The sequence below is a fragment of the Coraliomargarita parva genome, assembly GCF_027257905.1.
GTDB lineage: Bacteria > Verrucomicrobiota > Verrucomicrobiia > Opitutales > Coraliomargaritaceae > Coraliomargarita_A > Coraliomargarita_A parva.
In genome coordinates this window covers 229,745-287,415 of sequence record NZ_JAPZEI010000004.1, presented here as the reverse complement: position 1 = coordinate 287,415, position 57,671 = coordinate 229,745, and the positions used below count along the sequence as shown (strand labels likewise).

Sequence of the window (57,671 nt, the reverse complement as noted above, 5' to 3'; positions counted from 1 at the left end):
CCGACCATGCCCTGGAGGCCAAGGTACGGATGTTTGACCGCCTGTTTTCGGTGGAAAAGCCCGAGGCCGACAAGGACCGGGACTTCCTCGAATTCGTGAATCCGGAATCTTTGACAGAGACGACTGCCCTCTGTGAACCAAGCCTTGCCGAGCTACCAGTCGGCGAAACCTGCCAGTTCGAGCGCATCGGATATTTTTGCCCGGACAATAAGTTGTCGGCTCCCGGTGCGCCGGTCTTTAACCGGACCGTAGCCTTGCGTGATTCATGGGGCAAGGCAGGCAATTAATAAACTTCAGCAACGTAAAATCACATGTCCACAGAAGCAGTTCTTAAGTATTACAAGCAAACCTTTGGCGGGGATCCGGAGCAATTGGCCTTCGCTCCGGGGCGCATTGAATTCATCGGCAACCACACCGACTACAACGCCGGCCTGGTGATGGGGGTTGCCGTCGCGGAAGGCATCACAGTCGCGGTGGGGCGTCGCAAGGACCGCTTCATGCACTTTGTCAGTGACGGGGGCGAGGCGGTCGCACTCCCGCTCGACAGCTTGAGCCCTGTCTCGGGGCTGGCGTCCTGGACGAATTATCCTGCGGGGGTGACGAAGGTCCTGCTGGAGGCAGGGATGGAAATGCCGGTTGGCTATAACATGTCGATCACCAGTACCTTGCCGGCTGGGGCGGGAATGAGCAGCAGCGCCGCCTTTGAACTGGCGACCGCATATGCACTGTCTGCGATTTACGGCTATGAGACGGACAAGGCCGGCTTTGCCCGGATTGGCAAGAAGGCGGAAAACGAATTCGTGGGCATGCCTTGTGGAATCCTGGATCAGGGGGTTTCCGCATTTGGGCAGGCCGACCATATCGTGCGTATCGACTGCTCCAGCGATTTGTTCTCACTGTCGGCCATGCCGGCCGGCGCGCATTTCTGGATCTTTAATTCCAACAAGAAGCACTCCCTGGTGGATTCGGCCTATGCGGACCGCCACCGTGAGTGCCATGAGGCGCTGGCGATTCTCCAAAAAGCCTATCCGGAAGTGAAGAACCTGTCCGAGGTGTCCGAAGCCCAGCTGCGTTCCCAGGAAAGTGAACTCGGCGACCTGCTCTTCCGTCGCGCCCTTCATATTGTCGGTGAGAACGACCGGGTACGGGCCGTGGAATCGGCACTTCTGGCCAATAATTTGGACGCGGTTGGAAAGGCGCTTTCCGCCTCCCATGAAAGCTCCCGCGTGAATTTCGAGAACAGCACCAAGGAACTGGATTTCCTGGCCGTGCAGCTGCAGCAACAGGCCCACGTCTACGGTGCCCGCCTCACTGGAGGTGGTTTTGGTGGGGCTGTCATGGCCTTGACCGACGACAAGTTTGGGGCGGAGCACGCCGCTGTCATCGAGGCAGCCTATCAGGCAGAGTTTGGGATCGAAGCCAGTATCTTCCACACCCGTGCCGGCGACGGTGCCCAGACCTTGTAGACGACAGGGATTGCTGACTTCTGCTTCGAATCGACCGGCGGGCTAGCTCTGGAAGTGCTCGCGCACAAGTTTCCGGAAGACCGGTCGCATGGCTGCCGCCAGTTCGGGATTGGCGAAAGCCACCCAGGCGACCGGGGTCGTTGTATCCAATGGGCTATCCAGCACCCCTCCCAGGGGATGCTCCACCACGCAGCCGGCTTCCTCCAGGATCAGGGCGGTTGCGATATCGTAGGGGTGGCAGCACAAATTCGATTCGATGCCCAGTTTGCGGAAGGCGAGGGGGCGCAAGTCGGCCACGAAGCGGTCATGCCCGGCCAGTATTTCATAGAACTGGCCGCCGGAGGAAATATACTGGTCGTTGAAAATTAGCGGCGAGGGACTACTGCTGGTGCCATACAGCGCCTTCCAGAGCGATTCCTCAAAGGCGCTGAGGGCCTCGCTCCCGGCCGGAAAGAAGCGGCTGACTGTACCAAAGGCGTGGCGTACTTCCGTGGCCTTGCTCGGATGCAGCTTCACGGGGCTGGCTCGCATTTCGCTGCGTAGGTCATAGGCTTGGGCGCTTAGGCCCTGTCCGCGCCGGGCACTTACCTGATCCGCACGCCAGGCACGGGTGGTGGGCAGCTCGGTCATCGCCGCGACCTCGATGTCCGCCAGCCGGGTGTCGGGGCCCTTCTGTGGCGCAACCGCCGTCAGGATCCAGGCGGAGCGCTTGTCAAACATGATGCCGCGGGTGCCGTCGACCGGATCGATGATGCACTTCAGTACGGTCTCCGTGACCGGGCAGCTTTTAGGGAAAGTGACGCAACCGTGGCTTTCAAGACCTTCCATGACCAGCTCGACCGGGTATTCCTCGGGCCAGTTGGCCTCAAACCATTCGAGAATGGCGGTTTCACAAATGCGGTCGATTGCGTAGATCGTGTCGGCTGCGGTCTCGTCGCTGACGGAACTCAGCATTTCCGGATGCATGCGACTGCGGGCTTCGAGAAAGCGCTGGAGCAGGTCCAACTGCAGCTCACAAATGAGTGTCTGGATACGTTCAGGAGCTTCGATCGCCATTGTGACCCCATTGAGCGGCCGATTTTACCGGATTGCAATCCTTCCTGCGCATTCTGTCTTGCCATGGCTAGGGCTCTGTCAAGCGTAGGGCCATGGCGAAAAGATATGTTGTGATCATGGCCGGCGGGCGCGGCGAGCGCTTCTGGCCGGAGAGCCGTTTGGCGCGACCCAAGCAACTCCTTCCCATTGTCGGGGAGAAAGCCATGTTGGCGCAGACCGTGGACCGCTTGAAGGGCCTGGTGGAGCCGGACGCGGTCTTTGTCATTACCAATGCCGAGCAGCGTGACGCCGTACTGGAAGTCTGTCCCGAACTGGATCCCGCGAAGGTCATTGGTGAACCGATGGGGCGGGATACCGCCGCCGCGGTCGGGCTGGCCACGGTCCTGGTGCGGCGCGAGTCGCCCGACGCGGTCTTTGCCATGCTGCCGGCTGATGCCGTGATTCACGATGCCGCGGGGCTGCGGTCCACTTTGGAGAGTGCCTTTCAGGTGGCGGAAGCCCAACCGGTACTCGCTACGATCGGCATCACGGCCAGCTTTCCGGCGACCGGCTACGGCTATATCCAGCAGGGAGACCCCCTGGGGGATTTTGCCGGACGCACGGTCTTTCAGGTCAAGCGTTTCGTCGAGAAGCCGGACCAATCCACCGCCGAGGGCTATCTGGCTGCCGGTGGCTACTTTTGGAATGCCGGAATGTTTGTCTGGTCCGTTCCGAGCATTGTCGCGGAATTGGAGAAAAGTACGCCTTCGCTATGGACGGCCTTGCAGGCGATTGACCAGGGGCTGAAAGCCGGCGAAGGCCTGGATCCGCTCCTGGCGACCCATTACCCGGCGCTCGAGAAAATCTCCGTGGACTACGCCATCATTGAGAAAGCGGCCAATGTGGTGATGGTCGAATCCGGCTTTGACTGGGATGACGTGGGCGAGTGGCCTGCGGTCGCCCGCCATTATCCAGAGGATGCATCCGGCAACGTTGTGCGCGGTCTCGCCGAGCTCGAGGATGCCAGCGGCAATATCGTCTATTCCCGCGACTCCGGCCATTTGGTCGCCTTGCTCGGGGTGCAGGACCTCATCGTGGTGAAAACCGGCGATGCCACCCTGGTCTGCCACAAGGACAAGGCCCAGGAAATCAAGGCATTGGTCAAAAAGGTCGGGGCTCAGGCCGCATTGAAACACTTGATTTGAATTATCTCGGCATAGATTGGGGCGAAAAGCGCATCGGTTTGGCCTATGCGGACGAGCTCGGTATCGCCATGCCCTTACCGGCGGCGGTGCAGGCTTCCAAAAAGGAGCGCTACCGGCATATCGAGCAGATGATCCAGCAGCGTCGCATCCAGGCCTTGGTGGTCGGCTATCCGCTGAATATGGACGGCAGCGTCGGCTTCAAGGCCCGGGAAGTGGACGCCTTTATCGAGGAAATCAGCAAGCGCTTTAAATTGCCGGTCCACCGTGTCGACGAGCGTTTGTCCAGTCATAGTGTGGAGCAAGGCTACAAGGGCAGCCGGAAAAAGCCCGACCGCAAGTCCGGGGAGATCGATTCCAAGGCCGCCGCGCTCATTCTCCAGGACTTTGTCGAAGAACAAAGCATGAATTCCTGACTTGACCCGGGGGCGGGAGCATCGCCATCTTACCGCCTTTACTGACGCGGGTATAGTTTAGAGGTAAAACATCTGCCTTCCACGCAGAGGTCGTCGGTTCGATTCCGTCTACCCGCACCATGCTTCGCTCTGCGAGCTACGCATGGCTCCGCCATGTGGAGATTGCAGGAAGCGAGCATGTCCTGCATAGCCTGAAAGGCGACGCACGGGCGATTGAGAACGTGTTGAAGAGTGCTTCGCTCTGCGAGCTACGCATGGCTCCGCCATGTGGAGATTGCAGGAAGCGAGCGCACCTAGTAATACCACCCAGAAGCTAAATCATTAAGATCATAGAGGGCACTATGGCTTATATTTCAGCTTGGCGGTTACATTCTGGTTCAAGCCCTCGCAGTTGCTTGATTGTAGGATAGTGTAGTGATTTAATGTTCACTATATGGCATATAAATACAATGATACCAACTCACGACGGCTTGGCTTTCGCTCAGACGAAGACCAGCGAACTCGCCTAGATGACATACGACACGCAGTCTCTACCCTGAGCGATGCCAGTGAGCGCTGCCAAGATGAGGACAGGGGAGCGAGGACATTGCCTTGTATCCGGAAGTCCTGTGCAGCGAGCTGGTTGGATGCCCATCGACAAGGGGCAAGTCTAGAGAAAGGAATATTCGTTTAGATTCGCTCTCCTGCCAAACGAGCTTGTAGGGCGCTGGGAGCGATTCCGGTTTCACGTTGAATAAATCGTGTGAATACTGAAGGGGAGCGGAAGCCGCAGCGTTCGGCAATATTGGCTATGCTTTGGCGGGAGTCACTCATGAGTGCCATCGCACGGTGAAGCTGATAGTTTGCACGGTAGCGCCGCATGGTGACTCCGGTGTTTTGTTCGAAGAGCGTGCGTAGGCGCCTGGCTGAGATTCCTAGCTGGTTCGCTATATCATCCAAAGTTCGATCTTCGTAAATAGACTCAATGAGCAAGGCTTCAATCTGTGCAATCCACGACGGCTTTTCGTGCTTCGTTTGAGAGCTGCTATGTTTGAGCTGTTTCCCTGCTAATTGGAGGAGTAGTAGGTCCAGCATCGGGATGACCATGGGCCGCTTGCTTCTGTCTTGGAGGCTCCATGTATGGGCAATTTCGCTCCAAAGGGCTAGGCTGGGGCGATCCGGTTGAAGCACGCATCCGTCGAATTCCGGTAAGCAACCGCTTCCGCCGTCCAAGTCGAATGTGATGAAGAGCCAGCGCAAGTCGTCTTGTTCCAGGTTAATGTAATGATGAAACTGGAATGGGCGAATCAGCACCCCTTCGCCTTCGTGCAAATGTAATTCGTTGCCATCGATGATGACGTCCCCGGAAGTCTTTAAGACTAGGATCAATACATAGCGATGGTGAGAGCGATTCGCGAAATCCCGTTGTTGTAGGCTTTCGCGATCGGTCCGCATGAACAGGATGACATTGCGAGTGCGCGGTCTTGTGGGATCATCGACTCCGGAGTAGTAGCTCTTCGGGTCCGGTAGGCTTCTCGGAAATTCAATGTTCAGGTTATAACTCCCCATGGAATTTCCGAAAAGATCAAGTAATTGCCGAATATTGCAATTACTTGTGACCTTTTTTTTGCTATTATGGGCGAACTATGAGCAATTTGCGAACTAGCATTAACGCAGCTGATATGCATTTGAGGATGCACAGCCGTCGTCAATGCCATGAAAAGCAGCACCGCTGCGTCTGCATGAAGCTTTGAGGTATGACTGTAGTTGGCCTGAAAGTTTGTGGTTCAATTGCAGTGTTAGAGACCATTCGTCGACCCCTTGTTGCCCTAATTCATTCCGACAGAAACAAACAAAAGCCGTTTTAAATTAGGAGATATGAAGTTAGGATTTTTGATAGACATGGATGGGGTCATTTACAAGGGCTCCCAACTCATCGCCGGTGCTGCTGAAGTGATCAATCGGCTTGTGAAGCAGGACATCCCGTTTTGCTTCATTACAAATAACAGTCAAAAGACTCGACGTGATGTTGCCTTGAAGTTGAGGAAGATGGGGATCTACGTCGAAGATCGCCATATTTTTACATGTGCAATGGCGACGGCGCGCTTCCTTGCCTCTCAAAAACCTGAAGGCACAGCCTTTGTGATTGGAGAAGGCGGATTGAATCTAGCGCTGCATACGAACGGCTACTCGATCACGGAGGATCATCCTGACTACGTGGTGGTTGGAGAGGGGCGTGTGATTAATTTTGAAAATTTGGAGAAGGCGACGCAGCTCGTTCATGCAGGTGCCAAGCTGATCGCAACTAACCTCGACAGTAATTGTCCGATTGAAAATAGCATCCGCCCAGGCTGCGGTGCAATTGTTCGCCTGATCGAAGAAGCGACCGGCGCGAAGGCATTCTCGGTGGGGAAGCCCAGTAGTGTCATGATGCGCCTAGCTCGTAAGCAAATGGGAATCGACACCGAGCATACTGTGATGGTGGGCGACACCATGTATACGGATATTCTTGGTGGGGTTGAGATGGGTTATCAGACGGTATTGGTGCTCTCCGGGGGCACGACAGAGGAAGAAATCAATCACTACTCTTACCGTCCGAATCATGTTATTCCTAGTATTGCCGAGCTGCCTTCGCTCTATCCGGAAATCTTTGAGGATACGTATCAGAAGCCAGCGAAATCAACGCCGAGAAAGAAATTGGAAGAACCGCTGGTCACTGTGAGCTAGTGTCTTGCTCATCCCAATCATATGAGCTATCAAGGCATTGAAGTGCGGCCTTAATTGAATATTTGTAAATTCAACACCACACCTAGAAGCTTGACTGAGTCGAAGTCGACTTCCCTGCCTCGTGGCTACGGCCGACTTTTTGGCTGTAGGCTTTGGGGGGGATGCCGTAAGCCTTTTTGAAGGCCCGGGAGAATGCGAAGAGCGAGTCAAAGCCGGTTTTTTCGGAAATTTCGGTCACGCTCAGATTGGATTCTTGCAGTAGTTTGGCTGCCTCGGACAGGCGTGATTCCCTGATGTAAAGGCCGAGGCTGACGCCCAGATGGTCACGGAAAACCGCGCGCAGGTGGCTGACGGAATAGCCCAATGCATCGGCCAGGTCGGCTAGAGTCGGCGCATCGGTCAGATGCTCCCGGACATAGCTGTTGATGCGTTCCAGGATGCTGTTACGCAAGTTGTCGGAGCTGTTGAGCTTGAAGCGCTCTGTCGGTAGTCTCGGCAGGCTCGGCATGTATCGGAGGAAGCGGGACAGGTGATAGGCGATTTCCAGCGCATCCGGCCGGTTCTTCTTTTGTTCGAAGTAGGGGATGAGCGTGTTTTGAAGCAGGATCACGCCCTCGGCATCCAGTTGCCGGGGATTGTCCAGCAGGGCTTGGAGCGCCTTGGCTTGGGGGATTTCAAATGTGATGAAAAGCCAATGCAGGGACTGGGCCTCAACATCCATGAAATGGTGGAACTGGTTCGGGAAAATCAGCGCGCAATCGCCGGGTTCGAATTGATGGGTGTAGTTGCCGATGCGTCCCGGGCCGCCGCCCTCCAGCACGCAGACCAAAACGAAGCGGTGGTGGAAGTTGTTGCTCACGCCTGTCGGCCGGAAGGATGCCGTGTCCGTGCGCTCGAATATGATGATGTTGTCAGGGGCGGGGGATTCCGCGATCATCAAACCATTGAAGAGATTGGGCGGCTGCTCCAACTGTCCCATCATATGGCGGAGGGGGCGCAAATACTCCGCCGGTTGTCCCTTTGGTGCCAGTGGGGGCGAATGCGTCGCCCGGCTTGGACGGGGAGGGGCTGTTTTGTCTGTGTCTGGCGCGTTTTGCATTGATATGAGGGAGGTGGTGTCAGGGGCGTGAGACGCTGCGATAATTTTGCATCCACCAGGCAGAAGTTTGCAAGTTGTTTGCCAGATGGGTTCGAGTGGCATCATCGGAATGGATATATTTTGATCATAAATTGGTTGTTCTGGTCAAAAATAGCCAATAAATGCTCTTAAAGGAATCGAAAATGTTAAAAAATAAGAAATATAAACTATAAGGTTGTCCTGGCATCTGGGGTGCTCATGTTGTTGGCGTCTGCTTTGTTGCTCCAGACTCGATCTGATACGAACAACAAACGCTAAACTTAATGAATTCCGACCTACGGCTCCTCTACCGTCACGCCAGCGCCTCTGCTGATTTCACATTTCACACACGCAAGTTTTACCGGTCCCGCAACCTGTTTGTCGGTGCGGGGGGCGCCGGTGAGGTCTGGCCCGAGGATGACTCGCCGTCGCTGGGCACTCAACTGGCTGCGGGGCTTCGCCGCGGTTTGCAGGCATCCAATGATGCCAAGTGGCCCGGCTTAGTGGTGGTTTGCATCATCGCTTTGGTAGTGGCCAGCTATTATGCGGTTCCGGCGACTGGTGCCGTCTTTGACCGGATTATGGCATGGAAAGCGGCTTATGGTGCCGGATTTTCGTTTTTCAGCATGGGCATCGCCGGGGGGATCTTGCCGGTCTTGCTGGGACTGTGCACGGGGCTCTACCGTTGGGGGCCGAAAGTGCTGCAGCATGCCGCCTACGGATTGCTGGTTTTCGGCATACTCGGGGTGTTGAGTGATGGGCTCTATGTCTTTCAAACCCATCTTTTCGGCGAAGGAGCCGGCGCCGGAACCGTGCTGTCCAAGATCGCGTTCGACCAGTTTGTCTGGACGGTCCTTTTTGCCAACCCATATCAATTAATCGTGCTGTTATTTCGCGACAGTGGTTTTCGTTGGCAGCGCATGTCCCGGAGCCTGAATGATCCGTTGGATTATTATTTAAGCACAGGGGTTCCGGCCTTGTTCAACAACTGGTGTTTCTGGATCCCGCTGACGGGCTTGATTTACGCTTTGCCCAGTGCCCTTCAGATTCCCGTGGCTTCGTTGGCGGTCGCCTTCTGGGTGCTTCTGCTGACCTTGACGATGAAGCAAGGCGAATCCTGAGCGCAGCAATACGTAGTTGGTGGTCGGATACAGTGATTTAATGCCTTTGAGGGTTGAAATTTACCATGAAAAAAAACGATTTAGAACGATCCGGTATCCTGTCGGTAGGTGCCTTTGCGATTGATTACATTAAACGGGTCGACCGTATACCGGCGCCGGGCAGCGTGGCTCGCATTCAACAAGAGAAGATCTGCAACGGAGGTCACGCCTACAATCTGCTGGTCGACCTCGTTCGCTTGGGCGCGGATTTTCCGCTTAATGCCGTCGGCTGGGTCGGTCACGATGTGGATGGGCGCGCCGTGCAGGAAGATTGTGCCGCCCATCACATTAACACGCACAGCCTCCGTGTGTCCAAAGTGGAGCATAGCAGCTACAATGACGTCATGGTGGATTCGGAGACGGGCGAGCTCAGTTCCCTGAATCGTATGGGTGCCCATTCCCGGCTGAAGCTGAAGGATGTGCCGGTTGAAGAAACGAAGTCCCGTTTTCTATACCTCGGGCCGATTCTTGGGCTGGGTGAACTGGACGGGGAGCATAAGCAATCCGGCAGCCAGGCTGCGGAATTGCTCCGCCTGTCCCAGAAGGCCGGCATGGAAACGGCGGTATCGATCGTCCCGATGGCGGCTGAAGCGGAGCGGGCGCTGGCAGCGCTTCGCTATGTGGACTACTTGTTTCTCAATGAGAGCGGACTTGAGATCCTCTCCGGTGTCCGTATGCGGTATCGGAGTGGTCTGGACCAGCATGCGCTGCACGATGCAGCCAGGATGCTGCAGGATCGGGGAGTCCGTGGTGCCGTAGTGCTCCGGGTCGAAGAAGGCGGCGTATACCTGCCTCGAGCGGGAGAGCCCGTATTCATGCCGCGCGTGCATTTGCCGCGCAAACGTATCGTCGGCCTGAACGGGGGCGATTCCGCCTTCACAGCAGGCGTGCTCTATGGACTACATGAACGGTTGTCGATGGAGGAAGCCCTGCAGCTGGGCCTCGGGGCGGCGGCAGCGTGTTCGATGGATCTTAAAACATCGGGTGGGGTTCGATCCGTGTCAAAATGCCTGGAGATATACAAGCAGTATCAAGGTTCTATGGTTGCGGATCTTGTGGGATCCGGCCTGTTGTGACGTTTTTTCGGGGGGATTAAACCTTATGGTAATATGATTATAGTATCCAAAAAATAGATACGATATAATGAAGAAGAGGGTTCAAATGATACGGGAAACGAGGCCGAAGCAGGGGTTCGCCCTGCTCTTGGTCTTGGGGTTCATGGGGGTCATGCTTATTCTTCTGCTGGGCTTGTCGACGATTGTTCAGGTTGAGTTTCTGAATGCAAAAAATAGTGCAGAAATACGCGAGGCCCGTTCGAATGCCCTGTTGGGCTTGACGGTCGCGATGGGCGAATTGCAGAAATATATGGGGCCGGATGCGCGGGTGTCGACGCGGATGGATTTTTACCAGGATGACGCCCCGGATGCTTCTGAAGTCGTTGCGCCGACGAACCGCTGGTTGACTGCTGTCTGGGATTGTTCGAAGCTTACCGCGACAGGCAGGCCCGCGGGCCTGCCGAGGGTCTTGATCAGCGGCAATGATCAGGCGGCTTTCGATCCGATGAGCTGGAGTTACCCTAATGGTTATTTAAATCCGGTTTCTGCGGAATTGCCGGATCCGGAGGTGGATGATGGCTATGTCTGGCTCCATCGGGACCGTCGTCCGGAAACGCAGCGACAGTTCGATGGCTCAATCAAGGCGCCTGTCGAACGGGGGCGGATTACTGGAACTGATGGACAGGGGGAGGGCGGTTTTGCCTGGGTCGTCCTCGACGAAGGCGTTAAGGCGAAGGTAAATGGGCGTTACAGCTACAGCGAGGTGGAACGGCAACGATCGGGCCAGACAAATGGGGCGGTTCTACAGGCCGAACGCCTCGCACCCGAAATGATCGACGGTATGGAGCACCTTACTTTTGCGAGTCCGGAATGGACTGAGCTGCAGCGGGCCGTGGATCTTTCCGATCTTGATTTTCTCACATCGGGGTCTGGCAGCCCAGATCTAAGCCAGGTCAACTTTCATACGACCACCTTCGATAGTGCAGGCGTCTTGGCTAAAACCACCTACGATCGTGATACCTTGCGATGGGGTGGTTTGAAACGTGACCTCACGAATGGTCTGCGAGCGGAAGGAATCGACGAACAGTTGGAAGGGAGGGCGATCTTTCCGGCGGCAACGGATATTGCGGGTGATGCCGGCGGCCCGCTTTGGGATCAATTGTACAGTTGGGTGAATTCAAGACCTAAGTTCTATGGCAAGGATTTGACGGCGGTCTATGACGCGACGGTTGCGGATGGGGCACAAGCTGGTATCTCTCCTTTGCTGACGCTGGCGCAAATTTCTCTGAGCATCGTGGTTCTCCCCGAGCCAACTTCTGCGGGGGAGTATGCGGTATGGTATTACTTTCAACCGTCATTTGTTTTGTGGAACCCGTATGATGCGGCTATCGCGGGGGATCAGTGGTATGTGGATATGAAGCTCTCAGATGATCCCGCAGAGACGCTTCCATGGAAATATCAAATCATCTATAATCAAAATGGGGCTAGAAAACGTCATCCGCAGCCATCCTCCGGCACGGATTATGACGGAATGGGGGACAGTGGCTTGACGACCCCGGCTTATGCACGGATCCCGTTTCTTTTGGATTTGGGGAGAGATTTGCAGGCTGGGGAAGCTGTGGTATTTTCCCCGTCCGCTCCTGTGGAAACCGTGACTGATGGAACCTCTGGCTGGCGTTTGGCGCCCGGATACCGCGGAGGATACGCTTTTGCGTATCGTGTGCCTAATAGTGAGTTCACATTGGAGGATGGGGACGAAATTGTATCAAAAGTCGCGGGCTTTGGTGTGGTGCTTGATGAGGATGAGAAAAATATTCCCGGGGATATCAGGCTGGCTGATTCGATCACAAATCTGGAGAATCAACCCTTGCTCTATATCTCCGGATTGAATTACGGAGGTGGAGACGATTTTGCTCCGGTCAATAATGGAGAGATTCATGTGAGCGGGATGCCAATTCCGGACACAAAGCCGAATTTCGCGATCATGTCAGGGCTTAAATTCGCTCAAAGCCGCTTGGAGCAAAGTGTCAGTTCTCGAGTGCAATGGCTGGGGTATTTGGATCCCACAGCTAGCTTCAGTGGGCGAACTCCAAGTGAGAGTCGAGCGAACGACGCGCGTTCTGGATTCAATAATAATCCGTCTTGGGAGTCGGGGTATTATGAAGAGCCGACAGTGGGGCATGTCTCTGTTCCATGCGATGGTAATACTGCATATGTCGGCTTTACCGATGCGGCGACAAGTAACAACACCTCCGCGATCCTCTTTCACTTGCCTCGCGATCCGCTCGAAATGCGTTCGATCGGCGATTTGATGCATGCCCGTTTAACGGTCGCGCACAATTTGGACGATGCGGTCAATTATTGGAAGTGGTCCAATACTTCACCGGCCTATGCTGTCGGCAATGGTATCGCGACGCCCTACGTTAATTATGACGAAACTTACAATATCCATTCTGTGAATGCCGAGGCTCCCTCATCGGCCGATGTGCCTGAAATGGTGAGTTATGACATGTCATGGAATTTGAATTCGGCCTTGTGGGATGATTATTTCTTTTCCGCGATACCGACCATATATGAACGTTCCGATTTTCCTGCACTCACCCCAATGGTGAGCAAGAATAGTCGCATTTTTTCGATCTCGGGGGAGGAGAGTGACGCTCTGGATAGTATGACACTTGCTGCGAGCGATTTGCTGGTTGATGGTGCGTTCAATGTGAATTCGACATCGGTCGATGCATGGGAAGCATTGCTGGGTGCCTTCCTGGGGGCGAATGTAGATATCAGCGCCGGGAGTGAATATGACAATCAAGGCAAGGCACCGTGGTTGCGCTTACCCTATCCACAAAATACGGATGTGGATGCATCCGATAGCTTGCTGCCCGAGCGTTCGGCTACTTATTCCGGGTTCCGGGCACTGGCGAAAGACGAAATACACGCTTTGGCTGAGGCGGTCGTCGAGCAGGTTAAACTGCGAGGGCCCTTTGTTTCAATGGCCGATTTTGTGAATCGTTCGGTCCAGTATCCAGCCGTGGAGCATGCAGTCCACCATAAGGCTGCCCTGCAGACCGCAATTGAAGCGGCTGGCTTGAATGACAGTTTTTACAGTGCAACGAGCAATCTATACAGCGCAGACGAGGATCTTTATCAAGGCGAGCAGTTTAGCTACGGCTATTACCGAAAAGCCATGGAAGGATCCTTTTCGGCCAATGCGCCGGGCTTTCTCTCTCAGGCGGATATTCTTTCAAAGATTGGAAGTGTTCTGACTGTGCGATCCGATACGTTTAAGATTCGCGTGTATGGTGAAACGGAAAGTTCGATTACCGGTGCGCGTGTCAAAGCATGGTGTGAAGCCATTGTGCAGCGCATGCCCGAAAAAGTGGACTCAACCGAGGTGGTGACGGCAGGCGATCCTGTGGGAGGCTTTGGTCGCAGGTTTGTCATCAAGCATTTTCGCTGGCTGCAGCCTGAAGAAATTTAGCCCTCAATCTTTATATGATTAAAACAATATACTGTTCCGCGGGAAGCTGCGTAAAGTGGCTTATGTTGATTGCTTGTTTGTGCTCGGAGGCGATGCTTCCGGCGCAATCCGTCGAGCCGGACGGCATCGATACGGCATTTCGTTTTTATATGGTGGGTGTGGCTGATGGAGCTCGTAGTCAGGGTTATCTGGAAGACAATGGTCCCAACTCGGCTTTAGAGTTTTACATACAAAGCGAGAATGAATCGCCCGAGCCGATCCAAGTGAAGCCTGGCGAGACTTCCGATTTGTTGCGTTACCAGGGCAGTCGTGAGTTTGCCATTTACCGCTCGATTGGTCTCGATCACTTGGGGCAGCCGATTTTGAAAGTGTTGAGCACGGTCAGCCTGCCACAAGGCTGGCAAGGGGGGATGCTTGCAATTTTAAGCGGTCGTCAAGGTGTCCGGCTCTTTCCGGTGGAACGGCAGTTGAATCCGGCAACGAAAAACACCGCTTTAATTGTAAATGTGAGCCCACTTCCGGTCATGTGTCAGGCGATGGATGAAATGCTTGGGATTGGAGCGTATCAATCCAAGTCGGTTTCGCTGGGGGCGGTCGAGTCGGACCTTCAATTAAAACTGAAATGTGCGATTCGGCCTGAGAGTGAATGGCGTGTGGTCTACTCCGGTTCGCAAACCGTGTTGAAGGACCAATATTATGTCTTCCTGCTCGTTCCCAATGGGCGGAATTATAGCTATAGTCTGGTTCGTTTCCGCGGGGAGTGATCGCGATACCTTCCCGCTCGTTTGTCTCGTTCTCTGGGCTTGCTCGCCCCCTCGATCAAGAGGTGCAAGTTGCCATGCATGCGATTATCTTCAACTCTGAGGCTAGCGCAGTACAATGAAACGGATCGGTTCCATTTCAGCATTTCAAAATGACTTGGACTTTGCTGCCGGGAGCCTTGTGGGCCTTGGATTTGATGTGGTTGATTTGATCCTGGTCGAAAATCCATCGAAAGCTCTTTCCTGAGAGCCAACCCCGGATAGACTTGGAGCCGAGACGTTCCCGGTGTGCGCGAGTTGCTCACCCGGGCGGAGTGTGTATTGCATAGTTGTAAAATCAGTTGACAGAACCGAATGATCTTATCATCCTTATATTAATATAATCTATAGTATGGATATCAGTAAACACAACATCGTCCGCGAGGCGTGGCAGAGCGAAATCGGATTGTTGCTGGGGAACGGCGAAATGGGCGGATTGCTGCGCAATGACGGGCTTGGTTTCGACGCAGTGTGGCTGACGGACTTTTGGAGCTGTGATACTGTAAGAGCACCTGTCGGGCCATTCAGGCTTTCCTGTTCCGCCCTATCGGACGAGCCGTCGGCATATCGCCAGGAATTGTCACTGCACGAAGCGGTGGCCCGGACCGAGTTGAGCGATCCGTCCGGAGCATCCTATAAGAGCCAGTGCTTTTTCTCCGAAACGGATCGCCATCTGATGGTGTTCCAGTTGGAAAACACCTCGTCGGAGGCGAAGCGTTGGACGTTGTCGCTGCCGGGGCAACCGGTCTTTCTCGATGAGGGAATTCTACGGGTGGTCTGTTCCGCCAAAGCGCCTCACATGGGCCTGCCGTTTACCAGCCTCGCATGGACGGTCAAGTCGAGCTTGCCGCTTGAGGCCGCCGATGGGGAGGCGACTACTTTCCTGCTCGAGCCCGGGCAGTCCATCCGTCTGGTCAGTGCCCTCGTAACGAGTTTTGACTGTGAGGATTTTTCAGCGCGTTCGAAAGAGCTCGCCGCGGCGGCGAATTCGAAGGTGCTTCTGGAGCAGCATCTGGACGCATGGGCGGCGCTTTGGGGGCGTATGGAGGTCAGCCTGCCGGACGGCCTGTATGCGACGACTTTCTACCGTTCGCTCTACTACACGCTTAGCATCACAGGCGCATCCCGATTCATACCCGGGGTTTGCCAGTTTGCCGATCCGGGCTGGGGGATGATTCCATTCAGCAATGATGCGGGATACGTCTTGTTGTTGCTGTCCCGGATGAATCAGCACGAGCGTGCGACTGCCATGCTTAAGGAGTTCTACAAGCCCGAGGTGCTGCGTCAGAATGCCAGAAACTATCTGATTATTCTCGAGGGCATGGGGACGCTGGATGATGTCCACGACGCTTTTTGCTTTTCCCAGATGCTGACCACTGCCGGGACGGAGTCGAATTTTACCTACGGACGGCAGCGCCATTTGGACGGTTTCATGCCGGCGATCTTTCACCGCAATGCAAGCCTGCACCCGGAGGATGCGGAGTGTGAGGAAATGGCCTATCAGGTTCTGAGAGGTTGTTCGGTCTTCTGGCAGAAATTGCTCTTTTGGGATGAGGCGAGCCAGAGCTACATGATTCGCAAGACGCTGGATCTGGATGAAAACACATTCGGCGTCTCAATGATGTCGTCGGTGATTGCCTGCCGGTGGACGCTTATGATGTTTGCCCGTTATGCGCGTCGCCGCAACACGGACCTGGAAATGGCCGAGCAATGTGAGGAGAGTGTCCGCAAGCTGTATTGGCCGGAGAATTCAGAGCGTTATCTCGCACGCCCCGGCGATGCGGAAGGGGAGGTCGGCAGCAAGTATTTCTGTATCCGCTCTTTCTCGACGCTGGGCTATCCTTACTGCGAGCAGGTGCCCTTCCTCGATCTGCCCAAGGCGCACCGCACCTTGGACAAGACGCATGCGCGGAACAAGTTGGACGCCGTCGATGCCGGTGTGAACGCGATGACGACAGGGATGTATGCATTGACCGAAGCGAGCCTGGGGCGTTCCGAAGAGGCGCTTAAATATGCTTCGCTTGGTTTACGCCGTTTAGACCCGTCGGGTGCAGCCATGGGTGAAGCGCATGCGGATTCTCTGTTCTATTGCTCCTCGTCCTATAGCACCTTCGCCCTGACGACGATCGAGATGTTGTTGCAGTCCTACGACAATGTCATCCACCCGTTCCCTGCAGTGCCGGAGGAATGGAAAGACCTGTCCTTTAAGAAGCTGCCCGCCGATGGGGGGATCCTCGTGAGCGGGGAGATGCGTGACGGCCGCGTGACTAAGGTTCGCTACGAGAAGAACGGACAGTTGCTACTGGAAACCAGCGACGCACAGCCAGTGGAAATCCGGATCGTGGACGGCGCGACGACAGTCGTCGCAAAGCAATCGTAATTTTCAGAAGTCATTTATACATATGTCAGAAATCGAATTCCCTGTTAACACCGCATGGGTCTGGCCTCAGGCACTTGAGCCCGGTGTGAATCTCAATCTTGAAATCCGCCATGAGTTCACGGTGGCATCCGCTCCGAAGGAAAGCCTCCTTCGAATCGCGGCGGATTGCCGCTACGCAGTCTGGCTGAACGGCGAGTTGATCGGAACCGGGCCCTTTCCCGATTGGCCGGAGACGCGCTCGGTGGACGAGTGGGACGTTGCGTCCCATTTGCGCGAAGGTCAAAACGTGCTGGCCGTCCTGATCCACCAGATGGGGCAGGATACGTCAACCTACGCGGTTGGCGATCCGGGCGTCCTCTATGCCCTCACCGGTGACTCGAAGCCTTTGGCCCTGAGTGGCGCGTCGAACTCGCAATGGCGACTGTCGACAAGCTATCGTTCCGGTCCTATCCCCATTACGACGCCGCAGTTGTCATTCACATATGAATACGACGCCACCGGTGATGATGGCTGGAGGGAATCCGAATGCGTCTTCGGGGAGGGATGGTCTGCATTTGATGAATCCGATGGGCGGGATTGGCAGGAGACTGGTTGGCGCTTCCGTGCGCGACCGCTTCCGGTCTGCGAATTACTGGATCGCTTGCCCGCGACTATCACTGCTCAGGGTGTGTTCAAGCGTGCTTCCTCTGATGGTAGTGTGGCGGCCCGGATGCAGCACGATTGGCTGTCTTCCCTGTCGGCCCCCGAGTTTTTCAACGAGATTGAGGTGGGGCCGGTCACATTGACCGGAGCTGGCTTCTCCCTGAAGCCCGGACTGATGGATGCGGCCGACGGGGTCTACATCGTGGTCGACCTCGGACGCGAATCCGTTGGCTATCTGGAGCTGGAAGTCATCGCCGACGCGGGCGTGCAGATCGACATCGCGCATGGCGAGCATCTGGACGACCTGCGTGTTCGGGCCTCTGTGGGAGGACGCAATTTTGCATCGGCCTATCGATGCCGCGAGGGGCGACAGACCTTCCTCTATCCGGTTACCCGGATTGGCGGGCGCTACCTGCAGCTGCACGTATCGGGCGGCACCGGCGACTTCACCCTGATCTACGCAGGCGCTCGCAAACTAAGGTATCCGGTGCCGCAACGCGGGGCCTTTGATTCGCCCGACCGGATGCAAAAACGCATCCATTCAGTATCCGTGGATACACTACGCTTGTGCATGCACGACCACTACGACGACTGTCCGTGGCGCGAGCAGGCACTGTATGCGAACGACATGCTGATCCAGACGCTGGCGGGCTACTATGCCTTTGGCGAATACCGTTTCCCGCAGGTCTCGCTCGAATTGCTGGCTGGTGGTTTGAACCCTGACGGCATCCTGGAGCTCTGCGCCCCGGCCCGGGTGCCCATCGCGATTCCGGCGTTCACCATGGCCTGGATTGTGGCGGTCGAGCGCAACTTGCATTTCAGTGGCGACAGTGAATTTGCCCGTGCCATGTTCCCTACGGTCAAGACGATCCTGACGACCTGGACGGAGCAGATGACCGACGGTTTGATGCCGTCGTTTCAAGGGGCACGCTACTGGCACTTCTATGATTGGACACCCGGCGACCTCGATGGTGTGGTGCGCGACTGCACCGGCTTCACCGAACTGAAGACCCTGCGCTTTGATGCGCCGTTGAATGCATTCCTCGTTCTCGGTCTGGACGCTGGTGCGGCACTGGCTGAGGCGGCCGGTGATACGGCGCTTGCCGCGCAATGGCGCGAGGCTGTCGCCCAACTTCGCGCTGCATTCCACAAGTCGTTCTGGAAGCCGGAGGAAGGCCTCTACGTGACAATCCTCGGCGAGTGTCGGGAGCCGGATACCCGCGCGGAGTTGACGCAGTCACTCGCTTTGTGTGCGGGTTGCTGTCCGGACGCGGAGGCTGAAGCGCTGCGCCAGCGTCTGCTGTCGCCGGACAGCGGTCTGGTGCCCACCGCACTCGGACAATCGTTCTGGAAATACGAAGCGCTGTTTCAATCGCCTGAACTGGGCATGCAGGCGTTGAATGACGTCGACTCGTTCTGGAGCAGCATGCTTGAGCGCAATGCGACCTCGTTCTGGGAAACGCAGAAGGGCGGTTGGGACTTCCACGCGGCAGGCAGCCTGTGTCACGGTTGGTCGGCGTCACCTGCGTATTACTACGGTGCCTATGTGCTCGGCATCCGTCCGATCGATGTCGGCTTCAAGTCGTTCTCCGTCACACCTCCGGTGGTCCGTTTCTATGATGGAATTTCCGGAACGATCCCCACACCCGCCGGTGCAATCACGGTGGTCTGGGAGCGCGTGGACGGAAAGGCGGCGGTGCGACTGTCGCATCCGGACACAATCCGCGCGGTCCCGTCTTCCGAAGTGCGGATACTCAATTAACCACAATCAATCGGCCACCTCGATTCACCTCGCCTCGTTCATGGCAGGTGAATCGAGGTGGCCATTTCATCAACAAAGGATACCCCATGAAAAAGCGACGTTACTCCGTCATTCTAGGCAACCTCGGCAATACCTGCGACCGTTTTTGCAGCCAGTATAAAAACAACCCGCCCGCGCTGGAGATGCTCCAAGCCGCGGCGGAAATTCCACACGTCAGCGGGATCGAGCTGGTCGGCACCTGGGATATCCGCCCGGACAACGCCGCCGAAATGAAGCGGATGTTGTCCGATCTCGGACTTGCCTGTGTGTCGATCATACCCGACCTGTTTTCGAAGCCGGAATTTGCCAAGGGCGCCTATTCCAACCCTGACGGCAAAAGCCGGCAGCTGGCCATCGACGAAACCCGGCGCATGTGCGACATCGCGCTCGATCTCGGCTGTGAAATGCTGAACCTGTGGCCCGGGCAGGACGGCTACGATTACCTGCTGTCCACCGACTACGAGAAGGAACGCGAGTTGGCCTGCCAAGCGATCGCAGAGCTCGCCACGGCCTATCCCACGCTTCGCTTTGCGCTTGAATACAAGCCCAAGGAGCCGCGCACACATTGCTATCTGGCTCGCATGGCGGACACCATCCTGATGGCTCAGGAAACGGCTTGCTCCAACGTGGGCGTGACGATGGATGTCGGCCATTCCTTTGTGGCGGGTGAAAATCCGGCCGAGGCGGTTGTGCTCGCGCGGCGGGCCGGGAACCGGCTCTTTCACATGCACTTCAACGACAATTACCGGTCCTGGGATGACGACATGATCGTGGGCTCGGTCCACACGACCGTCTATCTGGAGCTGCTCTACTGGCTCGACCGCTGCGGCTATGACGGCTGGATCTCAATGGACCAGTATCCCTATCGTGAGGACGCGGTCGGCGCGATCGGCGAGAGCATCGAGTGGCTGGTGAAGTTCGATGCTATTCTGGAGGCCAACCGTGAAACATTTGACGAACTGCTGGCCCTTGGGAACCCCGTGGAAACCTCCAGGGCCCTTCGTGGCATGCTTTGATATTTTAATATGAACTTCTTAAAAATTCAAAATTGGTATCTCGGTCAGAAAAACCGGATCTATACACAACTGGTCCGTGGTGGCTTTGGTTCCTTCGGGCAGGGATGCACCGTGCAGGCCACGATGCGCTGCACAAACCCCGGCAGTATCCATCTTGGCGACCGGGTGTTCATCGGTGCGGATGCGTGGATTGACTGTTTTGCCGGATATCCGCCCAGCGGACAAAGCTTTACGCCGCGCCTGGAGATCGGCGACGGTACCATGATCGGCTATCACAGTCACATCATGGTCGTCGGGCAAATGAAGATCGGCAAAAATGTGCTGATCGCGGACAAAGTCTATATCTCCGATAACCTGCACGGCTTTGAAAACATAGATCTGCCGGTTTTCGAGCAGCCGCTGACGCACCGCCCCGTCGTGATTGAGGACGAAGTCTGGATCGGCGAAAACGCCTGCATCCTTCCCGGCGTTACCATCGGCCGCCACAGCGTGATCGGCAGCAATGCCGTGGTGACCAAGGATGTGCCTCCCTACGCGGTGGTCGGCGGGGCACCGGCCAAAGTGATCCGTCAATATGACGAGGCGACCGGCAAATGGGGCAGGGCGTCGGCTTGACAGTTGTCTCCTCGGTTAGGCATCTGATGCCGGCTTTTTCTTGAACCGTCAATTAACGTTAATTAACGGTTGAACTCCTCTTTTTTAGGCTTTGAGGGCGGCACAATGTCCTTGACCCTCTCGGATGATAAATACTATCATTATATTTTAATGATGATTACTCTCTAACAAAGGTTTTATGATGAAAATGAAATTTGTGTGCGCGCTTGCGCTGCTAACGGGTCTATTGGTGTCTAGAGTTCAGGCGGATACCTTTGTGCCGACGCCCGGAGGGGCCAATACGTTCGAAATCAAGTTCGTGGATGTTCGCAATCCGGGTAACGAGTCGAACCGGAATGAAAGTAACACGCTCACCGGTAAGGGGGCCGTGCCTTACGCTTACCGCATGGGAGTGACTGAGGTGACCCGGGCGCAGTTCAGTGCGATGCTCAAGGTCTTAGGGGATCCCGCGATTTCCGGAAACACACCCATCGACGGCTACTCCGGTTACTGGATGATGTATTACGTCAACTGGCTGAACTCGGGCTGTTCGACCGATCCCTCTTCTTTGCTCAACGGCGGCGTTTATAACATCGTTAAATTCGGAGGGCCCGTTCTGCCCTGGAATGGGGCCGACCAGTTTGATAATGGGGACGGGACCAAGAATAAATGGCGCCACAAAGACGCGAAGTATTTTTTGCCGACTGTGGATGAGTGGGTAAAGGCAGCGATGTATGATGGCCGTGGTTATTTCGTGTTCCCGACCTCTTCCAATGCCAAGCCGCTGAAGGATGGTGACGGGGATCCCTCGGCTGTCAATTCGGCCAACTATGAAACCACCGGGACGATCGATGTTGGCTCCTTCCCGAATACGAAGAGCCCATACGGCTGTCTCGATATGGCGGGGAATGCTTGGGAAGTGCTGGAAATGAGCCAGAGTGCGACGGATGCCGGCACCCTGTTCCGGGCCGGTGGGAGCTATATCCATGGTGGTCCCTGGCTGAATAATGTCCTCGCAATTGAGATTACCTCCACTGATGACGAGAAGGGGATCGGTTTCCGAATTGCGGCTCGCTAGAATTCAACTGGCACCGTTTATTACCACTCGCGGCGCAGATGCAGAAGATGAGCAAATTTGAATACATGATTGGCTTGGCAGCGCTGTCGTTGATGGCGGTCGGCTGTTCCCGTCAGCCGCTTGCAGCGGCCACGGTGGAAAGTCCTCCTTATCGATGCCAGACAGCCGGCAGCCCGGTCGTGATTGACGGACGGATTGACGAAGCTGCGTGGGATCTGGCCGAACCGATCACGACATTCTATGCCTTCCTCCCGGCTGATGCCACCGAGCTGTCGGCGACGGAGGCGCGGGTCCTGTGGGATGCGGACTACCTGTATGTATCCATCGTTTGCACGGATACCGATATCTGGTCCTATTCCGATGAGCCGGACAGTGATCTTTGGCTGGGGGACGTCGGCGAGTTTTTTGTGAAGCCGGATGGTGACAAGCCGGTCTATTACGAGTTTGTTGTCGCACCGAACGGCACCTTGTTTGATGCGCGCTATCCCAGCCGCGGGGCAGGTGGTGCCAATCGCTTCAAAACCTGGTCCTCCGGGGCTCATGTCGCCACGTCGGTCGACGGCACGGACGGAGACCTAAGCGACGAGGATCGCAGTTTCACCATCGAGATGGCGATTCCTTTGACCGCTTTCGAGGGGGCCACTGTTCCCGCTGATAGCGTGACGTGGACGTTTAATTTTGGTCGTTACGATTTCTCGAAGCATTTCGAGCAGCCCCTGTTGCTGATGTCGATGCCCGAGTCACCGCGCAACGGATTTCACTACTATGAAGGCTACACGGATCTAGTGTTTTCGAAGGGTCTGGAATCGAAATAAAGTATTATGCACTGGATTGATTGGCTGATTGCACTTTGCCCCCTGTTGTTGGTGGCAGTTATCGGGTTCTACTCGCAACGTTTCGTGAAGGGTGTCTCCGACTTCCTGTCGGCGGGGCGCGTGGCGGGGCGGTATGTGGTGGCCGTCGCCGGTGGCGAGGCCGCGATGGGGCTGATCAGTCTGGTGGCCATGTTCGAGATGTATTATAGCTCCGGGCTGGCCTACAGCTTCTGGAATGCGATCGCCGCGCCCTTGAGTATGATCTTCCTGCTGACCGGCTACTGCACCTACCGCTACCGCGAGTCGCGGGCCATGACGATGGGGCAGTTCTTCGAGATGCGCTACAACAAGTCGTTCCGCATCTTCGCCGGGTTCCTGCAGGCCCTCTCCGGTGTGATCAATTATGCGATCTTTCCTGCGGTCGGTGCCCGCTTTCTCGTCTATTTCTGCGACCTGCCGCTGATCGTTTCGCTGGGCGGATGGGAAATCCCCACCTTTATGCTGATCATGGCGATCTTCCTATCGGTGGCCGTGTTTGTGGCGACGATCGGCGGGCAGATTACGATCATGACCACGGACTGCGTGCAAGGCATCCTCAGCTATCCGATGTATGCCATCGTCGTGATCTATCTCCTTACGCAATTTTCATGGTTCAACGACATTGTGCCGCCGCTGCTGAACCGTCCGGATGGCACGAGCTTTCTCAACCCCTTCGATATTGCGAAGTTGAGAGACTTTAACCTCTTTTACGTCGCGGTCGGCATTTTTGCCCAGATCTTCAACCGGATGGCCTGGTCGGGCACGCAGGGCTACAACTCCGCCGCCCGTGATGCGCATGAGCAGAAGATGGGGGGCGTGCTGGGTATGTGGCGCTCCGGATTTTCGACCATGATGTATATCCTCCTGGCCGTGTGCGCCTATGCCTTCCTGAATGGGGATCGGCATGCCGATGAGGCCGCAGCCTGCCGCAATGAGCTGGCCGCCAAGGCGATGGCAGATGTGACCCTGCAGAGCGATCCTGGTGGCGTGCGGGAAGATTTTGACGCTTATTTGGCCACGGGGGAAATGTCGCCCGAGATGGTCGAATACATTGCACTGGCCGATCAAAAGAATGCGGAACGTGCCGCCGAGATTCATGCTTCCAAGGTTCGTTGGGGGTTGGTCGAAGCAGTTGAATCTAGCTCTGATTCGCAGGTGCCTGCCGGCGAGCCCGTGCAGGCGAATTTGGACTTGGTCAAGGATGTCGGTGTCAAGGCGCTGCGCGGCAGCGGTGAGGCGACCGGTGAGGCGGTGTCCGGTCAGACCTTTGCCACCATCTTCGGCCAGATGCGCGTGCCGATGGCCCTCAAGTCGATTCTCCCCATTGGCGTGGCCGGTGTCTTTTGTGCACTCTGCGTTTTCATGCTGATCTCGACGGATACGACCTATCTCCACAGCTGGGGCGGTATCATTGTGCAGGACGTCATCCTGCCGCTTCGTCGTAAGCCCTTAACGCCTCGACAGCACCTCAACCTCCTGCGGATCATCATCGCGCTGGTGGCGCTGTTCGCCTTCCTGTTCTCCGCCTTCTTCAGTCAGATCGACTTCATCGTGATGTTCTTCGCGATTACCGGTATGATTTGGCTCGGTGGGGCGGGGCCTTGTATCGTGGGCGGGCTCTATTGGAAACGTGGCACTTCTGCCGGTGCCTTTACCGCGCTGATTACGGGCTCCACGCTCGCGGTCGCCGGGATCATTTGCCAGAAGACATGGGAAACCGGCATCTACCCGTGGCTGGAGTCGCGCGAGCTGGTCGGCACCGTGGCGGTCTGGCTTACGAAACTTTCGGGACCGTTCCAGCCCTACATCGTCTGGGAGATGTCGCCGACCAAGTTCCCGATCAACTCTCAGGAGATGTATTTCTTCGCCATGGTTCTGGGGATTGCCGGCTATATTGTTGTTTCCCTGCTGACCTGCAAGACGCCGCACAACATGGATCGATTGTTGCACCGCGGGAAGTATCACCGTGAAGGCAAAGTCGTGGAGCGCGAAAAGCTGACTCTGCGTGGGGCACTCAACAAGCTGATCGGTATCAACTCGCAGTATACGCGGGGCGACCGGATCATCGCACGTTCAGTCTTTATCTATTCCTTTGTCTGGGGCTTCGGTAGTTTTGTCGCCATCGTGATCTGGAACAACATCTCACCCTGGCCGAAAGAGTGGTGGGGCACTTGGTATTTCATCACGACGATTGTGGTCTCTGGTGCCATCGGTGTGGTTTCGACTTTCTGGTTCACCTGGGGGGGGATCCGCGACATGCTGAGAATGTTCAAGGACCTGGAAGGTCAGGACAGCAATATCCTCGATGATGGGCGCGTTATGGATGGCGTCAGCGCCGACGATGTGGCCTTGGTCGAGCAAACCGATCACGTTACGATCGAGGAAGCGCACATCGAAGAGCATGCCCTGGAAGAGGCGCTCGAAAAGAAGCACGACGACGAGGAACTCAAGAAGCTCAAGAAGCAATTAGGAGAGTAACCCGCCCGCTGCGCTCGAGTGCGCGGAGAACGCGAAGGCTGGAGACGGCTTTGCTCTCGGCGAATCTTAGTTAGATTGATTTTTTAGGTAGCGCAGCACCGCGTGCCTCGAATGGCACTACTTTAAGGACAAATTGAAGGGTTCCTATTGCAACAAAGCGTCGCTCGTAGTGGCTGCTTTAGCTGCCATATTCAGCATCCTAAGCCGGGCCGGGTCGATGGCGACTGAAGTCGCCACTACGATAAGAAGCTTAAAGTAGTGCCATTCCCGCGTGCCTCGGCGTAGCCCTCAGGCGAAGACGGGTCCCCGGTGCGCATTACTTTAAGGGCAATTTTAAGGATTCCTGTCGCAACAAAGCGTCGCTCGTAGTGGCTGCTTTAGCTGCCATATTCAGCATCCTAAGCCACCTCGGCTCGATGGCGACTGAAGTCGCCACTACGATAAGAATCTTGAGCTAAGCCATTCAGGACGCACCAGCGCTACCATTTTTCACCAGCTTAGGCCACTTAACCAAGTAGAACTTGGCGAAATGAGTTTTGTAAACCGTTAATTAACGTTAATTTACGTAAATTGACGGTTCAATCTGTCCGGCAAGTGTGCTTCAGGAGAGGGCGGGCGCCTCGGAAGAAAGTTGGATTGTCGCGGAATGCTGTCGGATGACGGGCTTAATCCGGATTTCCCGATAGCGAGGAACTTTCTGATCGAGCAGTGAGAAGAAGAGTTCTACCGCTTCTTCCGTGACGGATGTGCTGAACTCGGTGCCGACGATGCGTGAGAGGCGGGAACTGATCCGCTCCTCTTCGCCCACGACGCCGATCTTCAGCTTGGGCATGTAATCGCACTCCCACAGGCATGCCAACAGGTGCGAATAATTGCCTTCCTGCACCACCAGTGCGTCGTATTTTTCCTGGTTGGCCGAGAGGAAGTTCATGATCATCGTCTCTTCCTGCCCCACGATCGGCCAGACGACGTCGGAATCACGCACGTCAAGAGCATGGGTCTGGCAGGTTTCCATGAAACCCTTGTGAATCTGCTGCCCCGGATAAAAGCTCGGTTCGGAGCAAACCAGTCCGAGTTTGCGCAGGCCTTGTCCGGCAAAGTGCTCAGCCATGACCTTACCGGCTTGCTTCCAGTCGTAATGGACCGAATTGGTCTCGCGGGTCAGTGCATACTCGCCGATGACCACGACCGGCACGCCATAGTTATCGAGGCATTTGAGCCACTCGTCATTCACCCAGCCGCTGATAAATACGCCGCGCAGATTGGCCAGTTCCTCTAAAATCGCGCTGTCCGGTGTCTTTTTCGCCACAAAATAGCGCATCTTGTAGCCGCGCTTGTAGAGCAGTTTGCGGAGCACCTCCAGTTGCGTGGGCGACGGATAGCTCCACTGGTCCACCGCAAGAAAGCCGATTGCTCCCAGTTTCTCCCCATTGGAGATGCGTGATTGGACAAAGGTTCCCCGGCCCTGGAGTCGTTCAATGACTCCTTCCTCGCTCAGTTCCAGCAGAGCCCGTCGGAGGGTGATCATGCTCACATCAAACATTTCCGATAGTTCCTTTTCGGGGGGGAGCTTGTCGCCCACGTCAAGGCCTTCTTTACCGATGTAGCTCAGCATCTTTTGCTTCGCGCGGGTATATTTCGGAATGCTTAATACGCTCATGGTGTTATAAATAGTGCTTATCTCGGTATATTCAATATGTCAATATAATCATATACACACAAAAGTAACAAGACACTCAGTCCTCGTAGGGCACGGTTAAGTTCTCCTTGTCCAGTATATATCCCCATTGCTCAATGTATTCCATTCCCGGCAGGAATTGGTCGTTCTCGGCCTCAAGTTTCCTCTGCAAGGCGGCCTCCAGCTCCGCTCGAATGGCCGCAAAATCAGGGTTGGCGATCTGGTTCTGTAGTTGGAAGGGGTCGGTTTCGTTGTCGTAAAGAAGCCAGGGGCCCGAGAGATCACGCACATAGGTGTAGCGGCGGGTGCGGAGACCGCGATATTCCCTCCCGTCGTGGTGGGTGGAGGACCATTGGCCGAAGGGGTGGGGACAGGTGAGCAGGACCGCGTCGCCGTCGGGATTGTCACCTCCCCTGATGTGTCCGGAGAAGTCGACGCCTTCAACGCACTCGGGAACCGGCAGGCCACACAGACCGAGCAGGGTGGGCATGACATCCTGGGTATTGATCAGCGCATCGGTTTCGCGCGGCTGCCATCCCTCTAGATTCGGATAGCGCAGCAGGAAGGGCACGCGGATGGATTCGTCCCAGGGTTGTTGCTTCTTCGTGCGGCCATGGGAGCCCAGCATGTCGCCGTGGTCGGAGGTAAAGAGCACGATCGTGTCTTCGGCGATTCCACAGGCATCCAGGGTTCGAAGGAGACTGGCCATGCAGTCATCCAGGGCCGAGCAGTGGGCATAATAACCTGCCAGCCATTCACGAGCTTCAGGAGCGGCTTGTTCCGGGACGTTGGGGCGCAGTTTGATGCTATCGGGCGTGTAGAGCGCCTTGTAGCGCTCGGGCGCCGTTTCATAGGGAGCGTGCGGAGGGCCCCAGGAGAGCATCATAAAGAAGGGCGCTTCGCTCTCCGCATGGTCGCGGATATAGGCTTCTGCGTCCGCGGTCTGGGCTTCGGCGTCGTAACCCTCCCAGTAGAGCATCTCTTCCGAGTCATTGGCGTAGTAGGCCGAATGGTTGTAGTCGTGCGTGCACTCCAGCACCTTCCAGTAGTCGAAGCCTAAACGGCGTTCCTTGGGGATGTAGCGTGTGCGCCCTCCGGCATTGACGTGCCATTTGCCGATATAGGCGGTGTCGTAGCCGCCGCTGGCAAAAGCTTCGGCAATACTGGTGCCTTTGGGGTGGAGTGGGACGTCGTTCACAAATAAGCCGTGGGTGAGGGGGCGCTGACCCGTTAAGAAACAGGCCCTCGCGGGGGTGCAGACCGGGCAGCCCGCCACCGCATGGCTGAAGTTGACGCTTTCGGAGGCAAAGGCGTCCAAGTGTGGAGTCAGGACGTTCGGGTCTCCTGTGTAGCCCAAGGCTTGCTGCCGCCATTGGTCGCCAAACACAAAAATAATATTCGGTCTTTTTTTCTTCATTTTCCGATTTTTTGTTGACTAAAGATCCTAAGATACTGTTTATAGTATCTATTAGCCTGTTAACAAGTCCATATTAGGGCTAAAGCGAAAAAACTTAGGACAGTATCAAAATAGCTAGGTAACCATTCACCTAATCAAACCCTAAACATACAAAGAAAGGCAGAAGATCGGCATGAAAAACACAGAAACAGATACAACTTGGGCAAAGGAAATGATCGCGGAAGGTATGCTCACACGAGGTGTGAAGTGCATGGCCTTGGCTGCGTGTTTGGCGGGGGCAGCTTCCGTCGCGAACGCCGCATTGACGACGGGAACGAGCGAAGATTTTACGGCCAGTGAATTTAACGGTGGTGTCTACTCTGTGGACGATACGTTTACGGTAACACATGGTCTAGTCTTTACGGATGATGTGGACTACGCCCTCTGGGATCAGAGTAATGCCATTACAGAAGCGAGTAACCGTATTCGGTCCGGTAATACGGCTGATCCTTCTTTTGCTACTTGGAAAATTACAGTTCCTGAGGATATGGCCATCACTGGTTTTAAATGGGGGCTATCCGACCTGTATATTGTAAAACAAGTGAATCTTGACTTGGATGTCCGTTATAGCACGGATGGCACGAATTGGACAGTTGTGGAAAATTTTAATTATTCTAATGTTGCAACAGCCGGGTTTCAAGGAGCTCAGTCCTTTCAGGACCTATCCATCGTAGGCTCAAGTAGTGTGCTTTACGTTGGGTTTTCCCTTAATGAGGGCGATATTGCGTCAAATGCAGGTGATGGACTGTTCATTGCCAATGGGACAAATTCCTATTTTGAGGTGCAAACAGTAGCCATTGCCATTCCTGAGCCGGCGACTTTCGCGATTCTGAGCGGCGTTCTTGCTCTGGGCGCAGTATTCCTTAGAAGGAAGAAATAATGGGTTTCCGACCGAAAGACGCCGTGCGTCAGGCAGCTGGCTTCACTTTGCTTGAACTGCTCGGCGTCATCGGCATCATCGCAGTCCTGGTCGCGCTGTTGTTCCCCGTCTTCCGGCGGGTCAAAGACAGCGCGAACAGTGCGACTTGCGTGTCGAACCTACGCCAGTTTGGTGCGGCCAACGGCATGTATGCCGCCGATCATGACGGTTGGATGACGCCCTGTGTGAAGGCGGGACAATCATTTGTCACGAACTTTGGTGCCCAACGCATCATGTGGTTCGAGTCCCTCTTGCCCTATGTGGGAGGACCGGATCAAATTCCATCGGGTTTTGGCGATGACTTCGCCATGCCGGGGAGCTATTTCTGCCCCTCCTCGCAGATATTCGGTAGCGGGCAGGAAATTTTCGACAATAATGGCACGCCGGGCTTCCGCATCACCAGTTACGCTTACAACGCCCGAATCGGTGGATATACCATCTGGCATGGAGGGGCGATTGGCGATGCCTATGCGGATCGGAAAGTCTTCAATTGTCCCAATCCTGCCAAGATTGTGATGATGGCCGATTCAATCCGGGTTTACTTTGACCAAAATCAAAACAATTGGGAAAATGCCTTCCCCCAGCGCCATGCGGGGGGAGACAACGTCCTGTATGTGGATGGTCATGTCGACCGTATCGATGCATCCACTATTTCAAAGGAAGAATGGGAGGAGAACTTCCTGGTCCTGGGTTGGAGATAGCTATATCGTGCCACTTCAAGGGGCGGTGTTCTCGGGTTAGCCGCATTTAGGACTCCACTATTAAAAAGGACTAATGGTGGCAGGCTTTCTTGCCTGTCATCTTATCGTGCCGTCCTCGGGCGGCACAGTCAAAATTAGTAACGAATTAGAGAAATGGATTATAAACGTATTTTTTCCGGCAAGCGATCGTCGGTATTGTCCCTAGCTTGTCCGGAAACCGCAGTCGGTTTGACACGGTCTCATCGGGAACGACCAGCCAACGGACTTTCCGGGCGCCTTCTGGCTGCCATCACACTGATGGTGTTGACCTCTGCCAGCTGCAGCACAAATACGCATTCCGCAGTCGATAATACCGTCGCCGAGTCTACTCTGATTCAAGAGCAAGAAAACGAGCTCCTTCCCGCTACGGTTCAAGAGGAAGAGTCTGCTCCCGTCCAGCCCGCCGAGAAGGAACCGGAGGCGGTTCAGCTTCAGGAGCCGGCATCCGACGCTCCGCTTGCTTTGGTTCAAGGGCAGAAGACCGACTATGTCATCCTGCTGCCGGACGATCCTGCGCCCGCAGTCGCGACCGCCGGTCGTGAGCTGGCCGGCTATCTGCGGAAAATCACCGGCGTGAATTTCCCCGCCCGCACCGAGTCCGAGTTGACTGCCCAAGTGGGTGAGGGCGCGTCCTGGCCGCCGGTGCTGGCGGTGGGGCCGAGTCGCTTCGTCGACAAACTCCTGAAGGCAAATGAAATTGAATTAGGAGCTCCGGACGACGATTCGATTTATCTCCATACCCAGGGACCGAATCTCATCCTGACCGGATCGTCGGAACGTGCGGTCCTCTACGCTGCCTATACTTTTCTGGAGGATGCCTGCGGGGTTCGCTGGTGGTCCTCCAACGTGGAGCACGTTCCCCATAATACGTCCTTGTTGCTTCCTCAGTTGGATACTTTCTACACGCCGCGGATCAAATATCGTGACATCTACTACGCCGATGCCCGCACCAACCCGTTCTCCGCCCGCTTGAAGCTCAACGGGCACATGCAGCCCATCGGCTCGGAGCAGGGTGGTCATTACCGGATCATCGGACTGTGCCATACTTTCGAGCAATTCCTGCCCGGAAACCTCTATTTCGACGAACATCCCGAATGGTATAGCCTCCGCGGCGGGAAGCGCTTGAAGGAGGACAGCCAGTTGTGCCTGACCAATGAGGAGATGCGGAAAGAATTTACCAGAGTCGCACTGGAACGCATCCGCAAAGACCCGGAGGCGGGATACATCGGAGTCAGTCAGAATGACAACCGGAATGCCTGCCAATGCCCGGCGTGCCGACAGGTGGTCGCGGAGGAAGGGGCGGAATCCGGCGCGATCCTACGCTTCGTCAATGCCGTGGCTGCGGATATCGAGAAAGAATATCCTGACTTCAAAATCGTTACGTTGGCCTATCAGTATACGGAAAAGCCGCCGCGCATCACCAAGCCGCGCGACAATGTGCTTGTCCAGTTGTGCTCCATCGAGGCTTCGTTCGCACAGCCGTTGCTGACAGGTGAACAGAACCGCAGTTTCAGCGGGAACCTGAACAAATGGCTGGCGATCACCCCGCGCTTATTCATCTGGGACTACCTGACTAATTTCAGTAAATCGCTCGTTCCCTTTCCAAACTACCGGGTCATGGGCACGAATATTCACGACTTCAGTAACGCCAGTGTCGTCGGCATGTTCTGCCAGGGGGATTCCCTCTCGGTCACCGGTGATTTCCTTCTGATGCGGGCATGGGTCGTCTCGCACATGCTCTGGAATCCAGATGCCGACCCGGACGCCTTGCGGCGGGAATTCCTCACTGGCTACTATGGGGCGGCCGGCGAGTCTCTCGACGCCTATATGATGTTCCTCTGCGACGAGCTCGAAAAGTCCGGCGCGATCCTGAAGTGTGACCGTGGCGATACCTCGACTTGGCTGACGATGGAAGCGCTGAATGAGGCTACGAAATTCTTCGATCAGGCCCAGGAAGCCGTTGCCGGGGATCCGACCCTGAGCACCCGTTTGGAGATCGCGAGAATCACTTTGGACAATGCCTGGCTGGAATATTTGAAACGCAGCCCCGAGGATCCGATTACCAAGGCGGCCGATTATCGCGGCCCGCAGGACATCAGCGCCGCGATCGACGACTTTCTGGCCAAAACGGCAAAATACGGCACTCGCCACTATTCCGAGAGTGAAAAGTTCAGCTTTTACCGCGAGCGCCTGAAAATGTGGCAAGGCTCGCTGGGGCGGAAGTCGGCACCGTTGCCGGAGGGACTCCCTTCCGCCTCCGAAGTGCAGGTCGTTGGCCCATGGGATATCCGCATGTTTGCTGCCGGCCGTTGGACGGAGCTGGTCGACGAGGACAATGCGCCTTACGGCGGGGCAGTCCGGCTTTTCGGGAAATTCCATCAATGGGCGGTGCAATACCGTTTCCCCGAGTCGTTGTCCGGCGAGTGGGATCTGTATGCCGAGGTGCGCTGCGACGAGTTGGCGGGCTACACCGGCACCGGTATGAGTATCGGAATTCACGATGGTGTCTCGAAGCGGAATATTCTGGATGTCAAGGTGCCGGCTGGAGAGATCGCCGGCGGGAACTACACGCTGGTGCACCTGGGGACTGCGAAGATTAACCCGGAATGCTTCCTCTTCATGGCACCGGCAGGCAAACCTGAGCAGCCGGCTCCCGATCTCTATATGGGCCGGGTGATCTTGGTGAAGCCTGCGGCAGCGACGGAATAGTCGGCTTGTTGCTGCGCATGAACAATTCCGGCAACGGTGGCTGGCCAGTTCAGGAACGAAAAAGCTAATGATAGAGGTTTGAAAGAGACATTTGGCCTTCAAGACCGCTTAGTTAAAGCTTATTCCAGAAGTGCCCATTAGAGAGTCCGACGACATTCGTGAATTATTCTCGACATTGGTATCTACTTGAAGTAGCTATTATGGCATGGATACGGCAAAACTCTTTCAGACAGGGCGTAGTCAGGCCGTTCGATTGCCCAAAGCCTATCGCTTTGACGGCCGTCAGGTCTTTGTCAAGCGAGTGGGGCAGGCCGTGGTTTTGATGCCGGAAGCAAATTCGTGGGATATCTTGTTCGAGGCCTGCGATGAATTCTCCTTAGATTTCATGACTGAGCGTAATCAACCCGAGGTTCAGGACCGTCCAGCTCTTGGCGCATGAAGTATCTGCTCGATACCAACACCTGCATTTTCATCATCAATCACAAGCCGGAGTGTGTTCGGCAGAAAATGCAGTCTATACCCATTGGCGACATCGGTGTGTCATCCGTGACAGTTTCTGAATTGGAATACGGAGTCGCTAAGAGCGCTGTGGTGAAGAAAAACCAGTCTGCACTGGAAAAGTTCCTCATGCCGCTGGAGATCATCGCCTATGATGAATCTGCCGCTCGATACTACGGAGTCATTCGCACACAACTGGAAAAGAAAGGAACGCCCATCGGATCCATGGATTTGATGATCGCCGCCCACGCGCTTTCTTTGGGTATGGCGGTGGTCACCAACAACCTTCGCGAGTTCAAGCGAGTTCAGGGACTGAAGGTTGAGGATTGGACGAAGGCATAGAGCCTTCTGCGTTTAGTTAGGCGTAGCTGGTGAGTGCGGTTTTCAAAAGCAGCGCAAGGCGCAGAGGCAGGAGTGCAGCGAGCTGCATGACTGTCTCTGCAACGCCGCGAACTTTTGAAAAAAGCCTCATCCCTTTGGGACTGGGGGAAATTTGCCTTCCAACGGCGTTGGTCGCAGCGGCACGGGTCTCGACCCGCACGCACTGCGACCGCCTTGTTGGAAAACAAATTTCTACCCAGCCAGCACGTCTACCTAAACGCAGAATGCTCTAGTCGAGGGCTGAAGTATTCCGCGCACCATATCCCTTATGTCCAGTTTTTGGGAGTGCTCTTAGCGCGCTTGTAAAAGCACTGGAAGGATCTTCTCGGCTGCCCGTTCGCCCATGCGCTGGTAGCCTTCACCATTCGGATGGAGATCATCCGGCAGTAGGACCGCGTCTTCTTCCCAGAACAATTCACGTCCTTCGAATAAAAAGAGTTTGTCGTCGCCCTGTTCCTTCAGGGCACGATAGGCAATCCGCAACTGTTCCCGGTAGTTCTCGAGAGTCATCTCAACCGCATTGGGGTTGACTTCTCCATAGGGGCAGAAAATCGGCGTAATCAGCCCGATGGGCGTCATGGGATGCTTTTCCCTGATCAATTTGACCAGTCCAATGGCGGCTGCCGCGAAGGTCCGCTTGTTTAGGGACGCCATTCCGTAAACGTTAATGCCCAGCTTGAGGGTGATGATGTCCACCGGCAGGTCACGGATCAGGCGTCCTTGCATCGGCTCAAGGTGGCAGTTGGCACCATAGCCCAGATTCGTCAGGTGCAAGTCATGCTTACGGGCCGCAATGGCCGGCCAGGTGAGTGCGGGACTCGTTGCCGCCCGGCAGTGTGTGATCGAACTGCCATAGCTGAGCCAGCGAAGCCGGTCATCGGAGACTGGCTCCACGCTGCTTCCCTCGGTCACAGTAAAGGACTGGAGGCAGAGTTGCGTAAAGACAGGCAGCCAGATTTCGTAGGTCCGGGAGGACTCCAGTCCGGTGAAGCGCACTTCATTGGCTTTCGGGTCCGCCGCAACCGTTGTGAGCAACTCGCCTTCGGAGACGAGGTCAAAGGCGGGTGCGGGCTCATCCTCTGAGAGTATTTTCACCCCTAAAGCAAGCTCCGGGCTGGTGGTTCGGAAGCGCACGCGGACTCCGGAGGCACGGCCTGCTTTGTCCAAAAGGTCGCCATGCGTGGCATACAGCGGCAACTCCTCAACAGGCAAACGCCAAGGCCGTAAGCCGGATTCAGTCGACTCGCAGCTGACATGGCCTTGCAAGTAGGACTCGGTAATGGAGATTTTTTTCATTCGAGAAAGTGTATTGGGATCGGGAATACAATGCCGAGCCTCTTGTTCGTCGAGGCTCGGCATTGATTTCCTGACACATATGGACTGCTACTTGATTATCTATTGATATCGTTTTCTGACTCCCAAACAAAGGCTTACATGGCGTAGTGGCGACTTTAGTCGCCATCGGGGCTGCGGTAGCTTTCTAGACGTATGATGGCAGCTGAAGCAGCCACTACGAGTTCCGCATACGGCACGATGTATTACCGTAAAGCTCATGAAAGGAGTGCCATTCACGCTAATGACTCGTGCTTCTCCTCTCCTTTAAAGAGCACCGCAAACCATTCTACAGCCGGCCTTCGACCAGATTCAATGGAAGGGCTTCGGGCTGTTGCGGGCAGGATTCGATGGCCACGCAGGCACCGGCGTCCGACGATTTCAGGAAGGCGTGCATGACTTCCAATACGTGGTAGGCGAGCTCGCCGCTGGCACGATGGGCGCGCTTGCCGTCGCTAAGGATTGCGTAGGCGAGGTCGGCCGCGCCGATGCTGCGGGAATTCATGCGGTAGGGATGGCTGAAAGGCATCTCCTGCCACTCCTTGGTCGATGCGGTCCACATCGAGACCGGGCCGTCGAAAGTATTCGGATCCGGAACCTTGAGCGAGCCTTCGGTTCCGTAGATTTCGATCGGGCTGTGGCCATGTGCCGGGACGTCGAAGGAGACTGTCATGTTGATGATCGCTCCGCTGTGGAATTCGAGCACGCCGCTGTAGTGGGTGGGCACTTCGACCGGGAGCAGTTTGCCGAACTGTTCCTTGCTGGTCGCCAGGCGCTGTTCGAAAGCCTTCGTGTTCATCGCGCTGACCCGCTTCACCGGACCGAGCAGGTTGATCAGTGTGGTGATGTAATAGGGGCCCATGTCGAACATCGGGCCGGCGCCGACTTCGTAGAGGAAGCCGGGGTTCGGGTGCCAGCTTTCCGGGCCGCGGGTCATGAAGGAGGCCGTGCCGCTCTTGACCTCTCCGAGCCAGCCGTCGTCCACGAGTTTGCGGCAGGTCTGGCTACCGCCACCGAGGAAGGTATCCGGCGCACAGCCGACGAGCAGGCCCTTGGCTGCGGCGGTTTCGAGCACTTTCTTGGCGTCTTCGAGGCTGACGGCGAGCGGCTTTTCGCAATGCACGTGCTTCCCCGCGTTGAGTGCTGCGAGGCTAACCTCTGCGTGCACGGCGGGAATGGTCAGGTTGATCACGAGCTGAACGTCCGGGTTCGCCAGAAGCTCGTCCACGGTCTGCGCCTGGCACTCGTTCTCTTCCGCCTTGGCCTTGGCGACGTCCATGTTGAGGTCCGCGCAGGCAACCACATCGAGCACTTCGAAGAGTTTCGCGCCGTTAAAGTAGGCTTGCGAGATATTGCCGCAGCCGATGATGCCGATTCCGATTTTGTCTGCCATGGGAAATTCCTTACTTGTTGCCTTGTGCGATTTTGTTGCGGGTGAGGTAGTCGTAGCTCGTCTTGATGGCTGCCATCATGTCGCCTTCGAAACTGTCGAGCTCGACCGCGATGTATTCGGTTTGCCCGGTTGCTTCGACGGCCTTGTAGGCGGCGAGCAGGTCGACCTGCCCGGTGCCGGCGGCGCGGAAGGGCACCGAATTGCTGACCATGATTTTTCCACTTTCAGTCTCCGCTTCAGTGAACTCGGCCTTGTCATCGACAATCCCATCCTTGAAGTGCAGTGCCTTGCCGCGCACGCCGATTTCCTTGATGAAGTCGACCGGGTCGAGACCCGCGCGGGCGACCCAGAAGATGTCTGCTTCGTAAAGGACGGTGTCCGGTGTATTGGCGAGAAAATACTGATAGCCGCGTTGGCCTTCGACCAGAGCGAGGTCCCAGTCGTGATTGTGATAGCCGACTTGTATGCCATAAGGCGCGGCATTGGCAGCGGCTTCACAATAAAGCTCGGTCATGGCCTTCAACTTGTCCAAGGATTCGTAGTGTTCATGGAACTTGGGTGGGCAGCCGGTGTAGAGATATTTATGCCCCATCATTTGTGCCTGTTCGATAATGGCGTTCTTGTCATCGCCGATCGGCAGGCCGATGTGTGCAGTGGGCGCCTTCAGGCCGAGTTCGGCGAAAAGCTTGGCTGCTGCTTCGGGCGTGGAGCCCGGGTAGCCGGCCGGTTCGACGCAGCCGAAACCCATGTCGGCGATGGCGCGGATCGTGCCTTCGTAATCGGCAGAAGCCTGGTCGCGAACGCTGAAAAGCTGGACGGTGATCTGTGGTGTCATAATAAATGCTCTCCTTGGGTGGGTTGATTAAATCTTTTCAGATATTTCGTAAAAAAGACTATATCACGCCGCATTTAACCTGTATATTGACTAAAACTATGAATTGCTGGCGAAACCTTCCAGAGCTTAAGAGCATCGGATTATACGTGAGCCCGATGGGCGGGGCGATCGAGCCTGCTCAAGTTTCGAAGCGGCACTGCCGTTTCGAGATCATCCTGGAAGGCGCTGTCTATGGCTTTGAAGATGAACCGGTCTTACACTCCGAAGGTTCCGTCTTCTGTCACCGGGAGGGTCAGTTGACGGTTTCGGAGTCGCCGGATGATAGCTATTACAATTGCCTGACCGCAGAGTTCGCTTGCCGGCCGGGGGAAGAGCCGCCGACTTGGCCACGGATGTTTTACTGGAGCGACCGCAAGGCCATGCACCAGTTTGCCGACGAGATGCTTCACGCGTTTCACTACGCGGCGATGGATCGGGGCGTGATCGGCGGTCTTGTTTTAAGCCGCCTGCGTTTCGAGCTGGAACAGTTCCGTATGCATGACAGCACGCAGCATCTGCATCCCCAGCTAAGGCGCGCGACGGATTTTATCAATTCGCACTACGCCTTGCCTGTTAGCCTCGATGACGTTGCGGCGAGCGCAGGCGTTAGCGTATCCCACCTGCACATGCTCTTTCGGGAACACCTTGGAGAGAGTCCGCACCAATATCTCATCCAAAAGCGGATGCGTGCGGCCGGGCACGCGCTTGCGTCAACGAATGCTCCGATCAAGGTCGTTGCCGTTGAGTGCGGTTACGCCAATACCGAAAATTTCTGTCGTGCCTTCCGTAAATTTTATGACCGCTCGGCTACTGAATACCGCGAAGCCTACACGCGGTCAAAGTCCGCAGTATACTGACGCCCTGTTGCAATTCAGTGGTCGATTCTCAAGTGTCCTGAGTCTGATATGCTCGGCATAAATAGATTATTGGGTAGCGGCTGATTGTCCCCAATCGCCATTGCGGTGTTGAGTGCCCTGTGTGTCGATGACTGACAACATCGTTTGGTGCGTGGGGGCACGCACCGCTATCATTTAGGGGTATAATACCGATAAGAAGGCGAGTGCCTTGTTGGACGGATACTTTCGCAAAGGCTCCACCTGTGGCGTGCTCGCTTGCGAGCGCCCGAAGCTTGCAGAAGGTTGGCCAGACGTCGAAGCGTCCGCAAGCGAGCCCGCCACGGAAAGCACACTTATTGTTTCAACCAGACACTAGCATTTTAGTTTTAGTGAAGTGCCATTTATTACAGACGCTTGCGGAGCGAGAGCGGTGAGAACCCTGTTTCGCGTTTGATGAAGCGATTGAAAACGGCTTGTGAGTTGAAACCGCAGAGCTCCGCAATCGTATTCATGGAATTCTGGGAGTCCCGCAGCAGGTTGATGGCGCGGTTGAGCTGATAGTTTGCACGGTAATCCCGGATGCTGATGCCCATCTCGTTTTGGAAGCGGGTGCGCAGTTGCCGCCCGCTTAGGCCCAGTTTGCGTCCGATCTCATCGACGGTCCACCCCTGGTGGACGGACTCGACTATGGCGCCCTCCACTTTGGCGATCCAGGAATCCCGGGGCTTGTTCGAAGGATTGTCCTGATGTGATTTTGCCAGGCGGTAGAGCAGGGTGTCCAAGAGGGGGAGTGCCTCTTGTTGCTCATTAGCATTCTCGCTGTTGGCGCAACGAACAATATCACGCCAGATCTGAAGGTCGGCCTCCTGAGGCTGCAAAATGCTGTGGCTGAGGTAATCCAGAAGCTCGCTTCCGTGAACCAAGTCGAAAGTCAGGAATAGCCAGCGCAGCTGATCGCTTTCCAAATTCAAGTAGTGGTGAAACTGGAACGGCCTCACGAGATACGCCTGACCCGGCTTCAAGGGGTGTTCGGCCCCATCCACAATCACGGAGCCTGCGGTTTCAAGGACCAGGATGAGGACATTCCGGTGATGCGAGCGGTTATAAAAATTCTTTTGCTGTAAGGACTCCCGGTTGTTTCGAAGGAAGGTGACCAGGTTGTTCACCCGGGGCCGTTCCGGTGCTTCGATGCCACGGTAGTAGCTGGTGGGTTCAGCTAATGTTTCCGGAAAGCCTGAGACGGGTTGTGCGGGGGGATTCATTTCCGAAATCGTCAAAAAAAATACCGAAAAAGGCAAATACAAACGAAAGTGTTTCTGTTAGTATAGGGTGTTATGGCAGATAATCTAATTTCGAGTTACACCCAGGAGGAACGGATCAAAACCCTCATCTATTCGGATGCGGCGGACGCCTGTTCTCACGTGGCCACGGAGATCGCGAGTCTCATACGAACACGCAATGAGGCCGGTAAAGCGACCGTCCTTGGTTTGGCGACGGGATCGACGCCGGTGCGGCTCTATCGCGAGTTAATCCGCATGCACCGGGAGGAGGGGCTTTCCTTCCAGAACGTCATTACCTTTAACCTCGACGAATACTACGGCTTGTCCGGCGATCATCCGGAGAGCTACCGCCGGTTCATGCAGGACCAGTTGTTCGACCACGTGGACCTGAAGCTTGAAAACACGCATGTGCCGGACGGCTTGGTCGAGCGGGAAGATGTCTTTACCTCTTGCCAGACCTACGAAGAAGCCATTCGGGCAGCGGGTGGGATCGATATTCAGATTCTGGGGATTGGTCGCACGGGGCATATCGGTTTTAACGAGCCCGGCTCCGATGCGCAGACGCGCACCCGCCTGGTTACATTGGATAGTCTGACGCGCCGCGATGCGGCACGCGACTTCCTTGGAGAAGAGAATGTGCCCCGGCACGCCATCACGATGGGGGTCGGCACGATTCTCGATGCGCGTAAGCTTTACCTGTTGGCCTGGGGCGAGGCGAAAGCGCCGGTCCTCGCGGAGTCGGTTGAAGGCGAGCCGACGGATTCCATTCCTGCCAGCTTCCTCCAGCAGCATGACGATTGCGAATTCTGCATCGACTTGGCGGCGGCCGGTCATCTGACGCGGGTGCGCTATCCTTGGCTGGTGGGTCCGGTGGAGTGGACTCCGGAGATGGTGCGCAAGTCCGTCGTCTGGCTGGCCGGGAAGGTCGAGAAGCCTCTCTTGAAACTGACCGACGAGGACTATGCGGAAAATGGCATGGCGGATTTGCTGACCGAAAAAGGTTCCGCCTACAACCTCAACATCGACCTGTTTAACATCACGCAGCACACCATTACCGGTTGGCCGGGCGGCAAGCCGAATGCGGATGACAGCAGCCGGCCGGAACGCGCGAATCCATTTCCCAAGCGCTCGCTCATTCTGAGCCCCGAGCCGATGGACGACGTTTACTGCCTCGGGGGCACCATGCATCGTCTGGCCAATCAGGGGCATGATGTGACGGTGGCTTACGCGACTTCCGGCAATCTGGCGGTGCCGGATCCGGATGTGCGCCGCGCGATCGAGCTGATCATGGAGGTCGGTCAGGAACGTGAAAACCAGGACGATATCGGCTTTGCGCGTTCGGTCGAAGAACAACTGAATGCCAAGGGGCAATTCGGTGAAGATACCCGGGACATCCGTCATGTGAAAGGCTTGATCCGTCGCGGGGAGGCTCGTTCCTCCGCACGTCTTCTGGAGATCCCAGCCGGGCAAGTTCGTTTCCTTGATTTGCCGTTTTATGAGGAGGGGCGCTATCGTCGCTTCAAGTGGGGCGATGCCGATGTCAGCGCGATGGTGAACTTGCTGGAGGAGCTCAAGCCGCATCAGATCTTTGCCACGGGCTTGGGCCACGATCCACTGTCTGTGACGTCCATTTGTTTCGAGGTGTTGCGCGCCGCGCTGAATGAATGTGCCAATTCGGAGTGGATCTCGGACTGCCGTATCTGGCTCTATCGCGGTCCGGGCGCGGAATGGGATACCCACGAAATCGACATGGCGGTGCCTTTGTCACCCGACGAATTCGAGTATAAGATCCGCGGAATCTACCAGCACCAGACACAGCGCAGCCAGTCGCCGAGCACGCTGCGGAAGAGCGGCAGCGATTCCTGGAATCTGGCGAGCCAGTTGAACCGCAGCACTGCGGAAACCTACGACGACTTGGGCTTGGCCGAATACGAGGCGATTGAAGGCTTTAAGTTATGGAACGCAGACAAGCCGGAATAGTTGTGGAAGCACTACAATACAAACATCAGCCCGTCTTGGACCCCGCGTTTGTCCCGGCCAAGATTTGGAATGACCACTATCGTCTGAAGGTTGCCGAATGTTCCGGGGAGCGTCAGGTTGCGGTGTGTCTCCGTCGCACGGATGGTGAGCACTGGATCTATCGTACGGTCATGTTGCCGGCGGAGCCACGCTACGAGGCATTGAGCTTTCGCTATCTCGAGCGGATCGTCAAATTTCTGCTCTGGGCCTGGGGCGGCAATCAAGTGTCCATTCATGGGGCACCGGAGTTGGTTGCAAAGCTGCAGCAAGTCTATTCAGCCGCGGGGGAACGCGCCTTCGATTATGAGTTCATGGGGCAGACCTGTTTTCTGGATACACTGCGCATTGAAGCAGCTCCCCAGCTGGAGTCGTCGCCGAAAACAGATGCGGTGGACCCCATCTCGACACGCGAGCTCCAAGGGTGCCGTATTGGTTTTGATCTGGGGGGAAGTGACCGCAAGTGCGCGGCGCTGATCGACGGCGAAGTTGTCTTTACCGAAGAGATCAAATGGGACCCGTATTTCCAGAGCGATCCTTCGTATCACCTCAATGGTATTCAGGATAGTTTGAAACGTGCGGCAAAGCATTTGCCCCGCGTGGATGCGATCGGCGGGAGTGCCGCGGGTGTCTATGTGAACAGTGAGCCACGCGTGGCTTCACTCTTTCGTGGCGTGCCCGGTGATGCCTTCCAGTCGACCATCCGGCCGATGTTCCGGGAGTTGCAGAAAATGTGGGACGATGTGCCCTTTGTGGTCCATAACGACGGCGATGTTACGGCCTTGGCGGGCGCTATGTCGCTTGGTCAGAATGGCGTTCTGGGGATTTCGATGGGGACCAGTGAGGCGGCCGGCTATATCAACCGGAGTGGTATCATAACCGGTTGGTTGAACGAACTGGCATTTGCACCGGTGGATTATCGTAGCGATGCGCCCGCTGACGAATGGAGCGGGGACCGCGGCTGCGGTGTTCAATATTTCTCCCAGCAAGCGGTGGACCGGCTCATTGAGCCCTCGGGCCTGAACATTTCCAGCGAGTTTTCGTTGCCGGAACGTCTCGAAATTGTTCAGGAAAAGATGAAGCAAGGCGATGAGCGTGCGGCGGCCATTTACCAAACGATCGGCGTCTATTTCGGTTATACCATCGCGCATTATTGCGACTTCTACGATTTCCAGCATCTGCTCTTTCTCGGCCGTGTCAGCTCCGGTCAAGGGGGGCAAATTATCCAGAAACAGGCGGAGCGTGTTCTGGCCGATGAGTATCCGAATTTTGCAGACAAACTTACGATCAGCATGCCTGACGAAAAAATGAAGCGACATGGGCAGGCGGTTGCCGCGGCAAGCCTCCCAACTTTAACACCAATGATCCAATCATGAACTTCTCGAGCACGAAAGCCGACTTTTTCATTCCCGACTCCCCGAACGGAGAAACGACACCCGAACGTACCACTCATTTGGGGATCGGCGCGCACCAGGATGATCTAGAATTCATGGCCTTGCACGGCATTCTCGAATGCTTCCAGCGTACCGACCGGTGGTTCGGCGCGGTGACTTGCACGGATGGTGCCGGTAGTTCACGCACGGGCCCGTATGCGACTTTCACGGACGAGCAAATGAAAGAGGTCCGCGTGCAGGAGCAAAGGACCGCCGCAGTCATTGGCCAGTATTCCTTTATGGCGCAGCTTGCGCATCCCAGTTCCGTCGCGAAAAACGCCGACCAGCGTATCGCCATGATCGATGATCTGGAGGCGATCCTCAAGGCCGCGCAGCCGGAGATCGTCTACACGCACAACCCCTTCGACAAGCATGCCACGCATATCGGAGTGTTTCATGCCCTGCTGGCAGCGATCCTGCGCCTGCCCGAATCCGAACGGCCCAAGCAATTGATCGGATGTGAAGTCTGGCGGGGACTCGACTGGTTGCCCGACGCATTGAAGCTCGTGCTCCCGCTGGACGGACATCCGAATCTGGCGGCTTCGCTCAACGGTGTGTTCGATTCCCAGATTGTGGGTGGCAAGCGCTATGACCTCGCTGTCGAAGGCCGGCGCCTGGCCAATGCGACTTTCTTCGACTCGCATTCGTCCGATGCCGCCCAGCGGATTACTTACACCCTGGATATGACCGAGCTGATGTCCGGAGAAGTATCTCTGGAGGATTTCTGTCAGCGCATCCTGAACCACTTCAATCAAGAGATCCTGGGCGGAATTCGATAGCAGAGTGAACCGCAAGCTCGAATGCTCGGATCTGACCGTTCGGGCTTGCGGTGCCGTTGACTTCGATGGCAACACCGGATTCGACACCCGGACCTTACGAGGATCATTCGGATTTCAAGTGAGCGGATGCGCCTGTGCTGATTGTGGCGGACAAGCGGTCAAATCTGTGGGCCTTGTCGTCTTGTAACTGTGCTGATTGTCGTGGTGATTGTGCCGAGGGATCCGGTTCTTATCTCGAGTATTCGATCGCGAGCATGCGGTGGTGGCGCATCTCCGGGACCTTCAACTGGAGGAGGCCATCGCTGTATTCGAAATCGACCGGGCTGCCTTCTGGGGCCAGTTGGACGTTTGCGACCTCTTGCTCGCAACGCAGCTGTATCGCGATGTCGTGGATGGGGAGCAATTCCTCGATGACTTCGTAGGACTTCTGTGAGGCTGTCAGGTTGCCGCCGCTCAGTTCGACTTCGCCGCCGCGGTTGATCGTGTGGGCGTGTAACAAGTGAATCACCTGGCGCTTCTCCTTGGCCTGCTCGGTCAGTGTGACACGTGCGGTGGAGGGGAAGTTGTCGAGATGCAATGATTCATCTTTGCCCAGCAGGTGGCGAATGGCTTTGCCGATGTATTGGCGGAGTGCGACTTGTCCGTAGCTTGCGTAGATGGAAAAGACGGGATGGGCGAGGTAGGTGATGTTGCCTTTCTTCGAGCCGCAGGCATAGCCGGATGTGTCCCGTTTGGCGGGTGCGTGCTGGTGGCTGCAGAAGTGGTCCCATGTCCGGTTGAAGTAGGGGTCGTGGATGTCGCCCAGACTTTCGCCATCGACGACTTTGAGGCGTCGGCTGCTCTGGTACATGACGAAGGGGCTGCTGATAAATACCGGCCGCAGGTCCTTCGTGGGCAGTATGTAATCCGGCTTGAATTCCGATTGCGGGCCGACTTCGGCACCGATGTCGAAGAGCATGCCGCGTGTGGCATCGATACCGCTTTCGCCGGTCAGGAAGAGCTTTCCGCCTGCTTCGAGGAATGCGTTGATCTTTGCCCTCATGGCCCCGTCGACGGTCACATCGTCGGGCAGGATCAACAGCTTGTAGGCACTGAGATCCATCTCCGTGTCGATCACGTCGAAGAGGAAATGCTCTTCGAGCAGGACACGGACGGCACCGGTGTCGGAGGCGCAGTCACGCTTTGAATGCCTGAAGAAGCCTTCACCGTCGGTCGATGCGCTGCTGAGCAAGGCAATGTCGGCGATATTGCTGGCACCGCTTACATACGACTCCTTCTCGGCAACTTCGCGATAGGCTTCGCCGATGATCTCGTAGGTGCTGCGGTCCAGCTCACCGCAGGGGTGTAATTGGTCACCGACACTGCATTTGGCCCCATAGGCTAGCATGGCGCAGCATTCGTAGCGCAGGGCATTGGGGTGCTTGAAGCCGCCGAATTCACCCCAGGTGGAATGAAACTTCCCGGTCATGCCCAGATATTCCATGTCGAGCTTGTGGACATATTTGGCCGACATCGGGAAGTGGTCGTAGCCCCAGCCACCGGTGGGCAGACTTTCCAGTTCGAGGTGGCTGAAATGAGGTAGGATCTCACGATAGCCCGGAGTGATGTGGCCGCTGTTGTGGAAGACCGGCATGTTCGGGTCGATGTCACGCACCGCAGCGGTGACTCTTTGGTAATATTTCATCAAAGCATCCATGCGGCTTTGAAGACGATCTTCCTGCTTGAGCGGATCGAGGCCCCGTTCCTTCATGTGCTGCAGGGCCCAGACCGAGCAGTCTTCGATCTGGTTGATAATATCGAGGAAGATGCCGTTGGCTTCAGGGAACAGCCTGACGACTTCACGTACTTGATCGCAAAGATAATCGAGATAGGGGGAGTGGAAGCTGAGCGACTTGAAGCCGGCTTTCAGGTTGGAGTTCGCCCAGCCGCCTTGTCGGCCATCCGGATCGATTTGCCGCCATTCCGGATGTGCGTCGGCAGCCATGTTGTGGATGCCAGCCGTCAGGTAAATCGGTACGTTCACGTCGATTTCCTTGCAGGCATCAAACTGTGCACGGAGCAAATCGAATTTGAGTCCGGGGTGGCGCTTTCCGATCTTCGTATCGTAGTAGCTCCAGCCATGGTGACAGGTGGCGAAAGTAGTAATGCTGTCGACCGCCGCTTTTTTCAGGGTTTCCTGATACCGCTGCTTGTCGAAATGTTCGCCGATGCCTTCTATGGCACCGGAAGTGTGGAAATCGAGGTGGATCTGGCGAAAGCGCAGGGGTGTCTTCATGCTGGTACTTTGGCCCGGTTCAGATCGGCGGTGAAGCGCTAATGCTTGTTTTATTTATCAATTTAGTGGTAAATATTCACGTAGATGAGTGAATTGCCATGGACTGAAGTTTTGTCGGAATGCCCCCGTTTGGTGGCATTGGCGCATCCTGTCCACGGGACACGTGTCTCCCGCGAGCGGTTCATGTTGCCGGATTTGTGGTCGCTGCACTTCTACGAGTATCATGGGCAGCTCGAGGTGGAGGGCGTCGGGATCTTTCAACTGCGTCCCGGTGTCGTCAGCTTGGTGCCGCCGGGGCGGGGGACGGTGTTTCATTATCAAGGTGTGTCACAGCACTGGTATTGCCACTTTCGCAGTCGGCAGGATTTGGACCATGTTGTTTTTGAAACCGTCTTTTTCGAGGGGGACCCCCGTCTGTTTATGCTGAGACAGTCGCTCGCAGAGATGGTTGGATTCGGCGTTCAGGAGTCGCTTCGTGCCGATGTGAGATTGTGGGATGTACTGCACGGTCTGGCTGAAGTGCAAAGGAATGAACCGGATGCCGGAGCGACGCACATCATCAATGAAGCCACGCATCTGCTACAACAGGAGATGTCTAAGGGGCATAGCGTCGCTGCGATCGCCGGGCTTTGTGGCGTTTCCCATAACAAGTTCATCCAGCTTGTCCGCGAACAGACGGGTTTGACCCCCAGTGCATGGATGAGCCAGTTGCGCACGGACCGCGCCTACGAGCTACTCAAGTATTCGGACATGCCGGTGAAGGCCATTGCCTATGAGGTCGGCATTCCGGACCTGCACTATTTTAACAAAGTGATTCGTAAGCGCTTTGGCTGCGCGCCCCGGCAGTTGCGACGCGGGACCTCGGCATAGTCATATTCCGGCTAGCGCATGGCTCTATCTTTGAACGACATCTCTCGGTCTGGGCTGAATTAAAGCTGTTCACTGCCAGTTCTGTATATAGAATGACTCGTGAAGTTGCCGTATGAGCTCCCAGACTAATCCGCTGCACGCCGTATTGCGCTCCATAAGCAGGATTCTGCCCTTGGGGTTGGGGGCGGGATTCGCGCCGAGGCTGCGTGCCTGTTGCATCCGGCTGTTGTATCCACGGAACCGGGTGCGGGTCGACGACATGACCATCGTCTTCCACTCGCCCAATGAATACATCGCTCAACAGTGCATTCATCACGGCGGCTACGAGAAGGAGCTGATTGGGTTTCTCTGTTCGCAGATCAAGCCCGGAGATACCGTGTTGGATGTGGGGGCGAACATCGGCTTGCACACCTTGAAACTGAGCCGGGCTGTTGGAGAGGAGGGCAGGGTGCTCGCCTTCGAACCGGACCCTGCGAATGTCAGGCTGCTCCGTAAAAACCTGGAATTGAATCGGTGTACCAATGTCGAGGTCTTTCCTTTCGCTCTCGGGGCGACTGCAGGACTGGCAAAGCTCTACCTGTGTCGTGAAAATAAAGGCTGGCAGAGCTTTGCCAACCTGAGTGACTCGACCCAGTCCATTGAGGTCGAGGTGAAACGCATCGACGAGGTGCTTCCGAAGGGCCTGAAACCTGCGTTCATGAAAATGGATGTAGAGGGGGCGGAGCCCTTGGTGCTTGAAGGAATGCACCCATGGCCCGATCAGTTTGTCTTCGAATTCGTCCACCGTCAGGTCTGTGCCTTGGGCCACAATCCGCTGGCCTTCCTGCAGTCCTTCAATTCACGTGGCTACGAGCTTTTCCGGGTCGATACCGGGGTGCCTGAGGCGGCGACTCCTGAAGACATTGCGCGGACCGCCGAGCAAACGGGCAGTGACTACAATCTGCTGGCCCGCAAGGCGGGATTCGCCTGATCCGCAGCTAACCGCCGCAACCAAATACTTCATCCCGCTGTGGCGGGACTCTACCGCTGGTTATCAGTAGCAAGAAGTTCGCGCCCGATTCGAGCGGAGGATTTCCAGAGCTTAATTTGCTTTTCGCGTTGCATCGCAGCGGATCGAGTAGGGTGCGGTTCGGTCCAGACTAATTTCCATGGGCCATGTTTATGGGTGTACTTGCCCAAGTGGGACTTGCCGTCGTGATCGTTGTGTTCCCGAAGTCGTCGCTGTGGATCGTCGGTATGTCCGATGTAAAAGCGTCCCTTGGCATTTTCGAGGATATAGACGTAATACATGGGTTGGTGTTAATATGTTCACTTTGTGTGGTCGGACAACAAAAAAGCCCTCCGGCGAACCGAAGGGCTTTTAAGTGGCTGCTCAGGCTGGGATCGAACCAGCGACCAAGTGATTAACAGTCACCTGCTCTACCGCTGAGCTACTGAGCATTGAAATGGTAGAGTAATTGTCAGTTTCCCAAGTGATTAATCCCGCCGAGGCGGGACTCTACCGCTGAGCTACTGAGCAATAAAATTGAAAAGAGCGTCTCGACTGCAGCGCAGCGAGGAAGCGCGTATAAAGGTAATCGAGCGGGTGCTTGTCAATAGTTTGTCTGAAAAAAAACGGGTGAAGATTTTTGCAATTTTCGGGGATGGGAGAGAGCATGTGTGCATGCATCCATTGTTCGCTGTTATCGGGCTTTCTTTACTGGCTGGAGCAGCGATTCCATTGGGGGGGTGTTTTGCCCGGATGGAGAAAATCCAGCCGCAATGGCTGGAGACGGAGTTCCGGCATTTCGTCATCGCTTTCGGCGGCGGCGCCTTGGTTTCGGCGGTCGCTTTGGTACTGGTCCCTGAAGGCGCGGTTTATCTCCCTGTTGGCTGGGTGGTGGTTTGGTTTGCCTTGGGTGGACTGGCGATGATGGGGCTGGACATCTGGCTAGCGAAGTCGCGCATGGCGGCCTCGAACCTGGTGGCCACCTTGTCGGATTTTCTGCCCGAGGCGGTTGCCCTTGGCGCGGCGCTGGGGAGTGGGGGGCAGGGTGGGGCCTTGCTCGCCCTCCTGATTGCACTGCAAAACCTGCCGGAAGGCTTCAATAGCTACCGGGAGATGATGGATGCGGGCACGTTGTCCTCAGGGGCCATTCTGGCAAGCTTCGCAGGTTTGGCCTTCCTGGGGCCGGTCTGCGCGCTGCTGGGCTATCTGCTCCTAAGTGATGCGCAGGGCGTGGTGGGCGGCCTCTCCTTGTTTGCCGCCGGCGGAATCCTGTACATTGTTTTTGGGGACGTGGCGCCGCAGGCAAAACTGGAAAAGGCCTGGCTTCCGCCCTTGGGAGCGGTGCTCGGATTCCTGTTGGGTCTCGTGGGGCAGATGCTGACCGGCGGCTGAAAATCCCCCTTTTCAGCTTGTTTCAGAGGGGGAAGCTGTTTTCATCGCCCGTTTTCCTATGAAACGAACACACAACTGCTCCCAACTCCGCAAGGCCGATGCCGGCTCCACTGTCACATTAAGTGGCTGGGTGGATTCTGTGCGCGACCACGGCGGGATTCTCTTTGTCGACCTTCGTGACCGCGAGGGCCTGACCCAAATCGTGTTCGACCCGGCCAATAAGGAATTGGAATCACAATTCGGCTCGATCAAGCCGGAGTCGGTGATCTCCGTATCCGGCAAGGTGGAAGAGCGCATTGGCGCGACGGTCAACCCGAACCTGGCCACCGGCGAGATCGAGGTGCATGCCGGCGCCCTGAAGATCCTCAATGTATCGAAGACCCCGCCGTTCCCGATGGATGACTCCGCGGACAAGGTGGGCGAGGACCTTCGCATGACCTACCGCTACCTCGACCTGCGCCGCAGTTCGAACCTGAAGCTGTTGAAGCTGCGTCATGAGACCAGTCGTTCGATCCGCAACTATATGGACGAGCAGAGCTTCCTCGAAGTGGAGACGCCGATGCTCTTCAAGAGCACGCCCGAAGGTGCCCGCGAGTTCCTGGTGCCCAGCCGCATGAACCCCGGCTCGTTCTATGCGCTGCCGCAGTCGCCCCAGCAGTACAAGCAAATGCTGATGGTGGCCGGGGTGGAGCGCTACTATCAACTGGCCCGTTGCTTCCGCGACGAGGACCTGCGTGCCGACCGCCAGCCTGAATTTACCCAGCTCGATATTGAACTGTCCTTCATCGACCGCGAAGACATGTATGCCCTGATCGAAGGGCTGATGAAGCGTGTCTGGAAGGACGTGCTGGATGTGGATCTGGAAACTCCCTTCCTGCGCATGAGCTACTTCGACGCGATGAACCGCTTCGGGGTGGACAAGCCCGACATGCGCTTCGGAATGGAGCTGCTGGACTGTGCCGAAATCTTCAAGAACTCCGGTTTCAAGGTCTTCAAGAGCGTAATCGAATCCGGTGGTGCCGTGAAGGCGATCAATGCCAAGGGCCTGGCCGACCTGACTCAGGGCGAGCTGCGCAATCTGGAAGATGCGGCCAAGTCGCTGGGCGCCAAGGGCCTCGCATTCATCAAGAGCGAAGGCGGCGAGTGGAAGTCTCCGATCCTGAAGTTCTTCTCCGACGAGGAGAAGGCCGCGCTCAAGGAACAACTGCAGATCGAGGATGGCGACATCGTCTTCTTTGCCGCCTCCGAGTGGGAGCAGGCCTGCACCATCCTCGGGCGTGTACGTCTCGATGCGGCCCAGTTGCTGGTCAAGCGCGAGAAGCTGGTGATCGACCCCGCCGACTGGAAGTTCCTCTGGGTGATCGAATTCCCGCTGATGGCCTACGACGAAGAGTCCGGCCGCTATGTGGCCTCGCACCACCCCTTCACCGCACCGGTCGAAGAGGATCTGCCCTTGCTGGATTCCGACCCGAAGGCGGTTCGCGGTCAGCACTACGACCTCGTTCTGAACGGCGTCGAGCTGGGCGGCGGTTCGATTCGTATTCACCAGCCGGATGTGCAGAAGAAGGTCTTCGAAGAGGTGCTGAAGATCGAGCCGGACGTGGTGGAAAGCCGTTTCGGTTACATGTTGAAGGCGTTTGAGTACGGTGCGCCCCCGCATGGCGGTATCGCATTCGGGCTCGACCGTATCGTGACGATCCTGGCCAAGCGCCACAGTATTCGCGATGTAATCGCCTTCCCGAAGAACCAGAAAGGGCAGGAAATGATGACCGCGAGCCCCGGTGTGGCGACCGAGAAACAGCTGCGTGACCTCCACATCAAGCTGTCCTTGCCGAAAAAGGAAGCACCGAAGAGTGAATAATTTGACTGGAACCCGGAGCTTGCTCCGGGTTTCTTGTAGTTAATGTCTTTTCGCCGAATCTTTAGCCTCGCTCTCTCGCTGTGTCTTGCGGGCGGCTTGGTTGCGCAAATGACGCCGAATGCACCGGTGAAGAACTTTCGCGTGCCCCGGTTTGCCGAGAATGGCTATACCGAGTGGGTCTTGCGCGGGGGGCAGGGCATCTACGACAGCGCGGAGCAGGTCCGGATCGAGGACATGGCATTGCGGGTCTATTCGGGGGACGAGCGCATGGTCCTGGAAATGACGATGGACAGTCCGGCCGCGACTTTGCGCCTACAGGAGAATCGCGGTTTTTCGGAGGCGCCGATCGAGATCACGGGGACGAATTTCAAAATTTCCGGCAAGGGCTGGGATTGGGACGGCACGACGAAGGTCATCCGGATCATGGACGAGGCCAAGGTCGAGTTCACCCAAGACCTGGCCGGCTCGCTCGCCCAGGGGGCGCGCTTGGCGGAGGGACAGAAAATGACCCGGATCGAGAGCAAGCGCTTGCGCCTGACGACGACCGATGAGGCCTATCGCTTCGAGTTTTTCGAAAATGTGAGCGTGGACTCGGAAACCATGCAGATGTCCTGTGAAAAGCTACTGGCGGTGGCGGATGCGCCCGAAGGCCGCAAGGTACCCGAGTCCGAGGCTTCCGAAAGCAAGCTGGATTCGCTCCGTTCGGTGCACGCCTTGGAAAAAGTGCAGATCTTCCAGGACGATCGCCAGATCTATGCCGACGAGGCTGATTTCTATCCACGTACGGAGCGGGCTGTCTTGATCGGGAATGCGCGGATCGAGGCACCCGGAACCTACTTGTCCGGAGCGCGCATGACCAGTGATCACGGTAAGATCGAGATTGCCGGTGACGAGGCGGCCGGACGCTCCCAAATGATCCTGAGCCGTTCGGGAGGCCTGGGGCTGACCGGCGAGGCGCAACTAAGCAATGAAACCATTATTTTGGCCGATACGATCACGATGGAGCCCGGTGAAGCCGAGAATATCTTTATCTTCCAGCAGGCGGTGGAGGTGATGTCCGGGGCGCTGCAAGTGAAAGCGGACCGCATGACGATCTATTCGACCCAGTCGCCTGATAGCGAACCGGCGGAAGCGGAGGAGATGAAGGTCGGCGCGGTCCGGGAGATTGTGACCGAGGGCTCGGTGCGGATCGAGCAGTCCGGCCAATTGGCTTTGGCTGACAAGGGTGTCTTTTATCCGGCCGAAGAACGGGCCGTGCTGTCAGGTTCGCCCCGTGTGACGAACGGTGAGGCGGTCTTGACCGGTGACAAAGTCGAATTACAGCCGGGATCGGCTCTTGTGACCGGAACCGAGGCAGATCCTGTGGTGGTTACGCTGCCGGAAATGCCGGATCTGGGCTATGACACTTCGATTCCGGAAGACAAGGAGACGGAGACCACTGCAGTCAGCGGGAGTGTCGAGTCCAAGCCGACGGTCGTGACGAGCCGACAGCTGCGCATGATTGAAGAGGCGGAGCAGACCGTTTTCCGCTTTACCGATTCCGTGACGGTTGCCGCGACGAATCTGGACGCGAGTTGTCAGGAATTGGATGTGATTTCGAAGAAGAAGGCGCAGACAGAGGCCACTGAGCCGGAATCATCGTCATCGGTGGAGGCGCTTTCGGTCGAGCGGATCATTGGGACGAAGGATGTCGTCATTACCCAGGAAGGACGTGTGGCGACTGCCGACTCGGTGCTGATCCTCCCGAATGAGGGCCGTTTGACTCTGGAGGGCAATGCCAAGGTGACGGATACCCGGGGCATTGTTTCGGGGCACCGCTTGACCCTGCTACAGGGGCAGCGCCGCGCGATCGTCGAAGGCGGTGGGCCGGACGGCTCCCGAGCGACCATCACGCTGCCCCAGATGCCCGGAGGCAAACTTTGATACAGGATAGAGTTGCGGTCTGAGTAGGGAGAACTTTTGTTACTTCCATATGTCAGGTCCCTTAACTCCTCCCTGTATCCGAACCCAAGGTCTGGTGCGCGATTTCGGTAAGCGCCGCGTGGTCAAAGGAGTCGACATTAACGTCAGTGCCGGCGAGGTCGTCGGCCTGCTGGGGCCCAACGGCGCGGGGAAGACGACGACCTTCTACATGGTGGTTGGCTTGATTCCGGCGACAGAGGGCAAGGTCTTTCTGGACGAGCACGATTTGACTTCGCTGCCCATGTACCGGCGGGCCCGCTGCGGGATCGGTTACCTGCCGCAGGAAGCCTCCGTCTTCCGGAAGATGACCGTGGAGCAAAATATCCGTTCGGTGGCCGAGACCCTGCCATTGAGCAAGTCGGAGCGGAATGCATGCGTACAGCAGCACCTCGATGAATTGGGCTTGGCGCACCTAGCCAAGCAAAAGGCCTACACCCTGAGCGGCGGTGAGCGTCGACGTCTGGAGATTTCCCGTGCCTTGGTCACGAATCCGAAATTCCTGCTGATGGACGAGCCCTTCAGCGGCGTCGATCCGATCAGTGTCAGCGAAGTGCAGAAGATTATCATCGGCCTCAAGGAAAAGGGGATCGGGGTACTGATTACGGACCACAACGTCCGCGAAACCCTCCGCATTGTGGATCGTGCCTATCTCCTGCATGACGGGCAGGTCCTGTCCGAGGGGACCAGCGACTATTTGATTAACGATCCCAAGAGCCGGGAGTTCTATCTCGGGGAAGATTTCAACCTCTAGTACCTGCGCTGTATGAACCGTATCGTCCGAGCCAAGAATGAGAAATTGATCGAGTCCGTCTCGGTCCGTGAATTCTTTGAATCCTTTAAAGAGCCATTGAAGCTGGAGCTCGTGGCCGGCGACACCGGTCTGGACAAAACCATCCGGGAGCGCAGCCTCAACCGGCCGGCCTTGGCCATGACCGGCTTCTTCAAGTTTTTTGCCGCCAAGCGTATCCAGCTGCTTGGCGCCGGCGAAATGGCTTATCTGCGCGAGTTAACTGCGGAGGATGAAGTCCGTGTCATGACCGAAATCCTGCAGCGGAATGTTCCTTGCCTCATCGTTTCCCGCAATCTGGCTCCGTCGAAAGACCTTAAGGCCCTTGCCGATAAGTACAATACGCCCCTGATCCGCTCCCCGCTGAAGTCGAAGACCTTCACGACCGAGGCGACCATTCTGCTCGAAGAGAAATTTGCCGCGCGCACGCATATTCATGGCACCTTGCTGGATATCAAGGGGATCGGTACGCTGATCTGTGGCGAGAGCGGGGTGGGGAAGAGTGAGTGTGCCCTGGCTCTGATCGAGCGTGGGCACAGCCTTGTTGCCGACGATCTGACTTACGTGAAGCGATTGAGTGACCGTGAGTTGATGGGCTCTTCTTCGGAGTTGAGCCGTGGCTATATGGAATGCCGGGGGCTCGGTATCATCAATATCGCTGAATTGTTTGGCGTCCGTTCCGTACGTATCCAAAAACGCATCGATTTGGTCATCAACTTCATGAACTGGTCCGCCGGGATGCATGAGGAGCGGACCGGCTTGGAAGTGAATCACATCGAAATCCTCGGCATGCAGGTCCCCTTGATGGAGATTCCCGTGCGTCCTGGCCGGGATATGGCGCGTCTGGTCGAGGTGGCTGCCATGGTTCAGGCCCTCAAGCAAATGGGGCATGATTCGGCGGCCGAATTCAATGAGCGACTCATTGCCCACATGTCCGGGCAAATGAAATAATTTTTTTAGCGTGCCAAAAATATTTCCGGAGGTACATAACGTATTTAAGATTAGCTTAAACAGTCGTTTGATCTTTTTCGGAAATCACCCTTTTTCAGCGGCTTATGTCGGAGTCACGGGAACGTGACTTTTGTCCGCAGAAAGTCATAAAAATTTCTTCATAATGGAATGTGAATAACTTGTGGAGAAGTTCGCCTTGCAAAGCCCAATCAAGACCCGCTTTTTAGATCACGTCGTTCTGTTATTCCCTTCGTATCATTTACGTTTCTCTCTTAATTTCTACTAATCATGTTCATTCTTGATTCTACAAGTCCTTGATTTACAAGGTTTACCTTGTTCAAGGTACACTCGCTCCCTGCGTTTGGCTACAGGCCGGGATATGGGGGCGCAGTTCCTTTTTCGATTTCTTTCTTACTGGCGCCATTTAGTCACATTTGTGTGTCGCGCCCTGTGAATAAAACCACTTTTCTTTACGATAATGCCCGAACTTTCTGCCGCTCAATCTCTTTGGGATAGCGTTAACCAAGAACTGAAAAACCTTTTTCCTGCCGATATCTATTCGATGTGGTTTGAAGAGCTCGCTTGTGTCGAGGAGAGTGATTCCAAAATCACGCTGATGGCACCGAGTGAATTCAATGCCATCTGGATCGAGAACAACTATCTGGATGTCATCTCGCAGCAGGCCCGGGCTTTTTCAGGCATGCCTGTGACGGTTCAGGTGCAGGTAAAGGAACGTGCCGAAGAGAAAGTGGAGGAAACCACGAGCAGCGCCAAGTCTGGTGAGAGCTCCTCGAACCGCTTGTCCGGGCATGGGACCGCTTCCTCTCGTAGCAGCCGCAGCTTCCAGGCGGAAGCGCCTTCACGGCGGACACTGCTCAATCCCCGCAATACCTTCGAAAACTTTGTCGTCGGATCCGGCAATCAATTGGCACATGCGGCCTCGATCGCTGTGGCGAATGCGCCGGGCCGTGCCTATAATCCCTTGTTTGTCTTCGGGGATACCGGTTTGGGCAAGACGCACCTGATGCATGCGGTCGCGCACCAAATGCTGGCGACCAATCCGAATGCCCGGATCGCCTATGTTTCGACGGAGAAATTCACCAATGAGTTCATTCACGCGATCCGCGAGAATAAGTTGGCGAAGTTCCGCAAGTACTACCGCACAGTCGATGCGCTCTTGGTGGATGATATCCACTTCCTCTCCGGCAAGGAGAGCACGCAGGAGGAATTTTTCCATACTTTCAACGACCTCTTTGAATCGGGGCGCCAGATCTTCCTCGCCAGCGACCGTCCGGCCAATGAGATCGAACGACTGGAAAACCGTCTGATTTCCCGCTTTCAGTGGGGCTTGGTGACTGACATCCAAGCGCCTGATTTCGAGACCCGGGTGGCGATCTTGCGCAAGAAGGCCGAAGCCATGCGCCTTGAACTGGACGAGTCGGTCATGAACTTCCTGGCGGAGCGGGTATCCCGCAATGTGCGTCGGATGGAAGGCGCGTTGACCCGTATCGCGAGCTATGACGCCCTGATCGACCAGAAGTTGGACTTGTCTGCGGTGGAGCGTCTGCTCAGCGACCTTCTGCAGGAGGAAACCGCCAGTAAGGTGACGGTGGACCAGATCCAGAAGAAGGTTTCGGACTATTACCAGATTCGTTTCAGCGAGTTGGTGGGCCGCCGTCGCACCAGTGCCATCGTGTTTCCCCGCCAAGTTGCCATGTACATTTGCCGGACACTGACAAGTGAGCCCCTGAAGTCCATCGGGGACGCCTTTGGTGGCCGTGACCATGGTACGGTGATCCATGCCTGCAAGCAGGTGGAGAACATGATGGAGCAGGACGGTACGGTGAAGCGTTCCGTGGATTACCTGATCAAGCAGATCTCTCACAACCGGGCCTAATACCGCTTCTGTACGCTCCCTTGCGCTTGGGAGTTGACTGTTTTGCATCCATCAACTGCGTATAAGGTATGGATTTAACAGATACCCAGAAAGCTGCCGTTAAGACTTGGATCAACGAGGGCAAATCGATCGCGGATGTCCAGCGCCTGCTCCGCGAGGATTTCTCCATTTCCATGACCTACATGGATGTACGTTTCCTAGTGGACGATCTGGATATTTCTTTTGCCGAAGTCGAAGCACAAGCTGATGCCGTGAAGGAAGCCGATGAGTCCGAGAAGGACGCGGAAACGGTGGAACCCGAGTTGGTGGATGCCGGCGGCAACGGCACGGTTTCCGTTGAGGTCGATCAAGTCATGCGGCCGGGCGCTCTGGTCAGCGGGACGGTAATCTTCTCGGATGGCGTCAAACTGGGCTGGCAATTGAACAGTGGCGGCCAACTTGGCCTGATTCCAGGTGATGATCCCGAGTACCGCCCGAGCCCGGAAGATGTACAGGAATTCCAGGTACAGCTTCAGTCGGCACTCCAGCAGCAGGGTTTCTAGTCCCTTGCTGATTTCCTTCCTTCCAGGATAGGCTTTGCCGACTTGCTAGCCCTGTTTTGTGGCCATGTGGATGGCTACGATCGAGAAGGTCAGGCCGATCGCGTCGACGCGGTCAAAGCCCGCGGTTCGCAGCTCAGCGGCCAAGGCTTCCTTGGTGGGGAAATTCTCGATGGTTCCGGCCAGGTAATCATAGGCGCTTTTATCGCCTGTGGCGATGCCGGCGACGAGTGGGAGGATGTATTTCAGATAGAAATAGTAGAAGGGGCGGAACCAGGGATCGGGCTGGGAAAATTCCAGCACAAAGAGGCAACCGCCGGGCCGGAGCACCCGTAGGATCTCGCGCAGGCCCTTCTGCCGATCTTCGAAATTGCGGACCCCGAATGAGATGGTGACCGCGTCCGCCGAGTTGTCCTCCAGCGGAAGTTGCATGCAATCCCCGAAGCGGAATTCGATATCCGCATAATCCGCGTTTTCCTCTTTCTTACGCCGGGCTTCATCCAGCATGGGCTCACAGAAGTCCAAACCGGTGACCGGGGTGTCCTTA

47 protein-coding genes and 2 tRNA genes (2 of these 49 running past the window's edge) are annotated in these 57,671 nt (G+C 56.1%); 36 read left to right on the top strand and 13 right to left on the bottom strand.

The window, feature by feature from the left end; all coding sequences use genetic code 11:
* Both O2597_RS07595 and galK read left to right on the top strand, forming a co-directional pair.
* Window positions 1-287, top strand: the 3' end of a protein-coding gene (locus tag O2597_RS07595; protein WP_269523735.1) for a glutamine--tRNA ligase/YqeY domain fusion protein. The gene continues 1,381 nt to the left of window position 1, outside the view; only the last 287 of its 1,668 coding nucleotides appear in the window; the start codon falls outside the window, past its left edge; its stop codon occupies window positions 285-287.
* A gap of 24 nt (window positions 288-311) precedes the next feature.
* A complete protein-coding gene (gene galK, locus O2597_RS07590; RefSeq protein WP_269523734.1) occupies window positions 312-1,466 on the top strand; it encodes a galactokinase in 1,155 nt (384 codons plus the stop codon).
* Between the two features lie 42 nt (window positions 1,467-1,508).
* Here the strand turns inward: galK and O2597_RS07585 are convergent, their stop codons facing one another.
* Window positions 1,509-2,522, bottom strand: coding sequence for a hypothetical protein (locus tag O2597_RS07585; RefSeq protein WP_269523733.1), 1,014 nt, complete (start codon window positions 2,520-2,522; stop codon window positions 1,509-1,511).
* A gap of 92 nt (window positions 2,523-2,614) precedes the next feature.
* On the opposite strand from O2597_RS07585, the gene O2597_RS07580 reads away from it, so the two are divergent.
* The 3 genes from O2597_RS07580 (at window position 2,615) to O2597_RS07570 (ending at window position 4,239) form a co-directional block, all read left to right on the top strand.
* Window positions 2,615-3,706, top strand: a complete 1,092-nt coding sequence (locus O2597_RS07580) for a mannose-1-phosphate guanylyltransferase (RefSeq protein WP_269523732.1) — start codon at window positions 2,615-2,617, stop codon at window positions 3,704-3,706.
* Complete coding sequence (ruvX, locus tag O2597_RS07575; RefSeq protein ID WP_269523731.1) at window positions 3,703-4,119, top strand: Holliday junction resolvase RuvX; 417 nt, start codon at window positions 3,703-3,705, stop codon at window positions 4,117-4,119. Before O2597_RS07580 ends, ruvX begins: the two co-directional genes overlap by 4 nt.
* 46 nt (window positions 4,120-4,165) lie before the next feature.
* A tRNA-Gly gene (locus O2597_RS07570) sits at window positions 4,166-4,239 on the top strand.
* 549 nt (window positions 4,240-4,788) lie between these two features.
* On the opposite strand, the gene O2597_RS07565 is transcribed toward O2597_RS07570, so the two are convergent.
* Entirely contained in the window at window positions 4,789-5,667 is an 879-nt protein-coding gene (locus tag O2597_RS07565; RefSeq protein WP_269523730.1) for a helix-turn-helix transcriptional regulator, read from the bottom strand.
* 309 nt (window positions 5,668-5,976) lie between these two features.
* Here O2597_RS07565 and O2597_RS07560 point away from each other — a divergent pair, with 309 nt between their 5' ends.
* On the top strand, window positions 5,977-6,825 hold the full coding sequence (locus tag O2597_RS07560) for an HAD-IIA family hydrolase (RefSeq protein ID WP_269523729.1): 849 nt from the start codon (window positions 5,977-5,979) through the stop codon (window positions 6,823-6,825).
* A gap of 82 nt (window positions 6,826-6,907) precedes the next feature.
* Here the strand turns inward: O2597_RS07560 and O2597_RS07555 are convergent, their stop codons facing one another.
* Window positions 6,908-7,924: a helix-turn-helix transcriptional regulator gene (locus O2597_RS07555; protein ID WP_269523728.1), complete on the bottom strand. Its 1,017-nt coding sequence runs from the start codon at window positions 7,922-7,924 to the stop codon at window positions 6,908-6,910.
* A 302-nt stretch (window positions 7,925-8,226) separates the two neighbouring features.
* Here O2597_RS07555 and O2597_RS07550 point away from each other — a divergent pair, with 302 nt between their 5' ends.
* The 12 genes from O2597_RS07550 to O2597_RS07495 all read left to right on the top strand — a co-directional run bounded on the left by O2597_RS07550 (window position 8,227) and on the right by O2597_RS07495 (window position 25,278).
* Window positions 8,227-9,063 carry a hypothetical protein gene (locus tag O2597_RS07550; RefSeq protein WP_269523727.1) on the top strand — a complete coding sequence of 279 codons (837 nt, stop codon included), beginning with the start codon at window positions 8,227-8,229 and terminating at the stop codon, window positions 9,061-9,063.
* 65 nt (window positions 9,064-9,128) lie between these two features.
* Window positions 9,129-10,178, top strand: a complete 1,050-nt coding sequence (locus O2597_RS07545) for a carbohydrate kinase family protein (RefSeq protein ID WP_269523725.1) — start codon at window positions 9,129-9,131, stop codon at window positions 10,176-10,178.
* Window positions 10,179-10,263: 85 nt separating this feature from the next.
* Entirely contained in the window at window positions 10,264-13,635 is a 3,372-nt protein-coding gene (locus tag O2597_RS07540; protein ID WP_269523723.1) for a hypothetical protein, read from the top strand.
* Window positions 13,636-13,697: 62 nt separating this feature from the next.
* Complete coding sequence (locus O2597_RS07535) at window positions 13,698-14,399, top strand: hypothetical protein (protein WP_269523722.1); 702 nt, start codon at window positions 13,698-13,700, stop codon at window positions 14,397-14,399.
* 115 nt (window positions 14,400-14,514) lie between these two features.
* A complete protein-coding gene (locus O2597_RS07530) occupies window positions 14,515-14,643 on the top strand; it encodes a hypothetical protein (protein WP_269523720.1) in 129 nt (42 codons plus the stop codon).
* Window positions 14,644-14,787: 144 nt separating this feature from the next.
* The gene (locus O2597_RS07525) at window positions 14,788-16,815 is read left to right on the top strand and encodes a glycoside hydrolase family 95 protein (RefSeq protein WP_269523718.1); all 2,028 of its coding nucleotides are present in this window, start codon (window positions 14,788-14,790) and stop codon (window positions 16,813-16,815) included.
* A gap of 22 nt (window positions 16,816-16,837) precedes the next feature.
* Window positions 16,838-19,219 (top strand): family 78 glycoside hydrolase catalytic domain, encoded by a 2,382-nt coding sequence (locus O2597_RS07520; protein ID WP_269523716.1) that lies wholly within the window; start codon window positions 16,838-16,840, stop codon window positions 19,217-19,219.
* A gap of 86 nt (window positions 19,220-19,305) precedes the next feature.
* Window positions 19,306-20,274, top strand: coding sequence for a sugar phosphate isomerase/epimerase family protein (locus O2597_RS07515; RefSeq protein ID WP_269523714.1), 969 nt, complete (start codon window positions 19,306-19,308; stop codon window positions 20,272-20,274).
* A 9-nt stretch (window positions 20,275-20,283) separates the two neighbouring features.
* Window positions 20,284-20,889 (top strand): acyltransferase, encoded by a 606-nt coding sequence (locus tag O2597_RS07510; protein WP_269523712.1) that lies wholly within the window; start codon window positions 20,284-20,286, stop codon window positions 20,887-20,889.
* A gap of 229 nt (window positions 20,890-21,118) precedes the next feature.
* On the top strand, window positions 21,119-21,946 hold the full coding sequence (locus O2597_RS07505; RefSeq protein WP_269523710.1) for an SUMF1/EgtB/PvdO family nonheme iron enzyme: 828 nt from the start codon (window positions 21,119-21,121) through the stop codon (window positions 21,944-21,946).
* Between the two features lie 47 nt (window positions 21,947-21,993).
* Window positions 21,994-22,761, top strand: coding sequence for a carbohydrate-binding family 9-like protein (locus tag O2597_RS07500; protein WP_269523708.1), 768 nt, complete (start codon window positions 21,994-21,996; stop codon window positions 22,759-22,761).
* A gap of 6 nt (window positions 22,762-22,767) precedes the next feature.
* The gene (locus O2597_RS07495; RefSeq protein WP_269523706.1) at window positions 22,768-25,278 is read left to right on the top strand and encodes a sodium:solute symporter family protein; all 2,511 of its coding nucleotides are present in this window, start codon (window positions 22,768-22,770) and stop codon (window positions 25,276-25,278) included.
* Between the two features lie 601 nt (window positions 25,279-25,879).
* Here O2597_RS07495 and O2597_RS07490 read toward each other — a convergent pair.
* Both O2597_RS07490 and O2597_RS07485 read right to left on the bottom strand, forming a co-directional pair.
* A complete protein-coding gene (locus O2597_RS07490) occupies window positions 25,880-26,938 on the bottom strand; it encodes a GntR family transcriptional regulator (protein ID WP_269523704.1) in 1,059 nt (352 codons plus the stop codon).
* A gap of 76 nt (window positions 26,939-27,014) precedes the next feature.
* Window positions 27,015-28,373, bottom strand: a complete 1,359-nt coding sequence (locus O2597_RS07485; RefSeq protein WP_269523702.1) for a sulfatase family protein — start codon at window positions 28,371-28,373, stop codon at window positions 27,015-27,017.
* A gap of 172 nt (window positions 28,374-28,545) precedes the next feature.
* On the opposite strand from O2597_RS07485, the gene O2597_RS07480 reads away from it, so the two are divergent.
* The 5 genes from O2597_RS07480 (at window position 28,546) to vapC (ending at window position 33,620) form a co-directional block, all read left to right on the top strand.
* Window positions 28,546-29,292 carry a PEP-CTERM sorting domain-containing protein gene (locus tag O2597_RS07480; protein WP_269523700.1) on the top strand — a complete coding sequence of 249 codons (747 nt, stop codon included), beginning with the start codon at window positions 28,546-28,548 and terminating at the stop codon, window positions 29,290-29,292.
* Window positions 29,292-30,032, top strand: coding sequence for a type II secretion system protein (locus O2597_RS07475; protein WP_269523698.1), 741 nt, complete (start codon window positions 29,292-29,294; stop codon window positions 30,030-30,032). Before O2597_RS07480 ends, O2597_RS07475 begins: the two co-directional genes overlap by 1 nt.
* Window positions 30,033-30,185: 153 nt before the next feature.
* Window positions 30,186-32,780, top strand: a complete 2,595-nt coding sequence (locus tag O2597_RS07470; protein WP_269523697.1) for a DUF4838 domain-containing protein — start codon at window positions 30,186-30,188, stop codon at window positions 32,778-32,780.
* A 205-nt stretch (window positions 32,781-32,985) separates the two neighbouring features.
* The gene (gene vapB / locus O2597_RS07465) at window positions 32,986-33,219 is read left to right on the top strand and encodes a type II toxin-antitoxin system antitoxin VapB (protein ID WP_269523695.1); all 234 of its coding nucleotides are present in this window, start codon (window positions 32,986-32,988) and stop codon (window positions 33,217-33,219) included.
* Window positions 33,216-33,620 (top strand): type II toxin-antitoxin system tRNA(fMet)-specific endonuclease VapC, encoded by a 405-nt coding sequence (vapC, locus tag O2597_RS07460; RefSeq protein WP_269523694.1) that lies wholly within the window; start codon window positions 33,216-33,218, stop codon window positions 33,618-33,620. Before vapB ends, vapC begins: the two co-directional genes overlap by 4 nt.
* A 330-nt stretch (window positions 33,621-33,950) precedes the next feature.
* Here the strand turns inward: vapC and O2597_RS07455 are convergent, their stop codons facing one another.
* The 3 genes from O2597_RS07455 to O2597_RS07445 form a co-directional block, all read right to left on the bottom strand.
* A complete protein-coding gene (locus tag O2597_RS07455) occupies window positions 33,951-34,955 on the bottom strand; it encodes an SGNH/GDSL hydrolase family protein (protein ID WP_269523693.1) in 1,005 nt (334 codons plus the stop codon).
* A gap of 325 nt (window positions 34,956-35,280) precedes the next feature.
* Window positions 35,281-36,384 carry a Gfo/Idh/MocA family protein gene (locus O2597_RS07450; protein WP_269523691.1) on the bottom strand — a complete coding sequence of 368 codons (1,104 nt, stop codon included), beginning with the start codon at window positions 36,382-36,384 and terminating at the stop codon, window positions 35,281-35,283.
* A 10-nt stretch (window positions 36,385-36,394) separates the two neighbouring features.
* The gene (locus tag O2597_RS07445) at window positions 36,395-37,219 is read right to left on the bottom strand and encodes a sugar phosphate isomerase/epimerase family protein (RefSeq protein WP_269523690.1); all 825 of its coding nucleotides are present in this window, start codon (window positions 37,217-37,219) and stop codon (window positions 36,395-36,397) included.
* Between the two features lie 98 nt (window positions 37,220-37,317).
* Between O2597_RS07445 and O2597_RS07440 the strand changes: the two genes are divergently transcribed.
* Complete coding sequence (locus O2597_RS07440) at window positions 37,318-38,115, top strand: helix-turn-helix domain-containing protein (RefSeq protein WP_269523688.1); 798 nt, start codon at window positions 37,318-37,320, stop codon at window positions 38,113-38,115.
* A 383-nt stretch (window positions 38,116-38,498) separates the two neighbouring features.
* Here O2597_RS07440 and O2597_RS07435 read toward each other — a convergent pair whose 3' ends face one another.
* Window positions 38,499-39,356, bottom strand: a complete 858-nt coding sequence (locus O2597_RS07435; protein WP_269523687.1) for a helix-turn-helix transcriptional regulator — start codon at window positions 39,354-39,356, stop codon at window positions 38,499-38,501.
* A gap of 72 nt (window positions 39,357-39,428) precedes the next feature.
* On the opposite strand from O2597_RS07435, the gene nagB reads away from it, so the two are divergent.
* The 3 genes from nagB to O2597_RS07420 are packed head-to-tail and all read left to right on the top strand — an operon-like array spanning window position 39,429 to window position 43,602.
* Window positions 39,429-41,354: a glucosamine-6-phosphate deaminase gene (nagB, locus tag O2597_RS07430; protein ID WP_269523686.1), complete on the top strand. Its 1,926-nt coding sequence runs from the start codon at window positions 39,429-39,431 to the stop codon at window positions 41,352-41,354.
* Window positions 41,330-42,766: an ROK family protein gene (locus tag O2597_RS07425; RefSeq protein ID WP_269523685.1), complete on the top strand. Its 1,437-nt coding sequence runs from the start codon at window positions 41,330-41,332 to the stop codon at window positions 42,764-42,766. Before nagB ends, O2597_RS07425 begins: the two co-directional genes overlap by 25 nt.
* Window positions 42,763-43,602: a PIG-L deacetylase family protein gene (locus O2597_RS07420; protein WP_269523684.1), complete on the top strand. Its 840-nt coding sequence runs from the start codon at window positions 42,763-42,765 to the stop codon at window positions 43,600-43,602. The genes O2597_RS07425 and O2597_RS07420 overlap by 4 nt, the downstream gene beginning before the upstream one ends.
* Window positions 43,603-43,831: 229 nt before the next feature.
* On the opposite strand, the gene O2597_RS07415 is transcribed toward O2597_RS07420, so the two are convergent.
* Window positions 43,832-45,877 (bottom strand): alpha-amylase family protein, encoded by a 2,046-nt coding sequence (locus O2597_RS07415; protein WP_269523683.1) that lies wholly within the window; start codon window positions 45,875-45,877, stop codon window positions 43,832-43,834.
* A gap of 84 nt (window positions 45,878-45,961) precedes the next feature.
* Here O2597_RS07415 and O2597_RS07410 point away from each other — a divergent pair, with 84 nt between their 5' ends.
* Window positions 45,962-46,747 carry a helix-turn-helix domain-containing protein gene (locus O2597_RS07410; RefSeq protein ID WP_269523681.1) on the top strand — a complete coding sequence of 262 codons (786 nt, stop codon included), beginning with the start codon at window positions 45,962-45,964 and terminating at the stop codon, window positions 46,745-46,747.
* A gap of 112 nt (window positions 46,748-46,859) precedes the next feature.
* Complete coding sequence (locus O2597_RS07405) at window positions 46,860-47,717, top strand: FkbM family methyltransferase (protein WP_269523680.1); 858 nt, start codon at window positions 46,860-46,862, stop codon at window positions 47,715-47,717.
* A 50-nt stretch (window positions 47,718-47,767) separates the two neighbouring features.
* On the opposite strand, the gene O2597_RS07400 is transcribed toward O2597_RS07405, so the two are convergent.
* The gene (locus O2597_RS07400) at window positions 47,768-48,037 is read right to left on the bottom strand and encodes a GIY-YIG nuclease family protein (RefSeq protein WP_269523679.1); all 270 of its coding nucleotides are present in this window, start codon (window positions 48,035-48,037) and stop codon (window positions 47,768-47,770) included.
* A 75-nt stretch (window positions 48,038-48,112) separates the two neighbouring features.
* A tRNA-Asn gene (locus O2597_RS07395) sits at window positions 48,113-48,187 on the bottom strand.
* A gap of 223 nt (window positions 48,188-48,410) precedes the next feature.
* On the opposite strand from O2597_RS07395, the gene O2597_RS07390 reads away from it, so the two are divergent.
* The 7 genes from O2597_RS07390 to O2597_RS07360 all read left to right on the top strand — a co-directional run bounded on the left by O2597_RS07390 (window position 48,411) and on the right by O2597_RS07360 (window position 57,127).
* The gene (locus tag O2597_RS07390) at window positions 48,411-49,127 is read left to right on the top strand and encodes a ZIP family metal transporter (protein WP_345783006.1); all 717 of its coding nucleotides are present in this window, start codon (window positions 48,411-48,413) and stop codon (window positions 49,125-49,127) included.
* A gap of 58 nt (window positions 49,128-49,185) precedes the next feature.
* Window positions 49,186-50,988, top strand: coding sequence for an aspartate--tRNA ligase (gene aspS, locus O2597_RS07385; RefSeq protein WP_269523676.1), 1,803 nt, complete (start codon window positions 49,186-49,188; stop codon window positions 50,986-50,988).
* 42 nt (window positions 50,989-51,030) lie between these two features.
* A complete protein-coding gene (locus O2597_RS07380; RefSeq protein ID WP_269523674.1) occupies window positions 51,031-52,911 on the top strand; it encodes an LptA/OstA family protein in 1,881 nt (626 codons plus the stop codon).
* 49 nt (window positions 52,912-52,960) lie between these two features.
* Window positions 52,961-53,701 carry an LPS export ABC transporter ATP-binding protein gene (gene lptB, locus O2597_RS07375; protein WP_269523673.1) on the top strand — a complete coding sequence of 247 codons (741 nt, stop codon included), beginning with the start codon at window positions 52,961-52,963 and terminating at the stop codon, window positions 53,699-53,701.
* Between the two features lie 12 nt (window positions 53,702-53,713).
* On the top strand, window positions 53,714-54,688 hold the full coding sequence (gene hprK, locus O2597_RS07370) for an HPr(Ser) kinase/phosphatase (protein ID WP_269523671.1): 975 nt from the start codon (window positions 53,714-53,716) through the stop codon (window positions 54,686-54,688).
* Window positions 54,689-55,166: 478 nt separating this feature from the next.
* Window positions 55,167-56,585 carry a chromosomal replication initiator protein DnaA gene (gene dnaA, locus O2597_RS07365; RefSeq protein WP_269523669.1) on the top strand — a complete coding sequence of 473 codons (1,419 nt, stop codon included), beginning with the start codon at window positions 55,167-55,169 and terminating at the stop codon, window positions 56,583-56,585.
* Between the two features lie 68 nt (window positions 56,586-56,653).
* On the top strand, window positions 56,654-57,127 hold the full coding sequence (locus O2597_RS07360) for a hypothetical protein (protein WP_269523668.1): 474 nt from the start codon (window positions 56,654-56,656) through the stop codon (window positions 57,125-57,127).
* A 45-nt stretch (window positions 57,128-57,172) separates the two neighbouring features.
* Here O2597_RS07360 and ubiE read toward each other — a convergent pair whose 3' ends face one another.
* Window positions 57,173-57,671: the 3' portion of a bifunctional demethylmenaquinone methyltransferase/2-methoxy-6-polyprenyl-1,4-benzoquinol methylase UbiE gene (gene ubiE, locus O2597_RS07355; RefSeq protein WP_269523667.1), read on the bottom strand. The gene runs 203 nt beyond the window's last position; the window shows 499 of its 702 coding nt (coding positions 204-702); its start codon lies off the right edge, out of view — the gene reads right to left on this strand; the stop codon is at window positions 57,173-57,175.

Excerpts from the sequence above, each read along its gene's own strand:
- galK (WP_269523734.1), top strand. The coding sequence starts at position 312 with ATGTCCACAGAAGCAGTTCTTAAGTATTACAAGCAAACCTTTGGCGGG.
- O2597_RS07585 (WP_269523733.1), bottom strand. The coding sequence starts at position 2,522 with ATGGCGATCGAAGCTCCTGAACGTATCCAGACACTCATTTGTGAGCTG.
- O2597_RS07580 (WP_269523732.1), top strand. The coding sequence starts at position 2,615 with ATGGCGAAAAGATATGTTGTGATCATGGCCGGCGGGCGCGGCGAGCGC.
- O2597_RS07565 (WP_269523730.1), bottom strand. The coding sequence starts at position 5,667 with ATGGGGAGTTATAACCTGAACATTGAATTTCCGAGAAGCCTACCGGAC.
- O2597_RS07560 (WP_269523729.1), top strand. The coding sequence starts at position 5,977 with ATGAAGTTAGGATTTTTGATAGACATGGATGGGGTCATTTACAAGGGC.
- O2597_RS07555 (WP_269523728.1), bottom strand. The coding sequence starts at position 7,924 with ATGCAAAACGCGCCAGACACAGACAAAACAGCCCCTCCCCGTCCAAGC.
- O2597_RS07550 (WP_269523727.1), top strand. The coding sequence starts at position 8,227 with ATGAATTCCGACCTACGGCTCCTCTACCGTCACGCCAGCGCCTCTGCT.
- O2597_RS07545 (WP_269523725.1), top strand. The coding sequence starts at position 9,129 with ATGAAAAAAAACGATTTAGAACGATCCGGTATCCTGTCGGTAGGTGCC.
- O2597_RS07540 (WP_269523723.1), top strand. The coding sequence starts at position 10,264 with ATGATACGGGAAACGAGGCCGAAGCAGGGGTTCGCCCTGCTCTTGGTC.
- O2597_RS07535 (WP_269523722.1), top strand. The coding sequence starts at position 13,698 with ATGTTGATTGCTTGTTTGTGCTCGGAGGCGATGCTTCCGGCGCAATCC.
- O2597_RS07530 (WP_269523720.1), top strand. The coding sequence starts at position 14,515 with ATGAAACGGATCGGTTCCATTTCAGCATTTCAAAATGACTTGGACTTT.
- O2597_RS07525 (WP_269523718.1), top strand. The coding sequence starts at position 14,788 with ATGGATATCAGTAAACACAACATCGTCCGCGAGGCGTGGCAGAGCGAA.
- O2597_RS07520 (WP_269523716.1), top strand. The coding sequence starts at position 16,838 with ATGTCAGAAATCGAATTCCCTGTTAACACCGCATGGGTCTGGCCTCAG.
- O2597_RS07515 (WP_269523714.1), top strand. The coding sequence starts at position 19,306 with ATGAAAAAGCGACGTTACTCCGTCATTCTAGGCAACCTCGGCAATACC.
- O2597_RS07510 (WP_269523712.1), top strand. The coding sequence starts at position 20,284 with ATGAACTTCTTAAAAATTCAAAATTGGTATCTCGGTCAGAAAAACCGG.
- O2597_RS07500 (WP_269523708.1), top strand. The coding sequence starts at position 21,994 with ATGAGCAAATTTGAATACATGATTGGCTTGGCAGCGCTGTCGTTGATG.
- O2597_RS07495 (WP_269523706.1), top strand. The coding sequence starts at position 22,768 with ATGCACTGGATTGATTGGCTGATTGCACTTTGCCCCCTGTTGTTGGTG.
- O2597_RS07490 (WP_269523704.1), bottom strand. The coding sequence starts at position 26,938 with ATGAGCGTATTAAGCATTCCGAAATATACCCGCGCGAAGCAAAAGATG.
- O2597_RS07485 (WP_269523702.1), bottom strand. The coding sequence starts at position 28,373 with ATGAAGAAAAAAAGACCGAATATTATTTTTGTGTTTGGCGACCAATGG.
- O2597_RS07480 (WP_269523700.1), top strand. The coding sequence starts at position 28,546 with ATGAAAAACACAGAAACAGATACAACTTGGGCAAAGGAAATGATCGCG.
- O2597_RS07475 (WP_269523698.1), top strand. The coding sequence starts at position 29,292 with ATGGGTTTCCGACCGAAAGACGCCGTGCGTCAGGCAGCTGGCTTCACT.
- O2597_RS07470 (WP_269523697.1), top strand. The coding sequence starts at position 30,186 with ATGGATTATAAACGTATTTTTTCCGGCAAGCGATCGTCGGTATTGTCC.
- vapB (WP_269523695.1), top strand. The coding sequence starts at position 32,986 with ATGGATACGGCAAAACTCTTTCAGACAGGGCGTAGTCAGGCCGTTCGA.
- vapC (WP_269523694.1), top strand. The coding sequence starts at position 33,216 with ATGAAGTATCTGCTCGATACCAACACCTGCATTTTCATCATCAATCAC.
- O2597_RS07455 (WP_269523693.1), bottom strand. The coding sequence starts at position 34,955 with ATGAAAAAAATCTCCATTACCGAGTCCTACTTGCAAGGCCATGTCAGC.
- O2597_RS07450 (WP_269523691.1), bottom strand. The coding sequence starts at position 36,384 with ATGGCAGACAAAATCGGAATCGGCATCATCGGCTGCGGCAATATCTCG.
- O2597_RS07445 (WP_269523690.1), bottom strand. The coding sequence starts at position 37,219 with ATGACACCACAGATCACCGTCCAGCTTTTCAGCGTTCGCGACCAGGCT.
- O2597_RS07440 (WP_269523688.1), top strand. The coding sequence starts at position 37,318 with ATGAATTGCTGGCGAAACCTTCCAGAGCTTAAGAGCATCGGATTATAC.
- O2597_RS07435 (WP_269523687.1), bottom strand. The coding sequence starts at position 39,356 with ATGAATCCCCCCGCACAACCCGTCTCAGGCTTTCCGGAAACATTAGCT.
- nagB (WP_269523686.1), top strand. The coding sequence starts at position 39,429 with ATGGCAGATAATCTAATTTCGAGTTACACCCAGGAGGAACGGATCAAA.
- O2597_RS07425 (WP_269523685.1), top strand. The coding sequence starts at position 41,330 with ATGGAACGCAGACAAGCCGGAATAGTTGTGGAAGCACTACAATACAAA.
- O2597_RS07420 (WP_269523684.1), top strand. The coding sequence starts at position 42,763 with ATGAACTTCTCGAGCACGAAAGCCGACTTTTTCATTCCCGACTCCCCG.
- O2597_RS07415 (WP_269523683.1), bottom strand. The coding sequence starts at position 45,877 with ATGAAGACACCCCTGCGCTTTCGCCAGATCCACCTCGATTTCCACACT.
- O2597_RS07410 (WP_269523681.1), top strand. The coding sequence starts at position 45,962 with ATGAGTGAATTGCCATGGACTGAAGTTTTGTCGGAATGCCCCCGTTTG.
- O2597_RS07405 (WP_269523680.1), top strand. The coding sequence starts at position 46,860 with ATGAGCTCCCAGACTAATCCGCTGCACGCCGTATTGCGCTCCATAAGC.
- O2597_RS07400 (WP_269523679.1), bottom strand. The coding sequence starts at position 48,037 with ATGTATTACGTCTATATCCTCGAAAATGCCAAGGGACGCTTTTACATC.
- O2597_RS07390 (WP_345783006.1), top strand. The coding sequence starts at position 48,411 with ATGCATCCATTGTTCGCTGTTATCGGGCTTTCTTTACTGGCTGGAGCA.
- aspS (WP_269523676.1), top strand. The coding sequence starts at position 49,186 with ATGAAACGAACACACAACTGCTCCCAACTCCGCAAGGCCGATGCCGGC.
- O2597_RS07380 (WP_269523674.1), top strand. The coding sequence starts at position 51,031 with ATGTCTTTTCGCCGAATCTTTAGCCTCGCTCTCTCGCTGTGTCTTGCG.
- lptB (WP_269523673.1), top strand. The coding sequence starts at position 52,961 with ATGTCAGGTCCCTTAACTCCTCCCTGTATCCGAACCCAAGGTCTGGTG.
- hprK (WP_269523671.1), top strand. The coding sequence starts at position 53,714 with ATGAACCGTATCGTCCGAGCCAAGAATGAGAAATTGATCGAGTCCGTC.
- dnaA (WP_269523669.1), top strand. The coding sequence starts at position 55,167 with ATGCCCGAACTTTCTGCCGCTCAATCTCTTTGGGATAGCGTTAACCAA.
- O2597_RS07360 (WP_269523668.1), top strand. The coding sequence starts at position 56,654 with ATGGATTTAACAGATACCCAGAAAGCTGCCGTTAAGACTTGGATCAAC.